Origin of the sequence: Salmonella sp. SAL-020, assembly GCF_017372215.1 — a bacterium.
GTDB classification, from domain to species: Bacteria; Pseudomonadota; Gammaproteobacteria; order Enterobacterales; family Enterobacteriaceae; genus Salmonella; species Salmonella enterica.
This window is the reverse complement of sequence record NZ_CP071690.1, coordinates 346029-403699: the sequence shown is the minus strand read 5'-3', so window position 1 is coordinate 403699 and position 57671 is coordinate 346029. Positions and strand designations below refer to the sequence as shown.

The window sequence follows — 57671 nt, the reverse complement described above, 5'->3', positions numbered from 1 at the left end:
TGTCAATAAAATTGCCGATTCCGACATGCGTCAGCAGTACCTTGAGTTTCGCAGTGAAGGGGCGAAAACTTTCACCATGATGAGTGATACGCTGAAAGTCACGCCGTATGCCGGAGTGAAATTCCGTCACACCATGGAAGATGGCTACAAAGAGCGCAGCGCCGGAGATTTTAACCTGTCCATGAACTCTGGCAACGAAACGGCGGTAGACTCTATTGTCGGCCTGAAGCTGGATTACGCCGGGAAAGACGGCTGGAGCGCCACAGCTACCCTGGAAGGCGGCCCGAACCTGAGCTACAGCAAGAGCCAGCGTACAGCGTCATTACAGGGTGCGGCGGGTCAATCGTTCGGCGTGGATGACGGTCAAAAAGGCGGCGGCATTAATGGCCTGGCAACCATCGGCGTGAAATACAGCAGCAATGATACCGCGCTACATCTGGATGCCTACCAGTGGAAGGAAGACGGTATCAGCGATAAAGGCTTTATGCTTAACGTTAAGAAAACATTTCGTTAAATAAACGACATTATATAACACTAATAAAGGCCGCTTATTATTAATCGGCCTTTTTAAATCATATCATCTGGTAAAGATAAAGTCCTTATTTGGACTACCTGTATAGTTTAATAATTGCTATCGTACTATACGCTAAATAGATCTTATATTTATTCCATCAGTAGTGCTCGTTTTATCAACAAGGATTTTGAAATGTTTAAATTTGTAAAAATTGCCGTTGTGGCAGGGGTTCTGGCGACGCTCACTGCTTGTACTGGTCATATCGAAAACAAAAAAAATAACTGCAGCTACGATTATTTGCTGCACCCTGCAATTTCTATTTCTAAAATTATTGGCGGTTGCGGCCCGGCTGCCGATCAATAATAGAAACGACTGCGCAGATACAAAAAAACCGGGATTTTCCCGGTTTTTTTACAGGTCTGATAAACGGTACTGCGCAGATGCCTTGTCCAACTTACGCTCGTTGGTAGGCCCGATAAGCCAGCGCCATCGGGCAAGAAATTACCGTTACGGTTTCGCCACAAAGCCAATGGCTTCGTAAACGGCTTTCAGCGTTTCGGCCGCACGTGCGCTGGCTTTTTCCGCCCCGTCTTTCATCACCTTCTGTAAGAACGCTTCGTCGTTGCGGAAACGGTGATAGCGCTCCTGCAACTCAGACAGCATTCCGGAAACCGCCTCCGCCACTTCGCCTTTCAAATGGCCATACATTTTACCTTCAAACTGTTTTTCCAGTTCAGGAATGCTCTGACCGGTCACGGCGGAAAGGATATCCAGCAGGTTAGAGACACCCGCTTTCTCTTTCACATCATAACGCACTACCGGCGGCTCGTCGGAGTCAGTGACCGCACGTTTGATTTTCTTCACTACCGATTTCGGATCTTCCAGCAGGCCGATCACGTTATTACGGTTATCGTCCGATTTGGACATTTTCTTTGTCGGCTCCAGCAGCGACATCACTCGCGCGCCGGATTTTGGAATAAACGGTTCCGGTACTTTGAAAATATCGCCATACAGCCCGTTAAAACGCTGGGCGATATCGCGGCTCAGTTCCAGATGCTGCTTCTGATCTTCGCCTACCGGCACCAGATTGGTTTGGTACAACAGGATGTCTGCCGCCATCAACACCGGGTAATCAAACAGGCCGGCGTTAATGTTTTCCGCATAGCGCGCAGATTTATCTTTAAACTGCGTCATACGGCTCAGCTCGCCGAAATAGGTATAGCAGTTCAGCGCCCAGCCAAGCTGCGCATGTTCCGGCACATGGGACTGAACGAAAATAGTGCTCTTTTCAGGATCAATACCACATGCCAGGTACAGCGCCAGCGTATCCAGCGTCGCTTTACGTAGCTGCTGCGCGTCCTGACGCACGGTAATAGCATGTTGGTCTACGATGCAGTAGATGCAATGATAGTCATCCTGCATGTTTACCCACTGACGCAATGCCCCCATATAGTTGCCAATGGTCAATTCACCTGAGGGCTGTGCGCCACTAAAAACGATGGGCTTAGTCATTTTTTATTTCCTGGTTATCGCTATGCGGAAGCCCAAGTGCGGGCAAAAGATCGTTAAAACTGTCATAAATGACGTCCGGCTCGCTAAGAGCGATCGCTTCGCCATAATTGTAGCCGTATGTCAGGCCAACCGAAGGGCAGCCCGCCGCTTTTGCAGCCTGAATATCATTACGCGAATCGCCGACAAAAAGCATCTGCTCCGGCATCATGCCCAGCCGGCTTGCCACCAGCAACAGCGGCTCCGGATGCGGCTTCTTATTTTGCACATCATCGCCGCCGATAACCACACTAAAGTATTTGGCGATATCAAGCGATTCCAGCAACGGCGCGACGAACGGCGTCGGCTTATTCGTCACCAGACCTAATGACAATCCGCTGGCGTGCAGCGCGCCCAGCGTGTCGGCGACATGCGGAAATAAAAAAGTGCCCTCTTCCGCCACTTCGCCATAATACCTGTCGAACAGTTTACGCAGAATGCGTACCTGTTCCTCGGCAGGAATATCTTCATCAACGGGCGGTTTCCCCATCGTCTTACGCAGCGTGGCGCGCTCCTCGCGAGCCCAGGCCAGCGCGCGTTCCATCAATACGTCTGCGCCGTTACCAATCCAGGTAATCACGCGCTCCTCGCCCGCGACCGGCAGTTCCAGCGCATACAGCGCCATATCCACCGCCGCGGCAAGACCCGGCGCGCTATCCACCAGCGTACCGTCAAGATCAAAGGCGACGCCCCGAATATTCTGTAACTTATCCATGAGTTACCTTTGCCAGCTCACTGCGCATTTCATCAATTACTTTTTTGTAGTCGGGTTTATCGAAAATTGCCGACCCCGCAACAAACATGTCCGCACCTGCTGCGGCGATCTCGCCGATATTGTTCACCTTCACGCCGCCGTCCACTTCCAGGCGAATGTCGTAACCGGACGCATCAATGCGGCGACGCACTTCGCGCAGTTTATCCAGCGTCTGCGGAATAAAAGACTGGCCGCCGAAGCCTGGGTTCACGGACATCAGCAGGATCACATCCAGTTTGTCCATGACGTAATCGAGATAACTGAGCGGCGTTGCCGGGTTGAATACCAGCCCCGCTTTACAGCCGTGTTCTTTAATCAGCTGTAGCGTGCGGTCAACATGTTCGGAGGCTTCCGGGTGAAAGGTAATGATGCTCGCGCCAGCGGCGGCAAAGTCGGGCACGATACGGTCGACTGGCTTGACCATCAGGTGGACATCAATAGGCGCGGTAATACCGTACTGACGCAGGGATTTCAGCACCATCGGGCCGATAGTCAGGTTCGGCACATAGTGATTATCCATGACGTCAAAGTGTACAACATCAGCACCGGCAGCCAGCGCTTTGGCGGTGTCTTCACCCAGGCGAGCAAAATCAGCCGACAGAATTGAGGGGGCAATCAAATACTGTTTCATCCGCTTCTCCTTGAGAATTATTTTCTTGCAGGCGTTGCGACTCCTGGTTGGTACAGAGCCAGCAGTTCGTCCACCTTTTTACGTGTGCCGCCGTTGCTGCTTATACTGCGTCTAACTTTGACGACATGCAATTTTGCGAGTTGATACCACTCGCGTGTGAGCGCCGTATCATGGTTGGAAATGAGCACCGGTATCCGGTTACTGACCAGATTCTCAGCGATTTCCGCCAGATGCGCTTGTTGCGTCAGGCTAAAACTATTGGTGTGATACGCTGTGAAGTTAGCCGTGGCGGACAACGGCGCATAAGGCGGATCGCAATAGACCACCGACGACTTGTCCGCACGCGCCATACTGTCTGCGTATGACTCACAGTAAAAGAACGCATTCTGCGCTTTTTCTGCAAAGTGGTACAACTCCGCTTCCGGGAAGTAAGGTCTTTTATAACGACCAAACGGTACATTAAATTCCCCGCGTAAGTTATAGCGACAGAGTCCGTTATAACCGTAGCGGTTCAGATATAAAAACAGTACCGCCCGACGAAAGGGGTCCTGGCAGGTGTTGAACTCCTCGCGGAGTTGGTAATAGACCTCAGCCTGGTTAGTTTCAGGCATAAACAGCTCGCGCGAAGCCTGTACATACTCGTCAGTACGTAACTTCACGATGTTATAGAGGCTAATAAGGTCGCTGTTGATATCGGCGAGGATATAACGAGAAAAGTCGGTGTTAAGAAACACCGATCCGGCACCCACAAAAGGTTCGACAAGGCACTCGCCTTTTGGCAAATGTCGTTTGATATCATCAAGCAGAGGGTATTTTCCCCCTGCCCACTTCAAAAAAGCGCGATTTTTTTTCATGCTGACTAACTAATTACACCTTCTCCGGCTGTGGAGAAAGCTCCGACAGCATCCTGCGCTTTAGGCTGTGCCGCGTTGCTTTACGGCGCATTTGACGGTAGCAAATGCGCCCCTCGCGCCTGTCCTGAACAAAAATAGCTGTCAGCGACACTCACAGGCAATTGCAGGACACAGCCTGGATTATTTCAGATCGGCCTGAACCTGATGCAACGGTTTTGCCCACGGGTTTTTCGCCTGCACATCGGCAGGTAAGGTGGACACCGCACGTTTAGCATCTTCTTTCGAAGCATACATCCCCGTTACCAGCACATACCACGGTTGTCCATTACGCGTCGTCTCGTATACCACATAATTTTTCAGGTTCTCTTTCTTCGCCCAACCGTTCAGGTTGTCGTAATTTGAAGAACTACTGAGCTGCAATGTGTAGTGGCTGGATGGCGCGCTCTTTAACGCGCCAACGTTGCCGGCGCTTTTCCCGCCGCCTGCGACAGGCGTCGTCGAGGCTTGCGCTGGCTTCGCGGTTTGTACCGGCGCAGCGCTTGCCGTCGCTGTCGGCGCAGCCGTCGTGGTGGTCGCTTTCGGCGTCGCGGCTGGCGCTGCCGGTTCCGTACGTTTCACTGGCGCGACCGGTTTCTTCGGTTCCGCAGTCGTGGTTTTCGCCGTGGTCTGCGGTTTCTTAGGTTCAATGACGGCCTGTTTACGTTCCGGACGCGTGGTATGACGCTCGGTAGGTTCGCTAACCGCCGCCTGACGCGTCGTGCTGCCATTGCGAACTGGCGCGACGGTTGCAGGCTCTGTCGGCAACGTAGAGTTCACCGCAACATTGTTCATCTGCTCTGGATTCTGCGTCAGCGCATTATTCAGATCGCCCTGTACTTCCACGCGCTGCTGACCGTCAGCGACCACAGGTGACTGTCCCTGCGTCGGCGTTGAAGAAATCGGCGGCAACGAAATATCCTGCGACGTATTGCCCGCGGTTTGTTCTGCGGAGGTGGCGCCCGGCGCAGGCTGGGTCGCATTCGCCTGATCGGCGGCGTTACCGGAAAGATCGATACTCTTTTCGCCAGAGGCCGACGGCTCGCTGGAAGACGTTGAGGGGGCTTTCAGCGCGGAGCCGATACCGATAATCAACAGCAGCAGCACCAGTACGCCAACGCCCATCATCATGTATTGACGAGAGGCTGGCTTATGGGCCGCTTTTTTACGCTTACGTGGACGGCGTTCAACACGCTCTTCGTCCACCGTATCGTCTTCATCGGATTCGTACTCTTCTTCAACTTCAGGTTCTTCACTACGCGCTTTACGCGTACGCGTCGGACGGCGATCGTCGGCATCCAGATCAACGTCATCAAAGTTGATCTGCGGCTCATTATCGCGTTCTGAAGATTGACGAGAACGACCAGTACGACGATCGCTGGGATCGGGTTTCAGCTCGTCTTCTGGTTTGAATTCATCCATTTAACACCCCACTCAAAGGTTAATGCTTACGACATTGCACATAACCTGAAGCTAAAAGACTGACATCTACGCAATATCAGTCTGACCTTTCTTGTTGTTACGCCTGCTGACAGTCAGCAATCGCGCTAAGAACGACTTCGTGCGACACTCCGCCGCGCACTTCACTTTTCCCTATGGCCAGCGGAAGCACTAAACGCAGCTCCCCCGCTAACACTTTTTTATCTCGCAGCATGTGCGGCAAATAGTCCTGCGCGGACATCTCGCAAGGGCCATTGACTGGCAGCCCGGCCCGTTCGAGTAGAGCGATGATGCGCTGCGTATCAGTAGAACTGAACTGCCCCAAACGCTCGGATGCGCGCGCAGCCATCACTATACCTGCGGCAACGGCTTCACCATGTAACCAATTGCCATATCCCATTTCCGCTTCAATGGCGTGGCCAAAGGTATGTCCAAGATTCAGTAAAGCACGTAAGCCCGCTTCACGCTCGTCGGCGGCAACAACTTCGGCTTTCAGCTCGCAACAACGGCGAATACAGTACGCCATCGCCGGGCCGTCCAGACGCAATAGCGCATCCAGATTACCCTCAAGCCAGGTGAAGAAGTCTGCGTCGAGTATAATGCCGTATTTGATCACCTCTGCCAGCCCCGATGCCAGTTCGCGTGCGGGAAGCGTTTTCAGGCAATCAAGATCGACAACCACAGAAGCGGGTTGGTAAAACGCGCCAATCATGTTTTTGCCAAGGGGATGGTTGACGGCGGTTTTCCCGCCCACGGAAGAATCAACCTGCGACAGTAAGGTAGTTGGTACCTGGATGAAACGTACGCCTCGCTGGTAGCTGGCCGCCGCAAAACCGGTGAGATCGCCAATCACGCCGCCGCCAAGCGCGACCAGAGTGGTATCACGACCATGCGGTTTTTTCAGTAACGCCGTAAACACCGTATCCAGCACCGTCAGGCTCTTATACTGCTCGCCGTCAGGAAGAATCACGCTGTCTACGTTAACGCCCGCCCGTTCGAGTACGCCGCGAACCTTGTCCAGATAAAGCGGCGCCAGGGTTTCGTTGGTCACTAACATGACCTGATCGCCTGATTTCAGCGGCAAGAATGAAGCTGGTTCGTTAAACAAACCAGCCGCGATGGTGATCGGGTAACTACGTTCCCCGAGAGTGACTGTAATCCTCTCCATGACGCGACATCCACCTTAGTTACTTGTGCCCGCTTACCCAGCGTATTCTGCTTGAATTAGTTGCTTTCCAGCATATGAATAATCTGGTTTGCCACAACCTTAGCGCTTTGATCGTCGGTGCGAATGGTGACGTCGGCAATCTCTTCGTACAGCGGATTGCGTTCGTTAGCCAGCGCTTCCAGAACTTCGCGAGGCGGTGCTTCAACCTGCAACAGCGGGCGTTTTTTATCACGCTGCGTGCGCGCCAGTTGTTTTTCGATGGTCGTTTCAAGGTAGACCACGACGCCACGCGCGGAGAGACGGTTACGCGTTTCACGCGATTTTACAGAGCCACCGCCGGTTGCCAGCACAATACCCTGTTTTTCCGTCAATTCGTTGATAACTTTTTCTTCACGATTACGGAAGCCGTCTTCACCTTCAACATCGAAGACCCAGCCCACATCAGCTCCGGTTCGTTTCTCAATCTCTTGATCAGAATCGTAAAATTCCATATTGAGTTGTTGAGCTAACTGGCGCCCAATAGTGCTTTTTCCGGCACCCATAGGCCCAACCAGAAAGATATTGCGTTTCTCTGCCATTTTTTCGGTACTACTAAGACTATTCGTTAATGGTAAACCCGCTTCACAGACACCCAGCGCAGCAGGACATGAACTGAAACCTCATAAGATATTGCGAGAGTCAGACTGAAAATTATCTCAATACTCAAGCGGGTTTGGCAACTGAATAAATCACCAAGCCTGATTGTTGCAAAACCCGAGTTAGCGTTGCCGAATGGCGACCAGAACAACATATCCGGCCTACAAATTGCTCTACTTTCAAACAATTGTGCGCAATCCGCAGAACCAATACGTCTGCATCAGCGGACATTCAGCCGTTTATCATCGGTCTTATGCACACCTTCGGCAAGGCAAAGCGCATTAATCAATGCGTAAGCAACGAAAAGCACGACTCTCAAATCGGTACTCCTTGTATGCTAAATACATCCGCACGTCAAATCCCGCAGATGCGTTCAGTGCAAAAACAGCGCTTTTTTATGCATAAATTATTCTGTCGCCACCAGTCTGGGGGTGATAAACACCACTAATTCGCGTCGCTCGTCCTCTTTGCCGTCATGGCGGAAGAGCTGACCAAGCCAGGGAATATCCCCCAACAGCGGCACGCTATCGCTACCCGATTTATTTTTTCGCGAAAAAATACCGCCCAGCGCCAGCGTCTCGCCGCTTTTTACCTCTACCTGCGTTTCAATTTCCTGTTTATCTATCGCCAGCACTTCGCCGTCAGCCTGTTGTAGTACCTGACCGGGAACATTCTGGCTGATATGTAACTTCAGGCGGATGCGCCCTTTTTGCAAAACGGTGGGCGTCACCTCCATCCCCAGCACCGCTTCTTTAAATTCCACGGAGGTCGCGCCGCTTTCGCCGCTGGAAACCTGATAAGGAATTTCGCTGCCTTGCTTGATACTGGCTGGCTGCAGATGGGAAGCCAGCAGCCGGGGGCTGGCGATAATATCCAACTGCTGCTTTTGCTCCAGCGCTGACAGCTCCAGATCCAGCAAGCGTCCGTTAATGCGCCCGATGTTAAACCCGACGCGTGAGGTGGCGGCGGCGACAGATAAATCACTGGAAAGCGTCGTCACGTCACCCACCGAGCCCGCTTGCGTCGCGTCAGCCAGCGTCCACTTTACGCCCAGTTCCCGTAGACTCTTTTCGTTAATGGTAACGATATGCGCCGCCAGCTCCACCTGCGCCACCGGCAGATCCATTTGCGATACCCATTTTTCCAGCTCCGCAAGGGCCGCGCGGTTATCGCGCAACAGCATGCGGTTGGTGCGCTTATCTACCATGATGGTTCCCTTCGCGCTCAGGAGTTTCTCGCCCGCTTTCGCCAGTTCGGCGGCATCGGCGTATTGCAGGCTAATGCTGCGGTTTTCCAGCGGTAAATTAGCCTGAAGCCTTAACCGCTCGGCATCCTGCCGCGCACTGTGTTCTTTCTGCCAGGCCTGTGAATGAACATGGAGAATATTCCCCTCCTGACGCAGCACCAGCCCAGCGCTATTGACCACCGTCTGTAGCGCCTGTTTCCACGGCACATCCGTCAGATGTAGCGATAATGTCCCGCTGACGTCCGGCGACACCACCAGATTCTGCCGCTCCTGTTCGGCTAAAGTCTGCAAAACCTGCACCACAGGGACGTCGTCAACCACCAGCGTCACTTTCGCCGCTTTTCCCGCCTGCGCGGCGGGCATCAAGGCTATCAGTATTATGGCTATCCATCGCTTCATTGTCCGCTCCCTGACGTAGCCACCGCCACTGCGGCGGCGCACAATTTTTACCGGTCGTTAACGTTAAGGCTTCCGCCGTCAGGCGGACAATCGTCCAACCGTTTTCCAGCGTCTGCCCTTCTTCCACTCGTCGCCATTTTTGCTGACTATCTTTAAGAATGCCTGTCCATCGCTCGCCTTTACGCACCGCGCCCTGATACCGCCACTGCGAGAGTTCCGCTATCCGGCAGCGATCTTCCGGCGGGCGGAAGGGATCGCGCATTCCTGTCAACATCAGCAAACAAAAACAGAGCAATACACTGCGGCTAGCCTTCATTCGCCAGGCGCTCCAGTTGCAGCGTCATCAATAATTCCGCCCCCTCTTTACGCAATGAAAACCGACTTACGCTCATCTCGCTTTCGGCCAACCGGACAAACAGCGACGGCACCGCATCCCAGGACGTTTTCAGCGCCATTTCTCCCCCCTGCGCCGATGGCTGCCAGTGCAGCAAACGCAGGGGAGGCGCCTGGAAATCTAACGGCGAAAAAGGACGCGGATTTTCCACGGTGCGCCCGAACAGCGGTTCAGCCGCGACGCTCAGACGGCGCAGATGACGCCACTGTTGCCGGGCGGCCTCGCGCTGCTGGCTTAACCGCGTTTGTTGCGTATGCAGCGTCTTCCAGCCGGGATAGCCCACAGATAACGTGACCGTCAGCGTCAGGCACAGCACGCCTGCACACCAACCAAAAACCCGACCACGGCGCGACATCCCGTACCAGATATCAAAGAGCGCGTTCACGGGCGGCGCTCCTCGTTAACTGATAATGGAACTGCCAGCGCCCTTGCGCATCCTGCTGCGTGGCGCCCGTGCGGTTTAGCGGAAAACTGACATAGTGACGAAGCGATGTCTCAAGCGTGAGCAGGGCGTCAAACGTTCTCGCCAGCCCTTCCAGCTCTAGCGTCTCTTGCTGATAATTGAGGCTTGTCAGCCATGCCTGCTCTGGCAACAGGTTGGCAAGGTCAGTCAAGATAGATTGCCAGGCTTGCGTCAGTTCACGCTGCGCCTGACGTTGTAATCGCGCCTGTTGCTGCCGCTGACGCTGCTGCAACTGCGGTATGTTCGCCGCAAGCGCCGTCGTGTGTCCGTTTTCCGCCGTCAGTAGCAGTTCATTAATCCTCCCCTCCTGCCAAAAAACCAACCGGGCGATCGTCGCGAGGCTTGCTATCAGCAGCAGGGACGCGCCCCATACCACGCACCACAGCCGCAGACGCGCTACGTAATGTTGGCGCCGCCAGGGGAGCAAATTGACAGAATGCGCCATCAGCGTATCTCCCCTATGGCTAAACCCAGCGCAATCGCAAAGCGATAACCGTCCGGCGGAACCGGCGGTTGGCGGACGGTTACGGCGCGCCAGGGGTCGAATTCGCCCTCGGCGCATAACGAAATATGTTCCGGCACGACGGATAATGTTGCGGCAAGGTCATGCAGCGTCGTCGCCTCGCGCGCCGATTTACGCCCCCACGCATAGCGCGTCGCCCACAGCCACTGGCTCTCATCGCGCCAGACCAGACATTGCCGCCCCGAAGGTATAAACGGCAGCAAGCGCTGTAACGCGCAGGCATCGGGCGTTACAGCAGCGATGCGCACATTGAGCGTTTGCGCCAGCGTTAACAGCGCTGAAATTTCTTTGCTTTGCACGGCGGTAACGTTGAACGCGGGGCTCAGCGCATCGTCCTGAAAGTCGAAACGCAATAAGTCCGGATCCATATCCAGCTCACGCGCCATCGTTTGTGAAAGCCATGCGACTTGCTCACGTTCCCGCAGACGCATCGGCGGATGTGGAAAAGCGCGTTGCAATGTCCGATTTGCGGGAAAAGAGAGATAAATACGGTGACGTAGCGGCAGCTCACGGCTCCAGGGTCGCAGTACGTGAGCCAGCGATTGCGGGTCAGGAATCGTACCCTCTGCCGTGGAGGCGTTCATCAGCGGCAGTCGCCACCAACGTTGCAGAGACCAGCCCGATGCGCCGCGAATAACGGCGATGGCCAGCGCTTCATGCTGCTGAATATGCAATCCTATTTGCCAGGTTTTAAAAGCCATAACGGTCGATCTCCTTATCACCCGTCGCGTTAACGGGTATATCAATGCGTCTGGCTTGCCTTTATACTACCGCGCGTTTGTTTATAAACTGCCCAAATGACACTAAATGGGAAATCTCCAGTGAAGTTCGTAAAGTATTTATTGGTCCTTGCAGTATGTTGCATCCTGCTGGGAGCAGGCTCGATTTATGGCCTTTATCGCTATATTGAGCCGCAGCTACCTGACGTCGCGACATTGAAAGATGTGCGTTTGCAAATTCCGATGCAGGTTTACAGCGCGGATGGCGAACTTATCGCGCAATATGGCGAAAAACGTCGTATTCCCGTTACGCTCGATCAAATTCCGCCGGAAATGATCAACGCCTTTATCGCCACCGAAGATAGCCGCTTTTATGAGCATCACGGCATTGACCCGGTAGGTATTTTCCGTGCGGCCAGCGTCGCGCTCTTCTCCGGTCACGCATCGCAGGGAGCAAGTACCATTACCCAGCAACTGGCGCGAAACTTCTTCCTTAGCCCCGAACGCACGCTGATGCGCAAGATCAAGGAAGCGTTTCTGGCGATTCGTATTGAGCAGTTGCTGAATAAAAATGAGATCCTCGAACTCTATCTGAACAAGATCTATCTCGGCTACCGCGCCTATGGCGTTGGCGCGGCGGCACAGGTCTACTTTGGTAAGACGGTCGACCAGCTTAGTCTAAGCGAAATGGCGGTTATCGCCGGGCTACCGAAAGCGCCTTCTACCTTTAACCCGCTCTACTCGATGGATCGGGCGATAGCGCGCCGTAACGTAGTGCTTTCGCGAATGTTAAGCGAGGGATATATCACTCAGGCGCAGTACGATCAGGCCCGTAGCGAACCTATCGACGCAAATTATCACGCGCCGGAAATCGCCTTCTCCGCGCCTTATCTGTCGGAAATGGTGCGCCAGGAAATGTATAACCGTTATGGCGAAAGCGCTTACGAAGATGGTTATCGTATTTACACGACCATCACCCGCAAAGTGCAGCAGGCCGCGCAACAGGCGGTGCGTAATAACGTGCTGGACTATGACATGCGCCACGGTTATCGCGGCCCGGCGAATGTGCTATGGAAAGTGGGCGAAACAGCGTGGGACAGTAAAAAAATTACCGATACGTTGAAAGCGTTGCCGACCTACGGACCGCTGCTTCCCACCGTGGTCACCAGCGCTAATCCGCAAGAGGCGACCGCTGCGCTTGCCGACGGTACGTCCGTTTCGCTACATATGGAAGGAATGCGTTGGGCGCGGCCTTACCGCTCGGATACGCAGCAGGGGCCGACGCCGCGTAAAGTTACCGATGTCGTCCAGACAGGTCAGCAAATCTGGGTTCGTCAGGTGGATAACGACTGGTGGCTGGCGCAGGTACCGGAAGTGAACTCCGCGCTGGTTTCGCTTAACCCGCAAACAGGCGCGGTACTGGCGCTGGTCGGCGGTTTCGATTTTAATCAGAGTAAATTTAACCGCGCGACGCAAGCTTTGCGTCAGGTGGGGTCGAACATCAAACCGTTCCTCTACACCGCCGCAATGGATAAAGGGCTAACGCTCGCCAGTATGCTCAACGATGTGCCGATTTCCCGCTGGGACGCCGGGGCAGGTTCAGACTGGCGTCCGAAAAACTCCCCGCCGCAGTACGCCGGACCGATTCGTTTACGCCAGGGGCTGGGGCAGTCGAAAAACGTGGTGATGGTACGCGCCATGCGCGCCATGGGCGTCGACTATGCGGCGGAGTATCTGCAACGCTTCGGCTTCCCGGCGCAGAATATCGTGCATACCGAATCGCTGGCGCTGGGCTCCGCCTCCTTCACGCCGATGCAGGTTGCGCGCGGTTATGCGGTGATGGCGAACGGCGGTTTCCTGATCGACCCGTATTTCATCAGCAAGATTGAGAACGATCAGGGCGGCGTGATCTTCGAAGCGAAACCGAAAATCGCCTGCCCGGAGTGCGATATCCCGGTCATTTACGGCAATACGCAGAAATCCGACGTGCTGGAAAACACCAATGTGGAAGAGGTCGCGGTTTCGCAAGAGCAGCAAAACAGCGCCGTACCGATGCCTGAGCTGGAACAGGCAAACCAGGCGCTGGTCGCGCAAAACGGCACGCAGGAGTACGCGCCGCATGTGATCAATACGCCGCTGGCGTTTCTGATTAAAAGCGCGCTGAACACCAATATCTTCGGCGAACCCGGCTGGATGGGTACCGGCTGGCGTGCGGCGCGTGACCTTAAACGTCGCGATATCGGCGGCAAAACCGGTACGACCAACAGCTCGAAAGACGCATGGTTCTCCGGCTATGGTCCTGGCGTCGTCACTTCCGTATGGATCGGCTTTGACGATCACCGCCGTGATTTAGGCCGCACTACCGCTTCCGGCGCGATCAAAGATCAAATCTCCGGCTATGAGGGCGGCGCGAAGAGCGCGCAACCTGCATGGGACGCCTATATGAAAGCCGTGCTGGAAGGCGTGCCGGAACAGCCGCTAACGCCGCCGCCGGGCATCGTCACGGTGAATATCGACCGCAGTACCGGACAACTGGCGAGCGGCGGTAACAGCCGTGAAGAGTATTTCATCGAAGGCACGCAGCCGACACAACAGGCGGTACACGAGGTGGGAACTACCATTATTGATAATGGTGAAACACACGAACTGTTCTGATCAAAAAAGGCGCTCCGGCGCCTTTTTTATTGTGTTTAGCGGATGACGGCGAACGGGGAGACGAACTTTCCGTTGGCTTGATCAACGCCGCGCCATCAGGCAATTCGGCCCTGCGCTTTCAACCACTCGCGTACCAGAAACAGCGCGCTGACGTTGCGGGCCTCGTTAAAATCGGGGTCTTCTAGCAGATCCATTAAATGCGCCAGCGGCCAGCGTACCTGCGGCAATGGCTCAGGCTCGTCGCCTTCCAGCGACTCCGGATAGAGATCTTCCGCCACCACGATATTCATTTTGCTGGAAAAATAAGAGGGCGCCATGCTGAGTTTTTTTAAGAAGGTCAGGTTATGCGCGCCAAACCCGACCTCTTCTTTGAGCTCCCGGTTCGCCGCTTCAAAAACGGTCTCGCCCGGGTCGATCAATCCTTTCGAGAAGCCCAGCTCATAGGATTCGGTTCCCACCGCATACTCACGAATAAGAATCAGATGCTCATCAACGATCGGCACAATCATTACCGCCTCACGGGTTGATGGTCGCATACGTTCATACACGCGACGCACGCCGTTGCTGAACTCCAGATCCACGCTTTCTACGTTAAACAGTCGGGATTGTGCGACGGTTTCCACTTTCAGAATGGTGGGTTTTTGTAATGATTTGCTCATTGTGAGAATCTTTGCAGTGTAATCTGTGGTCATTGTGCGACATACCGCACGGTTTCGGCAATGCGAATTGCCGTTTATTTACATTTATGTAACGTAATAAAAATTAATTCTTATTTCAAATTAAAAGTCAATAGGTTGAAATAACTCCAGGAATTTGCTGATATTCCGTTTTTGGTGGTATTGCTATGATTTGCCTTCACTGGGATGCGCTTTACAATGCTCAAGTTCAACTCCACGCTTGCCGATAGCCAACCACAGAAAAATGTTTATTGGACAGGGTGCGACTGACCACGCCTGACAGACTTAGTAAGATGGGGAAAGCATGAGCACCATTCTGATTTTTATAGCTGCTTTGCTGGCCTGCTCTCTACTGGCAATATGGCGGTTCCGGGTAAAGTCCAGACGAGGGAGTTTACCGTGGATCAGCGCCTTTCAGGACGCGCAAACGCGTAAACTGTTGCCCGAAGAGCGCAGCGCGGTAGAAAACTATCTCGATAACCTTAGCCAGATCCAGCAAGTTCCGGGGCCGACAGGCGCCAGTGCTGCGCCCATCTCGCTGACGCTGAACGCGGAAAGCAACAGTGTCGTGATACTGACCCACTCCATCACCCGCTACGGCATTACCACTGACGATCCTAATAAATGGCGCTACTACCTCGACTCCGTCGAAGTCCATCTGCCGCCTTTCTGGGAACAGTACATCAATGATGAAAACAACGTTGAGCTGATCCTCACGGATACGCTGCCGCTGGTGATCTCTTTAAACGGCCACACGCTGCAAGAGTATATGCAGGAGTCGCGCGGCTACGCGCTACAGAATACGGCCTCTACGCAGGCGTCGATTCGCGGCGAAGAGAGCGAGCAGATTGAGCTGTTGAATATCCGTCAGGAGACCCACGAAGAATATGCGCTCAGCCGCCCGGCTGGCTTGCGCGAAGCGTTGTTAATCGTCGCCTCCTTTTTGTTATTCTTTTTCTGTCTGATAACGCCAGACGTTTTTGTACCGTGGATGATAGGCGGCGCTATCCTGCTGCTGGCAGCCGGACTTTGGGGACTTTTTGCGCCGCCGTCGAAAAGCGCGCTGCGGGAAATTCACTGTTTGCGGGGAACGCCCCGCCGCTGGGGACTGTTTGGGGAGAATAATCAGGAGCAGATTAACAATATTTCGCTGGGCATCATCGACCTTATTTACCCTGCCCACTGGCAACCCTACATTACGCAAGATCTTGGGCAACAAACGGATATTGATATTTACCTTGATCGCCATGTCGCGCGCCAGGGCCGGTTTTTATCCCTGCATGATGAAGTGAAAAACTTCCCGTTGCAGCACTGGTTACGCAGCACTGTTATTGCTATCGGTTCGCTGCTGGTGTTGTTTATGCTGCTGTTCTGGATCCCGCTGGATATGCCAATCAAGTTCACGCTATCGTGGATGAAAGGCGCGCAAACCATTGAAGCGACAACGGTAAAACAGCTTGAAAAGGCTGGCGTACGGGTGGGCGATACGCTGCACCTGAGCGGTAAAGGAATGTGTAATATTCATTCCGGCGCGACCTGGAGCGGCCAGTCTAACTCACCGTTTATGCCGTTCGATTGCTCGCAAATCATCTGGAATGACGCGCCTGCGCTACCGCTGCCGGAATCAGACCTGGTGAATAAAGCGATGGCGCTAAGCCAGGCGGTAAATCGTCAGCTCCATCCAAAACCCGAAGACGACTCGCGCGTAAGCGCATCTTTACGCTCCGCGATACAAAAATCGGGCATGGTATTATTAGATGACTTTGGCGATATTGTTCTGAAAACCGCTGATTTGTGCGCGGCGGAAGACGAGTGCGTGCGCCTGAAAAATGCGCTGGTTAATCTCGGTAACAGTAAGGACTGGAACGCGCTGGTGAAACGCGCGAACGCCGGCAAACTGGACGGCGTCAACGTGCTGCTACGCCCCGTAAGCGCAGAGTCGCTGGAAAATCTGGTCACGACCTCAACGGCGCCGTTTATTTCTCGCGAGACCGCGCGTGCCGCCCAGTCGCTGAATAGCCCCGCTCCCGGCGGATTCCTGATCGCCAGCGATGAAGGCAGCGAACTGGTTGATCAGGCCTGGCCGTCAACGCCGCTGTATGACTATCCCGCGCAGGAACAGTGGAGCGCCTTCCAGCGTCTGGCGCAAACGCTTATGCAGACGCCATTTAGCGCCGAGGGCATTGTCACCAGCGTGTATACCGATGCCAACGGCACGCAGCATATCAGCCTGCATCGTATCCCCGATAAATCCGGCTGGTGGCGTTACCTCGGCACCACGCTGCTGATGCTGGCAATGATAGTGAGCGCGGTCTACAACGGCATTCAGGCGTTCAGACGTTATCAACGCCACCGTACCCGTATGGCGGACATCCAGGAATACTATGAAAGCTGTCTCAATCCCAGGTTAACCGTCTCTCCGGAAAATCTCATCTGATAGCGCCGCCGTGCGACAGGGTATGCTACCCTGTCGCGCAAATTGCGTTACCCTGGAGTTCCCCATGCATATTGATATTGACTGGCAAAACGTGGATACCGTTTTGCTGGATATGGACGGCACGCTGCTCGATCTCGCGTTCGATAACTATTTCTGGCAAAAGCTGGTACCGGAAACCTACGGCGCGCAGCAGGGTATTTCGCCGCAGGACGCGCAGGAATATATTCGCCAGCAGTATCATGCCGTACAGCATACGCTAAACTGGTACTGTCTGGATTACTGGAGCGAGCGTCTGGGTCTGGATATTTGCGCCATGACGACGGCGCAAGGGCCGCGCGCCGTTTTGCGCGACGATACCGTACCGTTTCTGAATGCGTTAAAAGCCAGCGGAAAACGTCGGATTCTGCTCACCAATGCGCATCCACATAACCTGGCGGTGAAGCTGGAGCATACCGGTCTGGCCTCACACCTTGATTTATTACTTTCCACCCACACATTTGGTTATCCCAAAGAGGATCAGCGGTTATGGCGCGCTGTCACTGAGGAAACGGGAATAAGCGCAGAGAAAACGCTGTTTATCGATGACAGCGAACCGATTCTCGACGCCGCCGCCCGGTTTGGTATTCGCTACTGTCTTGGCGTGACGAATCCTGATTCCGGCCTGGCGGAAAAGCACTATACGCGCCATCCGTCCCTGAACGACTACCGCCGTCTGATCCCCTCGCTGATGTGAAGGAGACGCCATGAAAGAAAAGTCCTCCGTTGAGGTCAGACTGGATAAATGGCTGTGGGCCGCGCGTTTTTATAAAACCCGCGCGCTGGCCCGCGAGATGATTGAAGGCGGTAAGGTGCATTACAACGGCCAGCGCAGTAAGCCGAGCAAAATCGTCGAGCTGAACGCAACCCTTACCCTGCGTCAGGGAAATGACGAACGGACGGTGATCGTTAAAGCCATCACCGAACAGCGCCGTCCGGCCAGCGAAGCCGTCGCTCTGTATGAAGAGACGGCGGAAAGCGTGGAAAAACGCGAAAAAATGGCGCAGGCGCGCAAGCTTAACGCCCTGACCATGCCGCATCCGGACAGGCGACCGGACAAGAAAGAGCGCCGCGACCTGTTACGATTTAAACACGGCGACAGCGAATAACTGTCACCCGCAAGAGAGATGATTATGCCGCAACATGACCAATTACATCGTTATCTGTTTGAAAACTTTGCCGTTCGCGGCGAGCTGGTGACCGTTTCGGAAACCTTGCAACAGATCCTCGACAATCATACCTACCCGCAGCCGGTGAAAACCGTACTGGCCGAACTGCTGGTCGCCACTAGCCTGCTGACCGCGACGCTGAAGTTTGCCGGCGACATTACGGTACAGCTCCAGGGCGACGGGCCGTTAAGCCTGGCGGTGATCAATGGCAATAATCAGCAGCAGATGCGCGGCGTGGCTCGCGTTCAGGGCGACATCCCTGACAATGCGGATCTCAAAACGCTGGTTGGCAACGGCTATCTGGTGATCACCATTACGCCGGAAGAGGGTGAACGCTATCAGGGCGTGGTGGGTCTGGAAGGCGATACTCTGGCGGCGTGCCTGGAAGATTACTTCCTGCGCTCCGAGCAGTTGCCGACGCGCCTGTTTATCCGTACCGGCGATGTCGACGGTAAACCGGCGGCAGGTGGAATGTTGCTTCAGGTGATGCCGGCACAGAACGCGCAGGCGGAGGATTTCGACCATCTGGCTATGTTGACGGAAACCATTAAAAGCGAAGAGCTGCTGACGTTACCGGCAAATGACGTGCTGTGGCGTTTGTATCACGAAGAAGAAGTCACACTCTACGATCCGCAAGATGTTGAGTTCAAATGCACCTGTTCACGCGAACGTTGCGCGGGCGCGCTGAAAACATTGCCGGATGAAGAAGTGGACAGCATTCTGGCGGAAGAAGGCGAAATCGATATGCACTGCGATTACTGCGGCAATCATTACCTGTTCAATGCGATGGATATCGCGGAGATCCGTAACAACGCCTCTCCTGCCGATCCACAGGTTCACTAATCGCCTCGTAGTCAGCAACGTCATTGCCTGATGGCGGCGCTTATCTGGCCTACAGCATCCCGCTCCGTAGGCCGGATAAGGCATTTATGCCGCCATCCGGCAAAAAGCTTACTCGTTGTAGTAATCCACATCCAACCGCTGACCATCAACAATGATATCGCGCCAGGCTTTGGGGGCTGAGTCTAACCGATGCCCGGCAATCGCGTGCAACAGTTGCGTCTTAGAAAACCCGTCCGGCAATCGGGCGAACGCTTTCTGCGTCCATTTCCCCTCTTTTAAGCCGTAGACCTGGCTCTCGGCAACAATAAAGTTATACAGCACCTGCTCAGGCTGACCGTCGCCGTTAAGATCCTGACTCACCAGAACGCAGGCATCCGGTTCAAGGCAGGAATCGTCCGAATAACTCTGCTCTTTGACAAACGCCCAAAATGCAGCATCCGGCTTCTGGCTACCGGGCGCAATCATCACCACCCGCGCTAAATCGTCCGCCGTCGGAGAGACCTTATTTCTCTGCAAAAACGTCATCAGTTCACGATTGCGCTTTCTGTTCTGCGTAAACGCCTCGTCATCCCGCAACGATTTCAACGCTTCCTGGCCAGGTTTGCCGCTGTGATCCAGCATATACAGGCTGATCTGATCCGCAGTAATTTTACCGCTATGGTAACGCGCCATATGGCTGTTGACGCTAATACGCCAGACATCAAGTACAGGCGAGGCCAGCAACAGCAATATCACCAGCGTCAACAAAGAGACGCTCAGTATCACCTTGCCTTGCCACTCACCAGGGTCGCGTCCGCGGCGTAACAGACCGATCAGATAACCGAAGGACCATACCAGCAAGACAGACGCCGTCAGCGCGCCATACAGACGATCCGGCGTCCAGCCGTATTGCTGAATACGTACCCATAACGCCCAGCCCGCCAGCAGCATATATATCGGGGCAACGCACAGCGAGGCGCTAATCATGCCGCGTAGTACGCGCGGATAGGGTAATATGCGCTTTTGCGGTTCATTGACAATCGCCACGAGGAGCAGCAGCATCAGCGTCAGCGTGGATAGCAGCCCCGCAGCGGAAACACGCGCAGAAATCGCCTCCAGTCCGGTAAAGGGTAACGTCACAATAAACAGCAATGCCAGCAGCGACACCACCGGCAGTAAACCCGTCGCGATCAGCGTCAGCAGCTTTTGCACCGCCGCCACAAGGCGCGACTGCGTGCGGGCGAGAATGACCGCCAGCGCCGTAATCAAGCCGATGGTCACATAAATAAAGGCTTCAGTTTCAAAGAAAAGGGTGCTGAAAAAGCGGATGCCCACCAGCCTGAATAGCGCGCTCCAGAGCAGGAGAACCAGCCAGAACAGTCCGTTGGCGACCAGGACGATAAACAATGTCAGTACGTTATGCCATAACCGCATATAAAACTGGGGATAACGCGCCGAACCGGTTTGCGAATGTAACTGATATTGCATCCAGGGTAAGACCAGCATCGCCATCAACACAAGCCGGAGACCATACAGCCAGAGGAGCTCGGCCAGGCGCCATTTCTCCACCGTCTCAACCTGCCATTTCAGCCAGCCGCTCATTGCCAGCACGACCACAAAGGTCAGCCCCAGCCAGCCCCACAGCGCGCGCTGTTTAAAAGAAACCACGGTAAGCAATAGCATTGACGACAACGCTATCGTCGCAGGCATACCATAGAACAGCCAGTCGCTATTTTGTGGTACCAGCCAGGCCATCAGCAGGTAGCACAAGACGCCCTGCAGCAAACCGGTGAGCAACATACCCCAGCGAGTAGTACGTGAAAGCGCTACACTTTCCATGTCGTTATCCAGAATGATGAGAAAGTCGCATTATTGCATCATCTGTTCACCGCCAGGCGTCGTCATGCATAATTCAGAAAAAAACGCAGAGAGGTGAATCGATATTGTTAATGTTGGTGTTACGTAACTTTCTTACATGAATGCGATTACAGTCACATTATGTCGGTCAAAAACACTTCCTTTTAACGTTTTCAGAACATTTTCCACAACAAAAGTAGGTTTCCTGCCATAATAACCGCCGCTGCGTGACAGGAGTCACAGTGTTTTTCGTCAATCGTGATTTTGTCCAGATACGTAAATCTATGAGCCTTGTCGCGGTTAACCAACCTCAAAAAACCTTACTATTTTCGGTAATATATATTGGCTAAGGAGCAGTGATATGCGCGTTAACAATTTAACCCCGCAAGATCTCAAGGCTTATGGTATCAACGACGTCCAGGATATCGTTTACAATCCCAGCTACGACACCCTTTATCAGGAAGAACTTAATCCTGGTCTGGAAGGCTATGAGCGTGGCGTGTTAACTAACCTGGGCGCTGTTGCCGTTGATACCGGTATTTTTACCGGTCGTTCGCCTAAGGATAAGTATATTGTTCGCGACGACACCACGCGTGATACGCTGTGGTGGTCCGATAAGGGTAAAGGTAAAAACGATAATAAGCCGCTTTCCCAGGAAACCTGGCAACACCTGAAAGGTCTGGTGACGCATCAGCTTTCTGGTAAACGCTTATTCATTGTTGATGCGTTCTGCGGCGCAAATGCCGATACGCGTCTTTCCGTGCGCTTTATTACGGAAGTCGCCTGGCAGGCCCACTTCGTTAAAAATATGTTCATTCGCCCAACGGACGAAGAGCTGGTAGGCTTCAAACCTGACTTTATTGTCATGAACGGCGCGAAGTGCACCAACCCGCAGTGGAAAGAGCAAGGACTGAACTCGGAAAACTTCGTGGCGTTCAACCTGACTGAACGTATTCAGCTTATTGGCGGCACCTGGTACGGCGGCGAAATGAAAAAAGGGATGTTCTCGGTAATGAACTACCTGCTGCCGCTCAAAGGTATCGCCTCAATGCACTGTTCCGCCAACGTGGGTGAAAAAGGCGATGTCGCGGTCTTCTTCGGCCTTTCCGGTACCGGAAAAACCACTCTGTCCACCGACCCGAAACGTCGTCTGATTGGCGATGATGAGCACGGTTGGGATGACGACGGCGTGTTCAACTTTGAAGGCGGCTGCTACGCCAAAACCATCAAACTGTCGAAAGAAGCGGAGCCAGAAATTTATCATGCGATTCGCCGTGATGCGTTGCTGGAAAACGTCACCGTGCGCGAAGACGGCACCGTTGATTTCGACGATGGTTCCAAAACCGAAAACACCCGCGTCTCTTACCCGATCTATCATATCGATAACATCGTTAAGCCCGTATCCAAAGCAGGTCACGCCACGAAGGTTATCTTCCTGACGGCGGACGCCTTCGGCGTGTTGCCGCCGGTTTCCCGTTTAACCGCTAACCAGACGCAGTACCACTTCCTGTCAGGTTTCACCGCTAAACTGGCCGGCACCGAACGCGGCGTCACCGAACCGACCCCCACCTTCTCCGCCTGCTTCGGCGCCGCGTTCCTGACGCTGCACCCGACGCAGTATGCTGAAGTGCTGGTGAAACGTATGCAAGCAGCGGGCGCGCAGGCTTATCTGGTTAACACCGGCTGGAATGGCACCGGCAAACGTATCTCCATCAAAGATACGCGCGCAATTATCGACGCCATTCTGAACGGTTCTCTTGATAACGCGGAAACCTTCCGTCTGCCGCTGTTCGATCTGGCGATCCCGACTGAACTGCCAGGCGTGGATACCCACATTCTCGACCCGCGTAACACCTACGCGTCGCCGGAACAATGGCAGGAAAAAGCCACCGCGCTGGCGAAACTGTTCATTGAGAACTTCGAGAAGTATACGGATACCCCGGCAGGCGAAGCGCTGGTTAGCGCCGGACCGAAGCTGTAAGGAACAGGCCGGATGGCGGCTTTGAACGGCGTCATCCGGCGTTGAGAAGAAAGGGAGGGTAATACCTCCCTTTCTTATGCCTCTTTTGTCGTCCCCTGGACGCGAGCCACAGGAACCGGTAGCCAGGCGCGAATTGACAATCCGCCACGCTCGCTGGTGCCAATCTCCAGCATCCCGTTATGGTTATCGATAATGCGCTGCACAATCGCCAGCCCCAGCCCTGTGCCGCTGGTGCTACGGGCGCTGTCGCCACGCACAAAAGGCTGGAACAGATGTTTACGCTGCTCCGGCTTAATGCCCGGCCCGTCATCTTCTACCTGAAACCAGGCGCGATGCGACTCGGTGCCGCTGCTGACCTTAATCCAGCCGTTGCCATAGCGGGCAGCATTGACCACCATATTCGCCACCGCGCGCTTAATCGAGAGCGGGTGCATTTTCACCTGGATGCTGCCTGCCTGAAGCGCAGTGTTAATCTCACGCTCATAGCCGCTTTCCGCCGCAATCACCTCGCCCAGCACGGAATTGAGATCCGCCATCTCCATTGGCATTTCCTGACCGGTACGCAGATAGTCAATAAACTGTTCGATAATGGCGTTACACTCTTCGATGTCTTTATTGATCGACTCCGCGAGATAACCGTCTTCCTCGCCCATCATCTCCGTCGCCAGACGAATACGGGTCAACGGCGTGCGCAAGTCGTGGCTGACGCCCGCCATCAATAGCGTACGGTCATCGGCCAATTGCTTCACGCCGGCTGCCATATGGTTAAACGCCCGGGTCACAGAGCGCACTTCAGAGGCGCCATATTCACGCAGCGGCGGCGGAATAATTCCCTTCCCTACCTGCAAGGCGGCATGTTCAAGATCCACTAACGGTCGATTCTGTATACGAATAAACAGCCACGCGCCGCCTATCGCCAGGAGCATGATCGCCAGCGTGTAACGGAAAAGCGGAGAAAAATCGCCCTGATGAATCTCGGTCAGCGGCACGCGCACCCAGATATTGGGCGACAGCCAGGTTTTGAGCCACACGACGGGCGAGCTTTTGTTGACCTCAACGCGCACTTCCGTCGGGCCGCCTAATTGCTGCGCCATCTGGTGGCTTAAGAATTCGTAGTGTTGCGCCCAACGCAGCCCGGCCTCTTCAGCGGCTTCGTTGGTGTAGAGAGAGATCCCCAGCTCGCGATAGATTTCCCGACGAAACGCAGGCGGCACGACTAACTGCGTGCCGTCCTCCAGTTGCAGCTTATCGGTCATCAGCATACGGACTTCGTAAGCCAGAACCTTATTAAACTGCTGGAGGCTCGGCAAAATCGCGAAGTTCAGCACCACCAGGTAGGTCGTCACCAGGCTGACGAACAGCAAGGTGACGATGAGCAACAGCGTGCGGGCAAATGAACTTCGCGGCGAGAAGCGCATTCGCCTCATGCTTTAGAACCGTCCGGTACGAAGACGTAGCCCAGGCCCCAGACGGTCTGAATATAACGCGGATGTGCCGGATCTTCTTCCACCATACGGCGCAGGCGGGAGATCTGGACGTCGATGGAGCGTTCCATCGCGGAATACTCGCGGCCACGGGCCAGATTCATCAGCTTATCGCGAGAGAGCGGCTCGCGCGGATGGCTGACTAACGCTTTCAGTACCGCAAACTCCCCGCTGGTCAGCGGCATCGGTTCATCTTCACGGAACATCTCGCGCGTACCGAGGTTCAGTTTAAACTTACCGAACGCGATAACGGCCTCTTCCTGCGACGGCGCGCCGGGCAGTTCGTTTGCCTGACGACGTAACACGGCGCGAATACGCGCCAACAGCTCGCGCGGGTTAAACGGTTTAGGAATGTAGTCATCGGCGCCGATTTCCAGCCCGACGATACGGTCAACCTCTTCACCCTTCGCCGTGACCATAATGATCGGCATTGGATTACTTTGACTACGCAGGCGACGACAAATCGACAGACCATCTTCACCTGGCAGCATTAAATCCAGTACCATGAGATGGAAAGATTCACGGGTCAGCAGACGATCCATCTGCTCAGCGTTAGCGACGCTTCGAACCTGGAAGCCCTGCTCGGTCAGATAACGTTCCAGTAGCGCCCGCAGACGCATATCGTCATCAACCACCAGAATCTTATAATTCTCTTGCATTGTCTGTACTCCCAAAGGTTCGCAACAAATGTAAGTGTGTATTCTTAAAAAAGCTCACGTGAGTCACCAGCAAATTCTGGTATGAATTTCAGGCTAAATTGTTACAAAGCATATTTAACAGCAGCTTAAATATACAATTAATCGGCAACCCCATTATTTATTCTGTCGGGACGATCACGTTATACCCCGTGTGCGCAATATCGACAGCAAAGGTAAATCAACGAGATGAAAACGCCCCTGATCACCCGCGAAGGGTACGAAACACTCAAACAAGAGCTCAATTATCTCTGGCGTGAAGAGCGCCCGGAGGTCACCAAAAAAGTGACCTGGGCTGCGAGTCTGGGCGACCGCAGCGAGAATGCCGACTATCAGTATAATAAAAAGCGCCTGCGTGAGATCGACAGACGCGTCAGATATCTGACCAAATGCATGGAAAATCTCAAAATCGTGGATTATTCCCCGCAGCAGGAGGGCAAAGTCTTCTTCGGCGCCTGGGTGGAAATTGAAAATGATGACGGCGATACGCTGAAGTTCCGCATTGTCGGCTACGATGAAATTTTCGGACGTAAGGATTACATCTCTATCGACTCGCCGATGGCGCGGGCGCTACTGAAAAAAGAAGTGGGCGATCTGGCGGTGGTCAACACCCCTGTCGGCGAAGCAAACTGGTACGTCAATGCGATCGAATACGTCAAATAAGACAAGAAGAATCCTAAGCCCCCGCTGATGGCTGGCATTTTTGCCAGCCAATCCGTATAACTATCCCCTGATTTTTATCCTGAAGACGAAGCTAACCCATGATGAATGATTCTTTCTGCCGCATTATTGCGGGTGAAATCCAGGCAAATGCCGGGCAGGTTGAAGCTGCCGTTCGCCTGCTTGACGAAGGGAACACCGTGCCGTTTATCGCACGTTATCGTAAAGAAATCACCGGCGGTCTGGATGACACGCAGTTGCGTAACCTGGAAACGCGTCTGGGCTATCTGCGTGAGCTGGAAGACAGGCGTCAGGCTATCCTCAAGTCCATTTCCGAACAAGGCAAACTGACCGATGAGCTGGCTGGCGCCATCAACGCTACGTTAAGTAAGACCGAGCTCGAAGACCTCTACCTGCCCTATAAACCTAAACGCCGCACCCGTGGACAAATCGCCATTGAAGCCGGCCTTGAGCCGCTGGCCGATCTGCTCTGGAACGAGCCGTCCCACGATCCTGACGTGGAAGCGGCAAAGTACATTGATGGCGACAAAGGCGTGGCGGACACGAAAGCCGCGCTCGACGGCGCACGCTACATTCTGATGGAGCGCTTTGCCGAAGACGCCGCATTGCTGGCGAAAGTGCGTGATTACCTGTGGAAGAACGCCCATCTGGTCGCCACAGTCGTGAGCGGCAAAGAGGAAGAAGGGGCAAAATTCCGCGACTATTTCGACCATCATGAGCCCATTGCTAACGTCCCGTCTCACCGTGCGCTGGCCATGTTCCGTGGTCGTAACGAAGGCATTCTGCAACTTTCGCTCAATGCCGACCCACAGTTTGATGAGCCGCCGAAAGAGAGCTACTGCGAGCAGATCATCATGGACCATCTCGGCCTGCGGCTGAATAACGCCCCGGCGGATAGCTGGCGCAAAGGCGTAGTGAGCTGGACGTGGCGTATCAAAGTCTTAATGCACCTCGAAACCGAACTGATGGGCACCGTGCGCGAACGTGCGGAAGACGAAGCGATTAACGTGTTTGCGCGTAACCTGCACGACCTGCTGATGGCAGCCCCCGCAGGCCTGCGCGCCACGATGGGCCTTGATCCTGGCCTGCGTACCGGCGTAAAAGTCGCTGTCGTTGACGGCACCGGCAAGCTGGTGGCGACGGATACCATTTATCCGCATACCGGTCAGGCGGCCAAAGCGGCTACCGTGATCGCCGCGCTGTGCGAAAAATACCACGTCGAACTGGTCGCGATTGGCAACGGTACGGCCTCGCGTGAAACCGAACGCTTCTATCTCGACGTACAGAAACAGTTCCCGAACGTGACGGCGCAGAAAGTGATCGTCAGCGAAGCGGGGGCGTCCGTGTATTCCGCTTCTGAGCTGGCGGCGCAGGAGTTTCCGGATCTCGACGTCTCCCTGCGTGGCGCGGTCTCTATCGCGCGTCGTCTGCAGGATCCGCTGGCGGAACTGGTGAAAATCGATCCGAAATCGATCGGCGTCGGCCAATATCAACACGATGTCAGCCAGACGCAGCTGGCGCGTAAGCTGGATGCGGTGGTCGAAGACTGCGTAAACGCCGTCGGCGTCGATTTGAATACCGCCTCCGTGCCGCTGCTGACCCGCGTCGCGGGCTTAACGCGCATGATGGCGCAAAACATCGTCGCCTGGCGCGATGAGAACGGTCAGTTCCAGAACCGCCAGCAACTGTTGAAGGTGAGCCGTCTGGGGCCGAAAGCGTTTGAGCAGTGCGCGGGCTTCCTGCGTATTAACCACGGCGATAACCCGCTGGATGCCTCCACCGTCCACCCGGAAGCCTATCCGGTTGTCGAACGCATTCTGGCGGCGACGCAGCAAGCGCTAAAAGATCTGATGGGCAACAGCAACGAATTGCGTCACCTCAAGGCCGCTGATTTTACCGACGATAAATTCGGCGTGCCGACCGTGAGCGATATCATCAAAGAGCTGGAAAAACCGGGCCGCGACCCGCGTCCTGAATTTAAAACCGCGCAATTCGCCGATGGCGTCGAAACCATGAACGACCTGCTGCCGGGGATGATTCTGGAAGGGGCGGTCACTAACGTCACTAACTTCGGCGCGTTTGTCGATATCGGCGTTCATCAGGATGGCCTGGTGCATATCTCCTCGCTCTCGAATAAGTTCGTCGACGATCCGCACACCGTGGTGAAAGCGGGCGACATCGTGAAGGTGAAAGTGCTGGAAGTGGATCTGCAACGTAAGCGTATTGCGCTGACGATGCGTCTGGACGAACAGCCCGGCGAAACCGCCGCTCGCCGCGGCGGCGGCGCCGATCGCGCTCAGGGCAACCGCCCTGCATCTAAAGCGGCGAAACCGCGCGGTCGTGACGCCCAGCCAGCCGGTAACAGCGCCATGATGGACGCGCTGGCAGCGGCAATGGGAAAAAAACGCTAATCGGGTAATACGCAGGCCGGGTTACTTCTTATCCGGCCTGCGATTTTGCAATACGTCCAACCCTTTCTTTTTTAATTAACAATTAAATCTTACCCATTAGAATCTGTTAATTAATTTCCTTCTGCTATCCGCACTATTAATTATCACTTTATTAACAGATGAAACCTTAATTAAACATTAAAAACGGTGAATATTTGCACATTAGGGGTATTTGCAAAAAGACAAATAAATGTTGAGCCATATCAACATCGGCGCAAATTATCGCTTATTTGTACATTCCGTCACATTTTAATCGTTGAAGATAGAAACCATTCTCATTATCATTGTGTTGTTGATTATTTACTCTTTCCTTCGTTGGCTAAACATCGGGTCTCCTGCCGCCCCCCTGAGCGCCGCATGAGGTATACATCCAGTTAGTAAGAAACAAGTAGGTCGTATGCAATTCACTCCTGACACTGCGTGGAAAATCACCGGCTTTGCGCGTGAAATCAGCCCGGCGTATCGTCAAAAACTGCTTTCGCTCGGCATGTTGCCCGGCTCTTCATTTAATGTTGTCCGCGTCGCGCCCTTAGGCGATCCGATCCATATCGAAACACGACGCGTGAGTCTGGTTTTGCGTAAAAAGGATTTGGCGTTAATAGAAGTGGAAGCGGTTTCCTGTTAATACAGTGAGTCTATAAAAATGAAAAAATTAACCATTGGTTTAATTGGTAATCCTAATTCCGGCAAGACCACCTTATTTAACCAACTCACCGGCGCGCGTCAGCGCGTGGGGAACTGGGCGGGCGTCACCGTCGAGCGTAAAGAGGGCCAGTTCGCGACAACTGACCACCAGGTCACGCTGGTAGATTTACCCGGCACCTATTCTCTGACGACCATCTCGTCACAAACCTCTCTCGACGAACAGATCGCCTGCCACTACATCCTGAGCGGCGACGCCGACCTGTTGATAAACGTTGTGGACGCCTCCAATCTGGAGCGCAACCTCTATTTGACGCTGCAGCTGCTGGAGCTGGGTATCCCCTGTATTGTCGCGCTCAACATGCTGGATATCGCCGAAAAACAGCAGGTTCGTATTGATGTCGACGCTCTGTCCACGCGTCTGGGTTGCCCTGTCGTACCGCTGGTATCGACTCGCGGCCGCGGTATCGAGGCGCTGAAACTGGCCATTGACCGTCACAACGCTAACGACAACGTCGAACTGGTGCATTATGCCCAGCCGCTGCTGCGCGAAGCAGGTTTCCTGGCCGACGCGATGGCCCAGGAGATGCCTTTACAACAGCGCCGCTGGCTGGGTCTGCAAATGCTGGAGGGCGATATCTACAGCCGGGCTTACGCAGATGAGGCGGCGCAAAACCTGGACACCTCCCTTGCCCGTCTGAAGGACGAAATGGACGACCCGGCGCTGCATATCGCCGACGCCCGTTATCAGTGTATCGCCGCTATTTGCGACGTGGTCAGCAATACCCTGACAGCCGAACCCAGCCGCTTCACCAGGGCGGTCGATAAAATTATCCTGAACCGCTTCCTCGGCTTACCGATTTTTTTGTTCGTGATGTACCTGATGTTCCTGCTCGCCATTAACATCGGCGGCGCGTTGCAACCCCTGTTTGATGCCGGTTCCGTCGCCATCTTTATTCATGGCATTCAATGGATTGGCTACACGCTGCACTTCCCGGATTGGTTAACCATCTTCCTGGCGCAAGGTCTTGGCGGCGGGATCAATACCGTCCTGCCGCTGGTGCCGCAAATCGGGATGATGTACCTATTCCTCTCCTTCCTTGAAGACTCCGGTTATATGGCGCGCGCGGCCTTCGTCATGGATCGCCTGATGCAGGCGCTGGGACTACCGGGTAAATCCTTCGTGCCGCTGATTGTCGGCTTCGGCTGTAACGTACCTTCCGTGATGGGCGCCCGCACGCTTGACGCTCCGCGCGAACGCCTGATGACCATCATGATGGCGCCGTTTATGTCCTGTGGCGCGCGCCTGGCGATTTTCGCCGTCTTTGCCGCCGCCTTCTTCGGGCAAAACGGCGCGCTGGCGGTCTTCTCGCTGTACGTGCTGGGTATTGTCATGGCGGTATTAACCGGCCTGATGCTGAAGCATACCATTATGCGCGGCGAAGCCTCTCCGTTTGTGATGGAGCTACCGGTTTACCACGTACCGCATATCAAGAGCCTGATCATCCAGACCTGGCAACGCCTGAAAGGTTTTGTACTACGCGCCGGTAAAGTCATTATCATCGTGAGTATTTTCCTGAGCGCGTTTAACAGTTTCTCGCTGAGCGGCAAAATCGTCGATAACATTAATGACTCCGCCCTCGCCTCCGTAAGCCGGGTCATCACGCCAGTCTTTAAACCGATCGGCGTCCATGAAGATAACTGGCAAGCGACCGTGGGTCTGTTTACAGGCGCCATGGCGAAAGAAGTTGTCGTCGGTACGCTGAACACACTCTATACCGCCGAAAATATTCAGGACGAAGCGTTTAATCCTGCCGATTTTCACCTCGGCGATGAACTGCTGGGCGCGGTTGACGATACCTGGCAAAGCCTGAAAGACACCTTTAGCCTGAGCGTACTGGCTAACCCGATCGAAGCGAGTAAAGGCGACGGCGAAATGGCAACCGGCGCGATGGGCGTGATGGATCAAAAATTCGGCAGCGCCGCGGCGGCGTACAGTTACCTGATTTTCGTCCTGCTTTACGTACCGTGTATCTCGGTAATGGGCGCTATCGCCCGCGAGTCCAGCCGCGGCTGGATGGGCTTCTCCATCCTGTGGGGGCTGAATATCGCCTATTCGCTCGCCACGCTGTTCTACCAGGTTACCAGCTTCAGTCAACACCCGACATACAGCCTGATCTGTATTCTGGCAGTGATCGTCTTTAACGTTGTGGTGTTAAGCCTGTTGCGCCGCGCCCGCAGCCGTGTAGACATTGAACTGCTGGCAACCCGCAAAAACGTCAGTTCCTGTTGTTCGGGCACTGCGGGCAATTGTCACTAAGGGATGTAAAAAATGGCTTCATTGATACAGGTTCGCGATCTACTGGCGCTACGGGGGCGTATGGAGGCAACGCAGATCAGCCATACGCTGCACGCTCCGCAGCCCATGATCGACGCCATGCTGAATCAACTGGAGATCATGGGTAAAGCGGTACGTATCCCGGAAGAAGCGGACGGCTGCCTTTCAGGCAGCTGTAAAAGTTGTCCAGAAGGTAAAGCCTGCCTGCGCGAATGGTGGGCCTTGCGTTAGCCTTCGCCGGGTAGCGACGTAACGCGTCTTATCCGGCCTTTATCCCGCGTTATGTTGCCCGGTACGCGTCACGCTGCCGGGCAATTTTGCGTCATGCCTTCCACAAAGATGAAAGCGTTACCGCCGTGCGCATTTATCTCCCCACGCGCCTCGCAAGCGCGCTAATCCTCTACTGCAATCAGCCCGGTCTGCGCGTAGTGTCACGCCATTGAACTTCACCGATGACGGATCGATATGGCGACCTCAACAACATCCACGCCGCATGACGCGGTATTCAAACAGTTTCTATGCCACCCCGATACTGCACGGGATTTTTTGGAAATTCATCTCCCGACGACATTACGTCAAATCTGTAATCTGAATACGTTACGGCTGGAGTCCGGTAGCTTTATTGAAGAGGATTTACGCCCCCATTATTCCGATATTCTTTGGTCGCTGGAAACAAGTGAAGGTGAAGGTTACATTTACGTGGTTATTGAACATCAGAGTACGCCGGACGCGCATATGGCATTTCGGCTGATGCGTTACGCAATGGCTGCAATGCAACGGCACCTGGAGGCCGGGCATAAGACGTTGCCGTTAGTGGTGCCAATGCTGTTTTATCACGGAAACCGCAGCCCGTATCCGTTTTCATTATGCTGGCTGGATGAATTTGCCGACCCGGTGATGGCGCGTAAGCTATACGCCACCGCCTTTCCTCTGGTCGATATTACGGTCGTGCCGGACGACGAGATTATGCGGCACCGACGGGTCGCGCTGCTGGAACTCATACAAAAACACATCCGCCAGCGTGATCTGATGGGGCTTGTCGAACAGCTGGTCGCCCTGCTGGTTAAGGGATACGCTAATGACACCCAGCTTCAAAGTTTGTTTAATTACATGATGCACACTGGCGACGCCGCGCGCTTCAATACGTTTATCCGCCAGGTGGCTATGCGTATCCCACAGCATAAGGAGAAGATCATGACTATCGCAGAAAGATTACGTCAGGAAGGACATCGTAACGGGTTACAGAAAGGGCTACAGCAAGGCAAGCAGGAAGGCCAACGGCTCGCCGCATTGCGCATTGCCCGCTCGATGCTAAACGATGGTTTCGATCGCGATACCGTGCTTAGGGTTACCGGGCTGGCGCCTGCCGATCTGGCGTCTGAAAACCATTAATCTGGCAGAATGGTCCGGGCCCGGCAACGCCCTGGTTACAGCGATGATTTTAGCGTCATCAGCGCCTGACAAAACGCCGCCGGATGCGAGATAAACGGCGCATGGGCCGCCTTCGCCATTATCTGTGATGTACTGTGCGGCCATAACGTATCGAGCAAAGGCGCGATTTTACGCGGCACCAGACCGTCCAGATAACCATACAAACGCAAAAACGGCATGTTCACATTTTTAAGCGCTTCTCGTAGATCGACCGTTTTTAAGATTTCCAGTCCGCCATTGAGCACCTCTACATCCGGCATAGGCTGCGCCAGCACTACGCTTTTTAAGGTGCGGGCATCCTGACGCGCCGTCTCCGTCCCTAACGTTTGCAGCGCCAGAAAACGCTCCACCGTGCGCTGAAAATCGTCGCTAAGCTGCTGCTGGAATCCGCCGAGGATTTCTGGTTTTATTCCCGGCCACCCCTCACGCGCGCTAAAGCATGGCGAAGAGGCGACTGTCACCAGCGCCTGAACGCGTTCAGGGTGGGTGAGCGCCATCTGACTCGCCACCAGGCCGCCCAGGCTCCAGCCAAGCCAGATAGCCTGGTCCGGCGCGTTTTTCGCTACCTGCGCCGTCATCTCTTCAAGCGTCATGGCGCCAAACCCCGAGCTGCGACCATAGCCCGGCAAGTCGACCAGATGCAGCGTAAAATGCGAGCCGAGTTCCTCGCGAATGCAATGCCATACCTCCGCGTTCAATCCCCATCCGTGCAGCAGCACAAGATGACAATTTCCCTCGCCGTAGGTCTGCCACCAGATGTCATTCATCAGTTACTGTTCTCTTTTGTCTAACAAGGATGCACCTATGCTAACAGTACCGGGATTATGCTGGCTATGCCGAATGCCGCTGGCGTTAAGCCACTGGGGGATTTGTTCCGTATGCGCGCGCGCCGTCCGCCAGCGCGTCAGCGTGTGTCCGCAATGTGGATTACCCGCCAGGCATCCTTCGCTCCCCTGCGGTCGCTGCCTGCAAAAACCGCCGCCCTGGCAGCGTCTGGTGAGCGTCAGTAACTATACGCCGCCCTTGAGTTTACTGGTGCATCAGCTTAAATTTACCCGCCGTAACGAAATTGCCGCCGCTCTGGCGCGTCTACTGTTGCAGGAAGTCCTCATGGCGCGCCGCAGCACTGGCTTGCAGCTTCCCGACAGAATCGTCAGCGTTCCGCTCTGGTCGCGCCGACACTGGCGGCGGGGATTTAACCAAAGCGATCTGTTATGCCAACCGTTAGCGCACTGGCTGGGCTGCGCGTGGGACAGCCAGACCATCACGCGGGTACGGGCGACCGCAACACAACATCATCTCAGCGCCAGGTTACGGAAACGCAATTTGAAAAACGCGTTTCGCCTTGAATTGCCGGTACAGGGTCTCCATATGGTTATTGTGGATGATGTCGTCACTACCGGAAGTACCGTCGCGGAAATCGCGCAACTGCTTTTGCGCAACGGCGCAGCGACTGTCCAGGTATGGTGCCTGTGTCGAACCTTGTAGAGCCTCGATGATGGGCGTATTATAACCAACTAAAATAGTCAACTATTAGGCCATTACTATGATCCGTATTTCCGATGCTGCACAAGCGCACTTTGCCAAACTGCTGGCAAATCAGGAAGAAGGGACGCAAATCCGCGTATTTGTCATTAATCCCGGCACTCCTAACGCAGAGTGCGGCGTTTCTTATTGTCCGCCCGACGCCGTAGAAGCCACCGATACTGCACTGAAATTTGACCTGTTGACCGCTTATGTCGACGAGCTGAGCGCGCCCTATCTGGAAGACGCGGAAATTGATTTCGTGACCGACCAGCTAGGTTCTCAACTTACATTGAAAGCGCCAAACGCGAAGATGCGCAAAGTGGCCGATGACGCGCCGCTGATGGAGCGCGTGGAATATGCTCTGCAATCGCAGATTAACCCGCAGTTGGCGGGCCACGGCGGTCGCGTCTCGCTGATGGAAATTACCGATGAAGGCTATGCAATTCTGCAGTTTGGCGGCGGTTGTAACGGTTGCTCGATGGTTGACGTCACGCTGAAAGAAGGGATCGAGAAACAGTTGCTGAATGAATTCCCGGAACTGAAAGGGGTTCGCGATCTGACCGAACACCAGCGCGGCGAGCACTCCTACTACTAAGATTTTCCCCGCATCCATGCCCGATGGCGCTTGCGCCTGTCGGGCCTTGTCTGCCCCACCGTAGGCCGAATAAGGCGTTTACGCCGCCATCCTGCGCTATCAGCCACAACTCAGAACGATGGTCCTTCTCCTTTCACCGATAACATGACCTGTGTCTCATAATTTAAATTTTGCCTGCCAGGGTCATTTTCAACACCCACATGTTACCCGTATCATTCTTATGGGCACCTAACATCCATATAACATCTGACTACGCTCATTCGTTTCAACGGTAATCAGTATTGGTGCTATTGCGACTCTGTTCCCGTCGGGAACAACAGGAATTTGTCGTCGAAACAATGACGTTACCCATAACAAAGTAAAGGCCAGGTAAATCATGCCATTAGTCATCGTTGCTATCGGTGTTATCTTGTTACTTCTTCTGATGATCCGCTTCAAAATGAACGGATTTATCGCCCTTGTCCTGGTAGCGCTCGCTGTCGGGTTGATGCAGGGAATGCCGCTGGATAAAGTCATCGGCTCCATCAAAGCCGGTGTCGGCGGTACGCTTGGCAGTCTGGCCCTGATTATGGGGTTCGGCGCCATGCTGGGCAAAATGCTTGCCGACTGCGGCGGCGCTCAACGTATCGCCACTACCCTGATCGCGAAATTTGGTAAAAAGCATATTCAGTGGGCCGTAGTGTTAACCGGCTTTACCGTCGGCTTCGCTCTGTTCTATGAAGTGGGCTTCGTTCTGATGCTGCCGCTGGTATTCACCATTGCCGCAGCAGCGAATATCCCGTTACTGTACGTCGGCGTGCCGATGGCCGCGGCGCTTTCCGTCACACACGGCTTCCTGCCGCCGCACCCGGGCCCAACCGCAATCGCCACGATTTTCCATGCCGATATGGGTAAGACGCTGCTGTTTGGTACGATTCTGGCAATCCCGACCGTGATCCTTGCCGGACCGGTTTACGCCCGTTTCCTGAAAGGTATCGATAAGCCGATCCCGGAAGGCCTGTACAGCGCGAAAACTTTTACGGAAGAAGAGATGCCGGGCTTTGGCGTCAGCGTCTGGACGTCGCTGGTTCCGGTGATTCTGATGGCGATGCGTGCGATTGCCGAGATGATTCTGCCAAAAGGCCACGCTTTCCTGCCCGTTGCCGAGTTCCTGGGCGACCCGGTAATGGCTACGTTAATTGCCGTACTGATTGCGATGTTCACCTTTGGCCTGAACCGCGGGCGTTCCATGGATCAGATTAACGATACGCTGGTCTCTTCCATCAAAATTATCGCCATGATGCTGCTGATCATCGGCGGCGGCGGCGCATTCAAGCAGGTGCTGGTAGATAGCGGCGTGGATAAATACATCGCTTCAATGATGCATGAAACCAATGTCTCTCCGCTGTTAATGGCGTGGTCTATCGCGGCGGTGCTGCGTATCGCGCTGGGCTCCGCGACTGTCGCGGCGATTACCGCAGGCGGCATTGCGGCGCCGCTGATCGCCACTACCGGCGTTAGCCCTGAACTGATGGTTATCGCAGTCGGTTCCGGGAGCGTGATTTTCTCTCACGTCAACGACCCGGGCTTCTGGCTGTTCAAAGAGTATTTCAATTTGACTATCGGCGAGACCATTAAATCCTGGTCGATGCTGGAAACGATCATCTCCGTCTGCGGCCTGATCGGCTGTCTGCTGTTGGGTATGGTGGTTTAAGCGAGACAGCTTGTAGGCCGGATAAGGCAGCAATGTGCGCCAGGATTGCCTGATGGCGCTGCGCTTATCAGACCTACGTGCTCTCACCATAATAAAGCCGGGGAAATCCCCGGCTTTATTACTTCTTCTTCGCGGCCGCTTTTCGGCGCTTATCCAAATCCTTAATCAGCTTGTTTACGCCCTCATCGGCAAACATCTGCTCCAGCGTGGCGGTGAGCTTCCGCCGCCAGTTTTTATACTGATCGCTGGTGCCCGGTACGTTAACCGGATCGGCCATATCCAGCCAGTCCTCCGGCTGAAGCCCCAATAGACCGCTGTTACTGTCGGCGATATAGCGCTGAAGTCCGCGATTTAGCGTTGGCGTCATCGACATTAACGATGCCTTATGCCCGGCGCGTTTTGGCAGACAGCCATATTTATGCAGCGCGTCCAATAGCCCCTGTTTCGCCCGCTCGCGATCCTCATACAGCCCGCGCAGAATCACTTCATCCGGATAAAGCCCCAGAGCTTTACCCAACGTCAGGTCACCGCATTCCCAATAGCCGCGCAGCGTGGGGAGATCGTGCGTCGAGGCGACAGCCATCGATTGTTGCGGATACGCACCTGGCGCGCGGAAGTTTTTCTCAAGGTCATTTTCAAACCACAGCACTTTATAAGAATAGACCCCGCTATCGCGCAGCTTGCCGACAATCTCAACTGGCACCGTCCCCAGATCTTCGCCTATCACCATACAGCGGTGACGTTGGCTCTCCAGCGCCAGAATAGAAAGCAAATCATCTACCGGATAATGGACGTAAGCCCCCTGATCCGCTGTTTCGCCATACGGTATCCACCACAGACGCAGCAACGACATGACATGGTCAATGCGCAACGCGCCGCAGTTTTGCATATTGGCGCGCAGCAGGTCGATAAAGGGCTCATACGCCCGGGCGACAATGATATGCGGGTCCATTGGCGGCAGCCCCCAGTTCTGACCGAGCGGGCCGAGGATATCCGGCGGCGCGCCGACAGATGCTTTCAGGCAGTACAGCTCCCGGTCGCACCAGGTTTCCGCGCCGCCTTCCGCTACGCCAACCGCCAGATCGCGGTACAGACCAATCGGTAGTTTAAAACTCTGGCAGGTATCCCAGCAGGCGGCGAATTGGCGCCAGGCCAGCCACTGAAGCCAGAGATAAAACTCCACCTCTTCGCGGTGCGCTTCACAGAATTGTTTTACAGCGGGAGACTCTACCGACTGGTACGCCTCCGGCCAGGCTGGCCAGCCCCAGCGCTGCTCATCCTCTTTCACCTGATACGCATGCAGCGCGTCGAATGCCGCCTGCCAGTAAAGGCTTTCGCCTTCGCGGGCGATAAAGTGACGAAACTCCGCCATTTGCGCATCGTCGCGAGCGGCAAAGCGCGTCCACGCCATCCGCAGCGCCGTGATTTTCAGCGCGGTAACGGTAGCGTAATCGACCCATTGCGCATCGCGCGCCTGTCGCAGCTGTTGCTGTGTGGCGGGCATTTGCCACCATGCCTGCGCCTCTTCGCTCAGGCGGAAATCTTCGACGGCGTTGACGTCGATATATATCACGTTCAGCCAGCGACGAGACGAGGGGCTGTAGGGACTGGCGCTCTCCGGATTCGCCGGATAAAGCGCGTGGATCGGGTTCAGGCCGATAAACGCGCCGCCGCGTGTCGCCACGTCGACCAGCATCGACTTCAAATCGCCGAAATCGCCAATACCCCAGTTTTTTTCTGAACGCAGAGTATAAAGCTGGACGCAGGCCCCCCACAGTTTTTTCCCCTCCAGCAGCGCCTGCGGCTCATAGCATCGCGGCGGGGCGACGATAATCCGGCAGTGCGTACGCTGTTCATCCTGGGTCAACGTCAGGGTGTGGTAGCCCTCCGGCAATGTAGCCGGAAGGTTAAGTTTTTTACCGCCCGTCACGCGCCCTTTGTAATGCACGCCCTCTTCCGTAGTCAGCAGCCAGGCAAACTCACCGCGCCCCTCTACCGGCAACGCCATTTTTTTACCCGCGGTATAAACCTTCACATTCGGCACGACCGCCTGTGGTCCTGTTGTCGTGCCGTGCATCGCCGCCAGCAAACGTCTCTTGGTTTCAGCGCCAATAGACTGCGGTTTGCCATGAGCATTGATGTAACTGGGGCTGATCCCCGCCGCCAGCGCGGCACTATCGAGACGTTTATTTTCCATCGCGCTCCCTTAGCGTTTTGCCTGCCAGATACGGGCTTGATAATCGCGAATAGAGCGATCGGAACTGAACATACCGCAGCGCGCGGTATTGAGGATCGCGGCGCGCGTCCACGCTTCCTGGTCACGATACAGCGCATCCACCTGCTTTTGCGCCTCGACATAAGCGGCGAAGTCCGCCATGACCAGGTACGGATCGCCCCCCTGTTTGCCGAGGCTATGCAGCATCTGGTCAAAGGCATGTTTATCGCCATCGCTGTATTGACCGCTTTCCAGCTCTTTTAGCACCGCATCCAGCACTTTGTCTTTTTTACGCCATTTCACCGGATCGTAGCCTTTGGCTTTGAGCGCCTTGACCTCTTCCACAGTATGGCCAAAGATAAAGATATTCTCTTCACCCACCTTCTCAGCGATTTCAACGTTAGCGCCGTCCAGCGTTCCCACAGTCAACGCCCCGTTCAGCGCCAGTTTCATGTTGCCGGTGCCGGACGCCTCTTTCCCGGCGGTAGAAATTTGCTCGGAAATATCCGCCGCCGGAATGAGCATTTCCGCCGCCGAGACGCAGTAATCCGGCAGGAAAACCACCTTCAGCTTATCACCCACCGCCGGGTCGTTATTAATGGCTTCCGCAACCTTATTGATAGCAAAAATGATGTTCTTCGCCAGGTAATAGCCCGGCGCCGCCTTCGCGCCAAACAGGAATACGCGCGGTACGCGGTCGGCCTGCGGGTTTTCGCGGATCTCTTTGTACAGTGCCAGAATGTGCAGTAGGTTCAGGTGCTGACGTTTGTACTCGTGCAGACGTTTGATTTGAATATCAAAAATCGCGTTGCTTGAAATCTCAATCCCGGTACGGGCCTTGATGAATTTCACCAGCCGCTCTTTGTTCGCCCGCTTGATGTCGCGATATTGCTGACGGAACTTCGCATCGTCAGCGTATTTTTCGAGGTTGATCAACTGGTCGAGATCGTTAGCCCACTCTTTTTTCAGCGTTTTATCCAGCAACGCCGCAAGCTGCGGATTGCACTGTTTGATCCAGCGACGCGGCGTAATGCCGTTGGTGACATTGTGGAATTTGTTCGGCCAAAGCTGGTGATATTCCGGGAACAGATCTTTCACCACCAGATCGGAGTGCAGCGCCGCCACACCGTTGACCGCAAAGCCGCTGACCACGCACATATTGGCCATGCGTACCTGACGGTCGTGCACCACCGCCAGTTTTGCCCATACCTGCTTATCGCCAGGCCAGGTCTTATCGACCAGCGTCTTAAAGCGATCGTTAATCTGCTTGATAATCTGCATATGACGCGGCAACAGCGCTTTGATTAACCTCTCGTCCCAGCACTCCAGCGCTTCCGGCATCAGGGTGTGGTTGGTGTAGGCGAAGGTTTTGCTGGTGATAGCCCAGGCGTCATCCCAGCTCATCTGGTGTTCATCCAGCAATACGCGCAGCAGTTCAGGGATGGCAATAGTCGGGTGGGTATCATTTAGCTGAATGACCTCATAATCCGCCAGCTCATGCAGCTTGCGTCCGGCCAGATGATGGCGACGCAGAATATCCGCTACCGAGCAGGCGCACTGGAAGTATTGCTGCATCAGGCGCAGTTTTTTGCCCGCCGTGTGGTTATCGTTGGGATAAAGCACCTTCGTCAGTTTTTCCGCATCGATACCCTGCTGTTCCGCCCGCAGGAAAGCGCCGTCGTTGAATTTGGTCAGATCAAACGGATGGGCGTGGGTCGCCTGCCACAAACGCAGCGGTTGCGCGACACCGTTACGATAGCCTAACACCGGCAGATCCCAGGCCTGGCCTGTAATCACAAAACCTGGCTCCCAGCGCCCTTCTTTGGTGACTTTACCGCCGATCCCAACCTGGACGTCCAGCGCCTCGTTGTGGCGGAACCACGGATAGCTGCCGCGATGCCAGTCATCCGGCGCTTCCACCTGCTTGCCCTCAACAAATGACTGACGGAACAGCCCATACTGGTAGTTCAGACCATAGCCGGTAGCGGACTGCCCGACAGTGGCCATCGAATCGAGGAAGCAGGCGGCCAGACGTCCCAGACCACCGTTGCCGAGCGCCGGATCGACTTCCTCTTCCAGCAGATTGGTCAGATTAATATCGTGCGCTTTCAGCACATCGCTAACGTCCTGGTACCACCCCAGATTTAACAGGTTATTTCCCGTCAGGCGGCCAATCAAAAATTCCATCGAAATGTAGTTCACATGACGCTGGCCTTTCGTCGGCTGCGCTACCGGTTGCGCGCTCAGTAATTCCGCCAGCGCGCCGCTAACGGCCTGCCACCACTGACGAGGCGTCATGTCGGACGCCGACAGTAAACCGAAACGCTGCCACTGACGCGTCAGGGCGGCCTGGAATTGATCTTTATTGAAGGTTGGCTGTGACATAGGAAATCCGTCCTCGGGTAATAAAACAACGTTATCGCTAGTTTGCCAGGCTCGATGTTGACCTTCCTCCTCCCGGCAATGATTAGGGAGGGAGGAGGAGCGGGGATGAGCATAAAAGTGTGATCGCCGCCACTTACCCCTGTATAAACGCGCCGATTCCTGTCAACGACACCCAGTGTTACGCATAATCAAATGAATAAACAGAAATAACAGTAAATCGCGAAGGGGTATTTTCGAAGATTATATGAACGCCGAAATAGTTTCTTACCTGAAATATTCAGCAGCGGGAGGTTCACTAACTTAACATAATTAATTAAACGCCTGGTATCGCCATTGTGTTAAATCCGCATCCTGTCCAGGACATTATTTACAATAACGGAAATATGACCTCAGCCCAGCTCTGACGCTCGTTTCAACCGCGCCGAATACTTTTTTAATACCGTTATTTAGAATTGTGACAGAGTGCAAATTCAGACACATAAAAAGTCTGCTTAGCTTGCATTAAAATGCTTTCTGGCCGACCTTATATCTATTAATTACGAAGCGCAAAAAAAATCGCAGTTCCCCCCATTTCCCACAGTGAAGTGATTGCTATGTTGATTCCGTCTAAATTAAGTCGTCCGGTTCGTCTCGACCATACCGTGGTTCGTGAGCGGCTGTTGGCTAAACTTTCCGGCGCGAACAATTTCAGGCTCGCCCTGGTAACCAGTCCTGCTGGCTATGGGAAAACCACGCTTGTCTCACAGTGGGCGGCGGGCAAAAATGAATTAGGCTGGTACTCTCTCGACGAAGGCGATAACCAGCAAGAGCGATTCGCCAGTTACTTAATTGCCGCTATCCAACAGGCCACCGGCGGACACTGCTCTACCAGCGAAGCGATGGCGCAAAAACGTCAGTACGCCAGCCTGACGTCCCTCTTCGCGCAGCTCTTTATTGAACTGGCGCAGTGGCATCGCCCGCTTTATCTGGTGATTGACGACTACCATTTGATTACCAATCCGGTGATTCACGACGCGATGCGCTTTTTCTTACGGCATCAGCCGGAAAATTTCACCCTGGTGGTGTTATCGCGTAATTTGCCGCAACTGGGCATCGCTAATCTGCGCGTGCGCGATCAGCTGTTGGAAATCGGCAGCCAGCAGTTAGCTTTTAACCATCAGGAAGCAAAGCAATTTTTTGACCGTCGCCTTTCGTCGCCCATTGAAGCCGCTGAGAGCAGTCGTATGTGCGACGATGTGGCCGGTTGGGCCACTGCGCTACAGTTGATCGCCCTCTCCGCGCGCCAGAACCATACCTCTGCGCATCACTCCGCCCGCCGTCTTGCCGGGATTAATGCCAGCCACCTTTCTGATTATCTGGTGGACGAAGTACTGGATAACGTGGATGTCAGCACCCGACATTTTTTACTTAAAAGCGCGATCTTACGCTCAATGAATGACGCGTTGATTGTGCGCGTGACCGGCGAAGAAAACGGCCAGATGCGGCTGGAGGAGATTGAGCGCCAGGGGTTATTCCTGCAACGCATGGACGACACGGGCGAGTGGTTTAGCTATCACCCGTTGTTTGGTAGCTTTCTGCGCCAGCGTTGCCAGTGGGAACTGGCGGCGGAACTGCCGGAGATCCACCGTGCGGCCGCGGAAAGCTGGATGGAACAGGGTTTTCCCAGCGAAGCTATTCATCATGCGCTGGCGGCGGGTGACGCGCAAATGCTGCGCGATATCCTGCTTAACCATGCGTGGGGGCTGTTTAATCACAGTGAACTGGCGCTGCTGGAAGAGTCATTAAAAGCGCTGCCGTGGGAAAGCCTGCTGGAAAATCCGCGGCTGGTGTTGTTACAGGCCTGGCTGATGCAAAGCCAACACCGCTACAGCGAAGTGAATACGCTGCTGGCGCGCGCCGAGCAAGAGATCAAAGGGGTCATGGACGGCACGCTACATGCTGAATTTAACGCGCTGCGCGCCCAGGTCGCCATCAACGACGGCAATCCGGAAGAGGCTGAGCGGCTGGCGAAACTGGCGCTGGATGAGCTTCCTCTCGCCTGGTTTTATAGCCGTATTGTCGCGACCTCCGTTCACGGCGAAGTGCTGCACTGTAAAGGCGATCTCAGCCAGTCTTTATCGCTGATGCAGCAAACCGAACAAATGGCGCGCCATCATGACGTCTGGCATTACGCGCTGTGGAGCTTAATTCAACAAAGTGAAATTCAGTTCGCCCAGGGATTCCTGCAGGCCGCATGGGAAACGCAGGAGAGAGCCTTCCAGTTGATCAAAGAGCAACATCTGGAACAACTGCCGATGCATGAGTTTCTGGTACGTATCCGCGCGCAATTGCTGTGGGCGTGGGCGCGCCTTGACGAAGCGGAGGCCTCGGCGCGCAGCGGTATCGCTGTGCTGTCCACCTTCCAGCCGCAACAACAGTTGCAGTGCCTGACGTTACTGGTGCAGTGCTCGCTGGCGCGCGGCGATCTGGATAATGCCCGTAGTCAGCTTAACCGACTGGAAAATTTATTAGGCAATGGTCGTTATCACTGCGACTGGATCTCTAACGCCGATAAAGTGCGTGTCATTTACTGGCAGTTAACCGGCGACAAGAAATCCGCCGCCAACTGGTTACGTCATACGCCCAAACCGGCGTTTGCCAATAACCATTTTCTGCAAGGGCAATGGCGGAATATCGCCCGCGCGCAGATCCTGCTGGGCGAATTCGAGCCTGCGGAAATCGTGCTGGAAGAGTTAAATGAGAATGCCCGTAGCCTGCGCTTAATGAGCGATTTAAACCGCAATCTGCTGTTACTCAATCAGCTTTACTGGCAATCCGGGCGGAAAAACGACGCCCAGCGCGTATTGCTTGATGCCTTACAGCTCGCCAACCGCACCGGATTTATCAGCCATTTTGTGATTGAAGGCGAAGCCATGGCGCAACAATTGCGTCAGCTTATCCAGCTCAATACGCTGCCGGAGATGGAGCAGCATCGCGCGCAGCGCATCCTGCGAGAGATTAACCAACATCACCGGCATAAATTCGCCCATTTTGACGAAGGCTTCGTCGAGCGCCTGCTTAACCATCCGGATGTCCCGGAGCTTATTCGCACCAGCCCGCTCACCCAGCGTGAATGGCAGGTGTTAGGGCTTATCTATTCCGGTTACAGCAACGAACAGATTGCCGGCGAACTGGCGGTGGCCGCAACCACCATTAAGACGCATATCCGCAACCTCTACCAGAAACTCGGCGTCGCGCACCGTCAGGACGCGGTACAGCACGCACAACAGTTGCTGAAGATGATGGGGTACGGGGTTTGAGGCAAAACAGGCAACGTCCTGGTGTGTAAATTTGTTTAATCATAAAACCTGAAAGCACCGGTTAACATATGGGCAAAAACGGCGCTTTTAAAATAAATCGGCATGCGTTCCTGTTCGTTCAAATCGCAGGCATTCATCCGTTATCTTATAAATAAGAATCCAGTCAGGCTCAATATGGGCATCCCGGTATCCGCTATATGAACCTTGTAACGGGTGATCTTTATAAATGGCAGGAAGGGGAAAAGGGTGGTGAATCAGAAGCGTCATAAGTGTTTTAAGTTTGCCGACATCCTTATGACGCTTTTGTGCCCGTTTTACATCTTTCTGGAACTGTCCCGAATATTCAATTTCCCTTTGCCCCATAGTCAGATCCCTAACTGGTCAAACAAATCATCAGCATCTTTGGCTTTATGAATATCAACGCCAGCTTCGCTATTTTCTATCGTTCGTGACGTTAACTCATTGGGTATGCGCAAATCAAAAGGCAATGCCTTTTCACGCGCAACTTTAGTCAGTGTAATCCGTATCAAATCAGAAATGGTTAACCCCATTTCAGCCAGGACATCTGCCGCCTGGTCCTTCAGCGTTTCGTCGATACGGGCACGAACAAGCGCATTTGCAGCCATCGATTAGTCTCCTGTACTGTGTCTCTATACAGTTCAAATTGTAGCTCAACTGAGACACACATACAAACCGGGCCCGGATGTTTGCCTTGCAATGCTCGTAAAGATGACTTAGTCGCTTACCCGGACAAGATAGCCACTTTCGGTTGCTTCACAGGAAAATCTGACCGGCAAAAACCGTTCCACCACCGCAATATTGGTAAGCAAGTGAGCGGAAGCCCGTGCCACGGTAAACGCGCCTTCGCCCGCCAGCGCCAGCGGTAAAATCAGCTGGTCGGCCAGATGCTCTCCCACCGCCGCCGGGCTTGCGAGATAGCGCCGCGCTTCATGCGCAACCTGATTAGCTACCGCTTCCGCGCTGGTGCCTTTTACGCCGAACGCGGCGAACAGTTCGGTCAACTGTTCGCTTTGGATCATCAGCAACAGCGCATTGCCCGGCCCGCAGCCGCCTTCCAGCGCAACGACATTTTTCTCCGCCAGCGGGAAATGGGCTTCCAGCGTTGCGACTTCACGTTCGCCAACGTGGTAAGGAACCGCCGCCAGCAAAGCTTCAGCGGTGGTGCGCAGCGTCTCGCCGCGCGATATCAGCGTTAGCCCGCGTAAAGACGTTGCCGGTTCGACGACCGTCGCCGCCGCGCCGCCGCCTGCCGGATAAAAGCCGTGTTTTATCAGCGTGGTGCGCTGGCTGATGCCCATCCTCGCCAACAGCGGCTCCCAGACGCGGCAGATAAAATCGGCGCTGGGCGCGGCCTGATTATGCGTCCCGCCGTGAACCTCCACGCGGGATGAACCATCGGCAAACCACAGCGCGGGCAGGACGGTTTGCAGCACCAGCATACAACTGCCCGCGCTGCCAATCGCGAAACGGTACTCGCCGCCGCGAATCGGCCCCGGCGTAAAACGCAACTGCTGCGAGCCCAGCTCGTCGCCGTTCACCTGCGCGCCGCAGATTTCCGTTGCCGCCCGCACCGCCGTTAAATGCTGGCGTAGCAGCCCCGGTTTGGCGCGCCCGGCGCGGATGTCGCTCATTTCAAACGGCTGGCCGGTTATCATTGATAAACTCAGCGCCGAGCGCAAAATCTGCCCGCCGCCCTCTCCCTGTGCGCCATCCAGCGCGATGATCCTTGCCATTTTCTATCCTTTAACGCACACCACCTGCCGCAGGGTGTACATGATTTCCACCAGGTCAGACTGCGCCGCCATCACCGCATCAATGTCTTTATACGCCATTGGGATCTCGTCGATCACGTCCGCATCTTTACGGCATTCGACATGCGCGGTGGCGCGAATCTGATCGTCAACGCTAAACAGTTTCTTCGCTTTCGTTCGGCTCATCACACGCCCGGCGCCGTGGCTGCACGAACAGAACGACTCTTCGTTACCCAGCCCGCGCACGATAAAGCTTTTCGCCCCCATCGAACCGGGAATGATACCGAACTCACCGCGCCGCGCCGAAACCGCTCCTTTACGCGTCACATAAATCTCTTCGCCAAAGTGCTGTTCTTTTTGCACATAGTTATGGTGGCAGTTGATCTCGTCCATATCGAGGACGATCGATTTTTCCACGCAGCGCTGGAGCGCCGCCAGCGCGTTTTCCATCATCGCCTCGCGGTTCAGGCTGGCGAATTGCTGCGCCCAGTGTACCGCTTTCAGGTAATCATCAAAATATTCGCTTCCTTCATTAAAATACGCCAGATCGCGGGACGGCAGCGTTTCTAACTGCTCCTGCATTTCTTGCTGCGCCAGGCCGATAAAATAGGTGCCGATGGCGTTACCGATCCCGCGCGAACCGGAGTGCAGCATGATCCATACCCGATCGGTTTCATCCAGACAGATCTCAATAAAGTGGTTACCGGTTCCCAATGTTCCCAGGTGCTTATAGCTATTGGTATTCAAAAAGCGCGGATATTTTTGCGTTAACCACTGATATCCCGCTTCCAGCTGCGCCCATTTTTCATCAACGTTGGCGGGCGGGTTTCCCCATGCGCCCACATCGCGACGCCCGCGTCCGGTGGTACGCCCGTGAGGCACAGCGGCCTCTATGGCGCTACGCAGCTCCGCCAGATTTTCCGGCAGATCGGCCGCCGTTAAGCTGGTACGCAGCGCGTTCATTCCACAACCGATATCCACGCCCACCGCCGCCGGAATAATCGCCCCTTTCGTCGGGATCACGCTACCGATGGTCGATCCTTTCCCCAAATGCACATCCGGCATAACGGCAATATGTTTGAAAATAAACGGCATTTTCGCCGTATTAATCAGTTGCTGACGGGCATCGTCTTCTACCGGTACGCCTTTGGTCCACATTTTTACCGGTGCGTTCTGGGTGGTCATCAATTCGTAATTCATCATTTTTTTCTCGTTTTAATCATTAGGGTGGCGACAAGTTTATGTGAATACACCGCTCTACCATTGAGCTACAGAGCCGGGCTCTGACGGGTCTCGAACCCGCAACAAATGTAGATCCACAGGCATTCGCCAAAATAGGGTGGCACGACAAGTTAAGGTGAATCACCCGCTCTACCGTTGAGCTACAGGGCTAAGCCCCGGCAGGGTTCGAACCTGCGTCTGGCCATACAAGGTGTAGATCCACCAGCATTCGTGCCTTCAGCGTTGCGCGACAAATTCATAGCCGGGATGATACGCATCGGGAAAGATGTAATCCCGGCCAGCATTCGCGCCGCGCTGAATACTCTTTACAGCGTCACGGCTTCAATCTCTTCCAGCCAGTGCGCGCTGCCATAGCGACCGTTAACAAAGTTATCTATCACCGTAAACACCTCGTCGCTGAAGCCGCCGACGTTCAAAATATCGCTTCGTTCCGCCGCCTGGGTGGTACCGTAAGGCAGCAGATCGATACACACCAGGCGCGCCTGCGGGTTGCGCTTTTTCAGTTCGATCCAGCATTCCATGGTGGCCGTTGAGCCATGGCGCGACTTATCAACCCACGATTCGTTATCCGACACCATAATCACCAGATCCACCCGCGCCCGCTCGTTCAACAACCTACGCAGCGGCGCGGAGCAGTTGGTGCTGCCGCCGCCAACCGCCGCCAGCTTTTGCGCGTTGTGCATAACCGACTGGCGCGCATCAAGCTGCACGTCGACCACATCGCATTCAAACGGCAGCACGCGGGCCTGCGGATGATTACGCAGCACGGCGGCGGCGATCAGCCCGGCAACGTCCACGCAGCGGATCTTACTGGTCGCCCCCTTGCGATAGCCGGTTATCGACGACTTCATCGACCCCGACACATCCGGGCAGACCACCACGTTGCCGCGAAACGGCGGAATGTTCTCCAGCGCGTACTCCATCGCCTGCGCTAAAGCCTCGCGAATAACCTGCGGCACGCTGCATTGCAGATTGCTCCACGCCGACAGCAGCTGATAAGGATAAACCCAGGACTGGCGCACCTGCGCCCTGTCCGCCAGCCGCTGCGCCACGCTGGCGGCAAGCGTTGCATTCTCAAACACGTCATGACGCGCCAGCGTATTCAAATTCATGCGCAACGTTTGCCAGCTCATCCGCTGCGCCAGTTGCGCCCATTGTTCGCGACTCAGCGGCGCGTTGGTCAGCAGTAAAAACGGCACATCGGGTAAGGCCGCGCCCATATTGCCTTCACGAAACGCCAGCAGCGCGCGCGTTTTTTCCGGCAGTTGCGCCTTATCGCACGGCTTACCAATCAGCCAGGCAAAGAAGGCTTCCTGCCACGCCGCCTGCGGCCGTGGGTGCACCATTTTGACGATATCCGCCAGCGACGGCATATTGCCCACCGATGCCTGCAATAAGCGCTCTTCGCTGGCGTTCTGCAACCAACGCTGCACCAGCTTCTTTGGCCGCGTCCCCAGCGAGCGCCGCCCGGTCACGCCGCTGCGCAACATTTGCACAAAGTTACGCAGCATCCGGCCATTATTGATCACCCGCGCAAATACTACCGGCAGCAGCGCCGAGCCACGCGCCGCCAGAATGGCGGTCAACAGCGCGGGCATATCCTTCATCATCCCGCGTTCGCGGCCATAAATCGCCAGTTGCGCTAAAAACAGATCGTCGAGATCTTTCGCTGTCGCCAGAACATCATTTAGCTGCGCCTGGCCGCTGACATAAAAAGTCTCGTTCATGCAACCGGTCATCACCATTTGCGCCAGTGTATGGCGTGGGGTGAAGGCGAAGGCCGCTGCGCCTTGCTGATTGCTGGCGTTGGCCAGCGGCGCGTCCCTTAACAGCGAACGGAACAAAAGTGGATTAGCCATTTGTTTTTCCCATTTCCGTTATTCTCCATGCCAGAGTTATTGCAACCAGCGTGCCAGAAAATAAATTATTTTATAGTCTATTGATTTTTAAGTTATTTATTTCCTTAGCGTTCAGGTGAAAGAAAAATGCCTGCACGGCAGCCATTAAAAAGCGATAAAATTATCTCGTCTTTTAGAAGGAAATCTAAGATGCGAAAAACGGTGGCCTTTGGTTTTGTCGGCACGGTGCTCGACTATGCAGGACGCGGCAGTCAGCGTTGGGAAAAATGGCGCCCTACTTTGTGTCTGTGTCAGCAGGAGACGCTGGTCGTTCACCGCCTGGAACTGCTGTACGATGCCCGCTCTCGCTCGCTGTTTGAAGGATTAAAGAAGGATATCGCCAGCGTCTCGCCGGAAACGGAAGTCGTCGGCGTAGAAATCGCGATCCGCAACCCGTGGGACTTCGAAGAGGTTTACGCCTGCCTGCACGATTTCGCCCGCAGCCATACCTTTCATCCCGAAGATGAAGACTATCTGATTCATATCACCACCGGCACCCACGTCGCGCAGATCTGCTGGTTCCTGCTGGCGGAGGCGCGCTATCTACCGGCGCGATTAGCGCAGACCTCGCCGCCGCGCAAAAAAGATAAACCGCATAGCACGGGCGACGTGACGATTATTGACCTCGACCTCAGCCGCTACAATGACATCGCCACCCGCTTCGCCCAGGAGCGGGAGGAGACGCTCAACTTCCTGAAGTCCGGCATTGCAACCCGCAACCCGTGTTTCAACCGGATGATTGAGCAAATTGAGCGCGTCGCGATACGCTCCCGTTCGCCAATCCTGCTCAACGGCCCGACCGGCGCGGGCAAGTCGTTTCTCGCCCGTCGCATCTATGAACTAAAACTGGCCCGCCACCAGTTCAGCGGCCCGTTTGTCGAAGTGAACTGCGCCACCCTGCGCGGCGACACGGCGATGTCGGCGCTGTTCGGCCACGTTAAGGGGGCGTTTACCGGTGCGAGAGAGGAGCGTGCAGGACTGCTGCGCAGCGCCGACGGCGGCATGCTGTTTCTTGACGAAGTGGGAGAACTGGGCGCGGATGAACAGGCCATGTTGCTGAAAGCCATTGAAGAGAAACGCTTTTACCCTTTCGGCAGCGACCAGCAGGTCAGCAGCGATTTCCAGTTGATTGCCGGCACGGTGCGCGACCTGCGCCAGCGAGTGGCGGAGGGGACATTCCGCGAAGACCTGTACGCGCGCATTAATCTCTGGACCTTCGAACTACCGGGCCTGCGTCAGCGCCAGGAAGATATTGAACCAAACCTTGACTACGAACTGGAACGCCACGCGGCGCTAACCGGCGACAGCGTGCGTTTTAATACCGAAGCGCGCCGCGCCTGGCTGAGCTTCGCCACCTCGCCGCAGGCCGCCTGGCGCGGTAACTTCCGCGAACTCTCCGCCAGCGTCACCCGCATGGCGACGCTAGCGGACAACGGGCGAATCACGGTCGAAACGGTAGACGATGAAATCGCGCGTTTGCGCTATAGCTGGAATGACCATCGCCCCTCCGCGCTCGACGGATTGCCGGGCATTGACGCAACGGCGCTGGATCTGTTTGACCGTATGCAACTGGAAAACGTCGTTGCCATCTGCCGCCAGGCGAAAACCCTTTCCGACGCCGGGCGGCAGCTATTCAACGTTTCCCGTCAGGGGAAAGCCACGGTGAATGACGCTGACCGGCTGCGTAAGTACCTGGCGCGTTTTGGGCTGACGTGGGACGTTTTACAGAATTAACACAGCTCCAGTTGAATATGGTTCTCCGTCAACACCTGCATCACGCCCGGCGGCGGCAGGGTATCGGTGTAGACCGCATCGACCATACTAATGCTGCCCATGTTTACCATCGCGTTACGGCCAAATTTAGAGTGATCCACCACCAGCATCACGTGGCGCGAATTTTCGATAATCGCGCGCTTGGTGCGTACCTCATGGTAGTCAAATTCCAGCAACGAGCCGTCGCTATCAATACCGCTAATACCGAGAATGCCGAAATCGAGACGGAACTGGGCGATAAAGTCCTGCGTCGCTTCGCCAATAATGCCGCCGTCGCGGCTACGGAGTTCACCGCCGGCGAGGATAATACGAAAATCCTCTTTCGCCATTAGCGTGTTCGCTACGTTCAAATTGTTGGTCACGATCCGCAAATTACTGTGCCCTAACAGGGCGTGCGCTACGGCTTCCGGCGTCGTGCCGATATCAATAAACAGCGTTGAACCATTGGGGATCTGGGCCGCGACTTTGCGAGCGATGCGCTCTTTTTCTTCCGTTTGCGTCGCCTTACGATCGTGCCACGGCGTGTTCACCGAGCTGGAGGGCAACGCCGCGCCGCCGTGGTGGCGCAAAATCATATTCTGTTCCGCCAGATCGTTAAGATCCCGACGAATGGTTTGCGGGCTGACAGAAAAATGCTCCACCAGCTCTTCCGTACTGACGTACCCCTGTTTTTTTACCAGTTCAATGATCGCGTCATGCCGTTGTGTTTGTTTCATGAATAATCTCTGAAAGTAACCAACCTTGCGCCGGATAGCGGCATTCGCCCTACCCGGCCTGGAAAAATATCTCGACCACAGGCCGGATACGCCTCACGTTCGTTTTCGCGCATTCAGCGTATCAACAAAGGCCATCGCTAAACCGACGATAAGCCCGGCGATGTGCGCGCCGTTCGCCATAGACATGCCAAACCAGTCAAACCAACCAGCGACTATCCACAATAATGCAAAAATAATTAAGCCGCGCTGGAGGTAAATTCCGCTTTGCGGATCGCGCTCTCCACGCAGCCACACGTAACCCATCAGCGCATAGACGACGCCAGACAGTCCGCCAAACCACGGGCCGCTAAATTTCTGCTGTACATAGCCGCTTAGCAGCGCGCTTATCACCGTAATGACGATTAATTTACCGCTGCCCAGGCGCTTCTCTACCGCCCCGCCGAGATACCACCACCACAGCAGGTTAAAAAGAATATGCATCAGTGAGAAGTGCATAAAGATATGGGTGAAGTAGCGCCAGACTTCAAATTTTAAAACCGGATCGAACGGCCACGCCAGCCACACCATCACCGTCTGATCGCCGATGAGACTCATCGCGATATAGACCAGCACGCAGGCGAGCATCACGATCCAGGTAACAGGGCCGGCTCGTTCACGCAGCGTGGCGAGAAAGGGAAAACGGCGATAGCGTAGCCCGCTGTTAGTCTGCCCGGACTGCCAGCTAGCCGCCAGATAACGCGGATCGCCGGGATTTTCTATAAACCGCGCCAGCTCGCCCCGCACACGTTCGGCCTGCGATTCATCTGCCAACCAGATATCGCTTTGATTATGTTGCTGAATAGTAAGAATGACGCCCTGGGTGGCCATGTAATCAACAAATGCCTGCGCCACGCGAGGATTCGCAAAGGAAGTAATCATCAACATTATTGCTGTCGCTTAGTCCATACAAAAGAAGACAGTATATATACCCTTCTCGTCGGAGGCTGCATCTTTATGGGATTACGCGCCATTCGCGACATCGGCAGGGAAACGGCGATGCCAGGCCTCAAACCCGCCGTCAATGCTGTAAACCGCATCATAGCCTTGCTGGAGCAGATACTGCGCGGCGCCTTTACTACTGTTGCCGTGATAGCACATTACCATCACGGCGGTATCGAAACCATGCTCACGCATAAACGCGCCCAGCGTATCGTTAGTCAAGTGAAACGCCTGCGGCGCATGACCCATGGCATAACTTTGCGGATCGCGAATATCGACCAGCACCGCCGCGCCCTGGTGCAGTTTCTGATACGCCTCTTCTACAGTGATACATTCAAATTGTTCCATGAATCGCTCTTTCATTATTGCCGGTGAAGCCAATTAAGGCATTTTATCGCCCAGTGTACGTTGACGGAGTAGCTTAGCGCCATAATGTTATACATATCACTCTAAAATGTTTTTTCGATGTTACCAATAGCGCGTTTCTTTGCTATCATGTTCGATAACGAACATTTTTGAACTTTAACGAAAGTGCAAGAGGGCAGCATGGAAACCAAAGATCTGATCGTGATAGGCGGGGGCATTAACGGTGCAGGCATCGCGGCTGATGCCGCCGGGCGCGGTTTGTCCGTACTCATGCTGGAAGCGCAGGATTTGGCCTGCGCAACCTCTTCCGCCAGTTCGAAACTTATCCACGGCGGCTTACGCTACCTTGAGCACTACGAGTTCCGTCTGGTCAGCGAAGCGCTGGCAGAACGTGAAGTGCTGTTGAAAATGGCGCCGCACATCGCCTTCCCGATGCGTTTTCGTCTGCCGCACCGCCCGCATTTACGTCCGGCCTGGATGATCCGTATCGGTCTGTTTATGTACGATCACCTCGGCAAACGTACCAGTTTACCCGGTTCCACCGGTGTGCGGTTTGGCGCAGATTCGGTGCTCAAACCGGAAATCGTGCGCGGATTCGAATATTCCGACTGCTGGGTAGACGATGCGCGTCTGGTGCTGGCTAACGCACAGATGGTGGTGCGTAAAGGCGGCGAAGTCCTTACCCGTACTCGCGCAACCGCCGCTCGTCGGGAAAATGGCCTGTGGATTGTCGAAGCGGAAGATATCGACACCGGTAAAAAATATGTCTGGCAGGCGCGCGGACTGGTTAACGCCACCGGACCGTGGGTCAAACAGTTCTTCGACGAAGGGATGCACCTGCCGTCGCCATATGGCATCCGCCTGATCAAAGGCAGCCATATCGTCGTGCCGCGCGTCCATAATCAGAAGCAGGCGTATATTCTGCAAAACGAAGATAAGCGTATCGTCTTTGTCATTCCGTGGATGGAAGAGTTTTCGATCATTGGCACGACCGATGTCGAATATAAAGGCGATCCGAAAGCGGTAAAAATTGAAGAGAGCGAAATTAATTACCTGTTGAAGGTTTATAACGCGCACTTCCAGAAACAACTGGGGCGCGATGACATCGTCTGGACGTACTCCGGCGTCCGTCCGCTGTGCGATGATGAGTCCGACTCACCGCAGGCGATCACTCGCGATTATACCCTTGATATTCATGATGAAAACGGCAAAGCGCCGCTGCTTTCCGTGTTTGGCGGTAAGCTCACGACCTACCGTAAGCTGGCTGAACACGCGATGGAAAAACTGGCGTCTTATTATCCAGGCATCGGCCCGGCATGGACCAAAACGTGCGTACTGCCCGGCGGCGACATCGACGGCAGCCGCGAAGATTACGCGGCGAAGCTGCGTCGTCGTTATCCGTTCCTGACGGAATCGCTGGCGCGCCACTATTCGCGCACTTACGGCAGCAACACGGAGTGGATTCTCGGCGAAGCCACGTCGCTGCTTGATTTAGGCGAAGATTTCGGTCATGAGTTTTACGAGGCGGAACTCAAGTACCTGGTGGATCACGAATGGGTGCGCCGTACTGAAGACGCTATCTGGCGTCGCACCAAAGAAGGCATGTGGCTGACCGCCGAACAGCAGTCCCGCATCACCCAGTGGCTGGCGGCGTATGTTGAGAAACACCAACTTTCAATGGCGTCGTAATAAAATCCGGGGCGGTTTATACCGCCCTTTTCGCCACATACCGCATTCACTCGCCGGGTTTTGTACAGCCGGGCATATGATTAGTGATACGGTAGCGATCGACACTTATTTGGGTAATAAAGAAGGGTTTTGCCCGCGCTTCGCTATTCCAGAGAGTTTTCCCCGTTTTACACCAGCTTTTATGAGAAAAGTTGGCATAATGAACCACACTCTCCTCCCCCAGCACGCTTTCAAAATGCGCGCGTTTATCACCGTCGGCCACGCTAAAGTCAGCATAAAAAAGATTGCTGTCCAGGTTAAACGTCATCTCTATTTCACTGGCGGACGATGGAAAGAACACAGGCAGCCAGGTCCAGATACCGGATTGCTCGGGTATGGCGGCATAATCAGGAAAATAGCTTACCTGGCGATCATCGCAGGCGGTCAGCACAGCGATGATGATTAATGCTGCACCACACCGGAGGACCTGATTAATCAGCTCAGCAACAATATCTTTATGCCACGAAGTGGATTCACGCCGTGCAATACGAATATCAGCGCCGCTGGCCGGGTCTATGCCAACCCGTTCCACATATAATTTAACCTCTTCCATTTAGTCCCTTTATTTCGCGGCCGGATACAGCGGCACATATCCCACATCCTGCACCAACTGTTGTCCCTGCGGGCTTAGAAACCAGTCCACCAGCTTTTGTGTTTCCGCTGTGGGGTGTTCACGGGTGACCATATAAACATCAACCGTGTACGGGTAACTGCCGTTACGAATATTTTCAACCGTCGGCGCAACATCGTTTATCGCCAGTAATTTAATCTCTTTATTGCTGTGCATCTGCGTAGCGTAATAACGAAAGGTATAGCCAATGGCGTTGTGCGTATTGCGATACTCAGCCACGATATCCACCATATCCCCCATCGCGGTTGCCACTGATGTTGTTTGCGCTGGCATCAGCTTCGTTTCTTTCATTACCTTCGCCAGCATCGCCGTTTGGCTGCCAGAGTTTTCCGGTCGCTGCCAGGGCTTAATGTCGATTGCCTCTCCGCCCACCTCATTCCAGTGGGTGATTCTTCCGCTAAAAATGCCGCGAATTTGTACATCACTCAACGATGACACGGGATTGTTTTGGTTGACGATAAACACAAACGCTTCACGTGCAAAGGGGGTGTAAACCAGTTTTACGCCACTGGCCTCGGCCAATTGCTTTTGAGCAGTGGAAGGCTGGGCGACAAAAATAAGATCGGCATTACCGTTAAGGATATTTTGATAGGCTTCAATGGTTCCCTGGTTTTCAAGGTAGTCTTCAGGGCAGATATCATCCGGAAAGCGCGTAAGCGCATAAAAAGCCGAGGCGTATAACGGCAAGCCAGCCGTTGCGCCATCGAGCCGCGGCCAATTTTGGGTGAGCAAAAGTGTCGGTTCATCGCGCAGCCCGGTTAGCTTGTTGCCCCATGTGTGCGCCTGATAATCGCGGAAATAAAGATATTCACTGCTCTCGGGAGCGGGATACTTCACGGCATAAAGATGTGACTGGTATACGGCACAGCTCCCGAAAAACAGCAGGCAAATCACCAGCAGATTACGACAAGAGTAGCCCGCACCGCCGCGTAGCACTCCCCAACGCGCACCGCCATACCCCAATGCAAAACAGAGCTGCGAGCCAACCGGGATGAGCAACACTGCCCATACCCAGCCGTTGAAAAAGGATATTACGCTGGGTACTAACCAAAGCGTTTGCACCACCTGGGCGATGGGTTTACGCCCTATCGCGCGAATATTAAGATCGGTGAGAAACATCAGGATGACCCACCCCATCAGCACCACCAGAGCGGGCATAAGCAGGCAGCAATCACGCCATTCTGGATTTACCTCTGATGCATTTCCCTTTCCCCATATTCGGCCACAGAGAAAAATTAACCCCGCGCCCAGAAGCGCTACCGGGATAATGGTCGCCTTCTCAATAGATTGCGCGATGGGGATACTATTTTCAAGAACGCTAATGTACGCCCACATTCCCCCCACGATAATCGTAATAATGTTCACCAGCAGCGGCACGCCGATAAACGCCATCATGATTGACAAAAAAAGCCACTTAGCATTTTTCATTTTTCTATCCGCTAATCCCTGCGATAGCGGAAGTATAAACCCGGTAGTCCTGAGCACCCCCCATGCATTTTTCTGAAATAGCGACGTTAAAACATTCACGATAGCGGCAGACAGAAGTTGAAAGTTCCGGCTGCCGTTTTTTATTTACAGGCTCACATTAACCTGCAAGATCGATCTTTTTCCGCGCCTGCCCAACAGCATCGGCGGCCCGCAATGCCGCCTGCACAGCCTCCGGCGTAATGGTAAACGGCTCGTTGTGCATCGTTTCCCCGGTTTGACAAGACGCCCTGGCAACGGCCAGCAGTTCATCATCGCTAACGCCAGCCAGACCAATATCCGCCAGCGTGGTGGGCAAGCCTATATCTTCACAAAATTGATAAACCTCCTCGATAAGCTCAGGCGCTCTATCGGTGAGCATAAGCATTGCCAGCGTGCCAAACGCAACCTTTTCCCCATGCCAGTATTTGTGCGTGGCGGGCAGTACCGTCAGACCGTTATGAATGGCGTGCGCCGCCGCCAGCCCACCGCTTTCAAAACCGAGCCCGGATAATAGCGTATTCGCTTCGATAACATGTTCGAGCGCCGGAGTAACCTGATGTTGTTCACAAGCAAGCTTCGCCAGGCGCCCATAGCGCATTAAGGTGGTGTAGCAAAAGCGCGCCAGCTCAAATGCGGTCATCGGTCCTGGCCTAGTGGTCATATTGCCTGCCCCTTTGATGCGGCAATCTTCCGCTTCAAACCAGGT

At 54.6% G+C, this 57671-nt stretch carries 50 protein-coding genes (2 of these 50 cut by a window edge); 20 read left to right on the top strand and 30 right to left on the bottom strand.

The annotated features are described in order from the left end of the window. Both bigA and J1G48_RS01800 read left to right on the top strand, forming a co-directional pair. Nucleotides 1-514: the 3' end of an autotransporter adhesin BigA gene (gene bigA, locus J1G48_RS01805; RefSeq protein ID WP_012543403.1), read on the top strand. Its footprint begins 5267 nt before the window's first position; only the last 514 of its 5781 coding nucleotides appear in the window; its start codon lies off the left edge, out of view; the stop codon is at nt 512-514. Between the two features lie 192 nt (nt 515-706). Further along, complete coding sequence (locus tag J1G48_RS01800; protein WP_000472323.1) at nt 707-877, top strand: YhfL family protein; 171 nt, start codon at nt 707-709, stop codon at nt 875-877. 144 nt (nt 878-1021) lie between these two features. Here the strand turns inward: J1G48_RS01800 and trpS are convergent, their stop codons facing one another. From trpS to J1G48_RS01740, 12 genes are all read right to left on the bottom strand, one after another. Then, nucleotides 1022-2026, bottom strand: a complete 1005-nt coding sequence (gene trpS / locus J1G48_RS01795) for a tryptophan--tRNA ligase (RefSeq protein WP_000165562.1) — start codon at nt 2024-2026, stop codon at nt 1022-1024. Continuing rightward, nucleotides 2019-2777: a phosphoglycolate phosphatase gene (gene gph, locus J1G48_RS01790; protein ID WP_000359649.1), complete on the bottom strand. Its 759-nt coding sequence runs from the start codon at nt 2775-2777 to the stop codon at nt 2019-2021. The genes trpS and gph overlap by 8 nt, the downstream gene beginning before the upstream one ends. Beyond that, nucleotides 2770-3447 (bottom strand): ribulose-phosphate 3-epimerase, encoded by a 678-nt coding sequence (gene rpe, locus J1G48_RS01785; protein ID WP_000816284.1) that lies wholly within the window; start codon nt 3445-3447, stop codon nt 2770-2772. The genes gph and rpe overlap by 8 nt, the downstream gene beginning before the upstream one ends. Nucleotides 3448-3464: 17 nt before the next feature. Continuing rightward, nucleotides 3465-4301 (bottom strand): adenine-specific DNA-methyltransferase, encoded by an 837-nt coding sequence (dam, locus tag J1G48_RS01780; protein WP_000742132.1) that lies wholly within the window; start codon nt 4299-4301, stop codon nt 3465-3467. A gap of 180 nt (nt 4302-4481) precedes the next feature. Then, nucleotides 4482-5759, bottom strand: a complete 1278-nt coding sequence (gene damX, locus J1G48_RS01775) for a cell division protein DamX (RefSeq protein ID WP_000343147.1) — start codon at nt 5757-5759, stop codon at nt 4482-4484. Nucleotides 5760-5856: 97 nt separating this feature from the next. Further along, nucleotides 5857-6945 (bottom strand): 3-dehydroquinate synthase, encoded by a 1089-nt coding sequence (gene aroB / locus J1G48_RS01770; protein ID WP_000439826.1) that lies wholly within the window; start codon nt 6943-6945, stop codon nt 5857-5859. Nucleotides 6946-7001: 56 nt separating this feature from the next. Continuing rightward, nucleotides 7002-7523 carry a shikimate kinase AroK gene (gene aroK, locus J1G48_RS01765; protein WP_000818621.1) on the bottom strand — a complete coding sequence of 174 codons (522 nt, stop codon included), beginning with the start codon at nt 7521-7523 and terminating at the stop codon, nt 7002-7004. A 464-nt stretch (nt 7524-7987) separates the two neighbouring features. Then, nucleotides 7988-9226: a DNA uptake porin HofQ gene (gene hofQ, locus J1G48_RS01760; RefSeq protein WP_000832808.1), complete on the bottom strand. Its 1239-nt coding sequence runs from the start codon at nt 9224-9226 to the stop codon at nt 7988-7990. Then, nucleotides 9141-9542 (bottom strand): DUF2531 family protein, encoded by a 402-nt coding sequence (locus J1G48_RS01755; protein WP_000648135.1) that lies wholly within the window; start codon nt 9540-9542, stop codon nt 9141-9143. Before J1G48_RS01755 ends, hofQ begins: the two co-directional genes overlap by 86 nt. Next, nucleotides 9532-10005 carry a hypothetical protein gene (locus J1G48_RS01750; RefSeq protein WP_000992493.1) on the bottom strand — a complete coding sequence of 158 codons (474 nt, stop codon included), beginning with the start codon at nt 10003-10005 and terminating at the stop codon, nt 9532-9534. Before J1G48_RS01750 ends, J1G48_RS01755 begins: the two co-directional genes overlap by 11 nt. Continuing rightward, nucleotides 9989-10528, bottom strand: coding sequence for a PilN domain-containing protein (locus tag J1G48_RS01745; protein WP_000951381.1), 540 nt, complete (start codon nt 10526-10528; stop codon nt 9989-9991). The genes J1G48_RS01750 and J1G48_RS01745 overlap by 17 nt, the downstream gene beginning before the upstream one ends. Continuing rightward, nucleotides 10528-11307 carry a hypothetical protein gene (locus J1G48_RS01740; RefSeq protein WP_000874739.1) on the bottom strand — a complete coding sequence of 260 codons (780 nt, stop codon included), beginning with the start codon at nt 11305-11307 and terminating at the stop codon, nt 10528-10530. Before J1G48_RS01740 ends, J1G48_RS01745 begins: the two co-directional genes overlap by 1 nt. Before the next feature lie 120 nt (nt 11308-11427). On the opposite strand from J1G48_RS01740, the gene mrcA reads away from it, so the two are divergent. Continuing rightward, nucleotides 11428-13980 carry a peptidoglycan glycosyltransferase/peptidoglycan DD-transpeptidase MrcA gene (mrcA, locus tag J1G48_RS01735; RefSeq protein ID WP_000673830.1) on the top strand — a complete coding sequence of 851 codons (2553 nt, stop codon included), beginning with the start codon at nt 11428-11430 and terminating at the stop codon, nt 13978-13980. Nucleotides 13981-14075: 95 nt separating this feature from the next. Here mrcA and nudE read toward each other — a convergent pair whose 3' ends face one another. After that, nucleotides 14076-14639 carry an ADP compounds hydrolase NudE gene (nudE, locus tag J1G48_RS01730; protein ID WP_000045725.1) on the bottom strand — a complete coding sequence of 188 codons (564 nt, stop codon included), beginning with the start codon at nt 14637-14639 and terminating at the stop codon, nt 14076-14078. A gap of 322 nt (nt 14640-14961) precedes the next feature. Here nudE and igaA point away from each other — a divergent pair, with 322 nt between their 5' ends. The 4 genes from igaA (at nt 14962) to hslO (ending at nt 19142) form a co-directional block, all read left to right on the top strand. Continuing rightward, a complete protein-coding gene (gene igaA, locus J1G48_RS01725) occupies nt 14962-17094 on the top strand; it encodes an intracellular growth attenuator protein IgaA (RefSeq protein WP_000104092.1) in 2133 nt (710 codons plus the stop codon). A gap of 64 nt (nt 17095-17158) precedes the next feature. Beyond that, the gene (gene yrfG / locus J1G48_RS01720) at nt 17159-17827 is read left to right on the top strand and encodes a GMP/IMP nucleotidase (protein ID WP_001520508.1); all 669 of its coding nucleotides are present in this window, start codon (nt 17159-17161) and stop codon (nt 17825-17827) included. A gap of 10 nt (nt 17828-17837) precedes the next feature. Further along, on the top strand, nt 17838-18239 hold the full coding sequence (gene hslR, locus J1G48_RS01715) for a ribosome-associated heat shock protein Hsp15 (protein WP_000660721.1): 402 nt from the start codon (nt 17838-17840) through the stop codon (nt 18237-18239). A gap of 24 nt (nt 18240-18263) precedes the next feature. Continuing rightward, the gene (gene hslO / locus J1G48_RS01710; protein WP_001135571.1) at nt 18264-19142 is read left to right on the top strand and encodes an Hsp33 family molecular chaperone HslO; all 879 of its coding nucleotides are present in this window, start codon (nt 18264-18266) and stop codon (nt 19140-19142) included. A gap of 108 nt (nt 19143-19250) precedes the next feature. Here the strand turns inward: hslO and J1G48_RS01705 are convergent, their stop codons facing one another. Continuing rightward, nucleotides 19251-20960 carry a DUF4153 domain-containing protein gene (locus tag J1G48_RS01705; protein ID WP_000446462.1) on the bottom strand — a complete coding sequence of 570 codons (1710 nt, stop codon included), beginning with the start codon at nt 20958-20960 and terminating at the stop codon, nt 19251-19253. A 379-nt stretch (nt 20961-21339) separates the two neighbouring features. On the opposite strand from J1G48_RS01705, the gene pckA reads away from it, so the two are divergent. Continuing rightward, entirely contained in the window at nt 21340-22959 is a 1620-nt protein-coding gene (gene pckA, locus J1G48_RS01700; RefSeq protein WP_001265689.1) for a phosphoenolpyruvate carboxykinase (ATP), read from the top strand. A 74-nt stretch (nt 22960-23033) separates the two neighbouring features. Here the strand turns inward: pckA and envZ are convergent, their stop codons facing one another. Next, nucleotides 23034-24386, bottom strand: coding sequence for a two-component system sensor histidine kinase EnvZ (gene envZ / locus J1G48_RS01695; protein WP_001253818.1), 1353 nt, complete (start codon nt 24384-24386; stop codon nt 23034-23036). Further along, on the bottom strand, nt 24383-25102 hold the full coding sequence (ompR, locus tag J1G48_RS01690; RefSeq protein ID WP_001157751.1) for a two-component system response regulator OmpR: 720 nt from the start codon (nt 25100-25102) through the stop codon (nt 24383-24385). Before ompR ends, envZ begins: the two co-directional genes overlap by 4 nt. Nucleotides 25103-25327: 225 nt before the next feature. Here ompR and greB point away from each other — a divergent pair, with 225 nt between their 5' ends. The 6 genes from greB to J1G48_RS01660 all read left to right on the top strand — a co-directional run bounded on the left by greB (nt 25328) and on the right by J1G48_RS01660 (nt 32641). Next, complete coding sequence (gene greB, locus J1G48_RS01685; protein ID WP_000856695.1) at nt 25328-25801, top strand: transcription elongation factor GreB; 474 nt, start codon at nt 25328-25330, stop codon at nt 25799-25801. A gap of 98 nt (nt 25802-25899) precedes the next feature. Beyond that, nucleotides 25900-28230: a Tex family protein gene (locus J1G48_RS01680; RefSeq protein ID WP_000980659.1), complete on the top strand. Its 2331-nt coding sequence runs from the start codon at nt 25900-25902 to the stop codon at nt 28228-28230. Nucleotides 28231-28666: 436 nt separating this feature from the next. Beyond that, complete coding sequence (gene feoA / locus J1G48_RS01675; protein WP_001160955.1) at nt 28667-28894, top strand: ferrous iron transporter A; 228 nt, start codon at nt 28667-28669, stop codon at nt 28892-28894. Between the two features lie 18 nt (nt 28895-28912). After that, nucleotides 28913-31231: a Fe(2+) transporter permease subunit FeoB gene (gene feoB / locus J1G48_RS01670; RefSeq protein WP_000736978.1), complete on the top strand. Its 2319-nt coding sequence runs from the start codon at nt 28913-28915 to the stop codon at nt 31229-31231. 12 nt (nt 31232-31243) lie between these two features. After that, on the top strand, nt 31244-31480 hold the full coding sequence (feoC, locus tag J1G48_RS01665; protein ID WP_000157587.1) for a [Fe-S]-dependent transcriptional repressor FeoC: 237 nt from the start codon (nt 31244-31246) through the stop codon (nt 31478-31480). A 234-nt stretch (nt 31481-31714) separates the two neighbouring features. After that, nucleotides 31715-32641, top strand: a complete 927-nt coding sequence (locus J1G48_RS01660) for an Rpn family recombination-promoting nuclease/putative transposase (protein ID WP_000235956.1) — start codon at nt 31715-31717, stop codon at nt 32639-32641. Nucleotides 32642-32676: 35 nt separating this feature from the next. Here J1G48_RS01660 and bioH read toward each other — a convergent pair whose 3' ends face one another. Continuing rightward, nucleotides 32677-33447: a pimeloyl-ACP methyl ester esterase BioH gene (gene bioH, locus J1G48_RS01655; protein ID WP_000998145.1), complete on the bottom strand. Its 771-nt coding sequence runs from the start codon at nt 33445-33447 to the stop codon at nt 32677-32679. A 37-nt stretch (nt 33448-33484) separates the two neighbouring features. Here bioH and gntX point away from each other — a divergent pair, with 37 nt between their 5' ends. From gntX to gntT, 3 genes are all read left to right on the top strand, one after another. Next, nucleotides 33485-34168, top strand: a complete 684-nt coding sequence (gene gntX / locus J1G48_RS01650; RefSeq protein ID WP_000958742.1) for a DNA utilization protein GntX — start codon at nt 33485-33487, stop codon at nt 34166-34168. A gap of 58 nt (nt 34169-34226) precedes the next feature. After that, on the top strand, nt 34227-34802 hold the full coding sequence (gene nfuA, locus J1G48_RS01645; RefSeq protein WP_000619387.1) for a Fe-S biogenesis protein NfuA: 576 nt from the start codon (nt 34227-34229) through the stop codon (nt 34800-34802). A 376-nt stretch (nt 34803-35178) separates the two neighbouring features. Continuing rightward, nucleotides 35179-36495: a gluconate transporter gene (gene gntT / locus J1G48_RS01640; protein ID WP_001131737.1), complete on the top strand. Its 1317-nt coding sequence runs from the start codon at nt 35179-35181 to the stop codon at nt 36493-36495. Between the two features lie 118 nt (nt 36496-36613). Here the strand turns inward: gntT and malQ are convergent, their stop codons facing one another. Then, nucleotides 36614-38692, bottom strand: a complete 2079-nt coding sequence (gene malQ / locus J1G48_RS01635; protein WP_000428724.1) for a 4-alpha-glucanotransferase — start codon at nt 38690-38692, stop codon at nt 36614-36616. Nucleotides 38693-38701: 9 nt separating this feature from the next. Further along, nucleotides 38702-41095: a maltodextrin phosphorylase gene (malP, locus tag J1G48_RS01630; RefSeq protein WP_000082262.1), complete on the bottom strand. Its 2394-nt coding sequence runs from the start codon at nt 41093-41095 to the stop codon at nt 38702-38704. 593 nt (nt 41096-41688) lie between these two features. On the opposite strand from malP, the gene malT reads away from it, so the two are divergent. Continuing rightward, entirely contained in the window at nt 41689-44394 is a 2706-nt protein-coding gene (gene malT, locus J1G48_RS01625; protein WP_000907030.1) for an HTH-type transcriptional regulator MalT, read from the top strand. A gap of 87 nt (nt 44395-44481) precedes the next feature. Here malT and J1G48_RS01620 read toward each other — a convergent pair whose 3' ends face one another. From J1G48_RS01620 to J1G48_RS01600, 5 genes are all read right to left on the bottom strand, one after another. Then, nucleotides 44482-44757, bottom strand: coding sequence for a type II toxin-antitoxin system YafQ family toxin (locus tag J1G48_RS01620; protein ID WP_001526148.1), 276 nt, complete (start codon nt 44755-44757; stop codon nt 44482-44484). Nucleotides 44758-44759: 2 nt separating this feature from the next. Further along, the gene (locus J1G48_RS01615; RefSeq protein WP_000729713.1) at nt 44760-45020 is read right to left on the bottom strand and encodes a type II toxin-antitoxin system RelB/DinJ family antitoxin; all 261 of its coding nucleotides are present in this window, start codon (nt 45018-45020) and stop codon (nt 44760-44762) included. A gap of 108 nt (nt 45021-45128) precedes the next feature. Continuing rightward, complete coding sequence (gene rtcA, locus J1G48_RS01610; RefSeq protein ID WP_000101024.1) at nt 45129-46148, bottom strand: RNA 3'-terminal phosphate cyclase; 1020 nt, start codon at nt 46146-46148, stop codon at nt 45129-45131. Between the two features lie 3 nt (nt 46149-46151). After that, the gene (gene rtcB / locus J1G48_RS01605; protein WP_001105533.1) at nt 46152-47366 is read right to left on the bottom strand and encodes an RNA-splicing ligase RtcB; all 1215 of its coding nucleotides are present in this window, start codon (nt 47364-47366) and stop codon (nt 46152-46154) included. A 347-nt stretch (nt 47367-47713) separates the two neighbouring features. Beyond that, entirely contained in the window at nt 47714-49267 is a 1554-nt protein-coding gene (locus J1G48_RS01600; RefSeq protein WP_000013013.1) for a TROVE domain-containing protein, read from the bottom strand. 189 nt (nt 49268-49456) lie between these two features. Here J1G48_RS01600 and rtcR point away from each other — a divergent pair, with 189 nt between their 5' ends. After that, on the top strand, nt 49457-51040 hold the full coding sequence (gene rtcR, locus J1G48_RS01595; protein ID WP_001232870.1) for an RNA repair transcriptional activator RtcR: 1584 nt from the start codon (nt 49457-49459) through the stop codon (nt 51038-51040). On the opposite strand, the gene J1G48_RS01590 is transcribed toward rtcR, so the two are convergent. From J1G48_RS01590 to glpE, 3 genes are all read right to left on the bottom strand, one after another. Further along, a complete protein-coding gene (locus J1G48_RS01590) occupies nt 51037-51795 on the bottom strand; it encodes a DeoR/GlpR family transcriptional regulator (protein ID WP_000815085.1) in 759 nt (252 codons plus the stop codon). The genes rtcR and J1G48_RS01590 overlap by 4 nt on opposite strands. 93 nt (nt 51796-51888) lie before the next feature. Next, nucleotides 51889-52719, bottom strand: a complete 831-nt coding sequence (glpG, locus tag J1G48_RS01585) for a rhomboid family intramembrane serine protease GlpG (RefSeq protein WP_000928699.1) — start codon at nt 52717-52719, stop codon at nt 51889-51891. Nucleotides 52720-52794: 75 nt separating this feature from the next. Then, nucleotides 52795-53121: a thiosulfate sulfurtransferase GlpE gene (gene glpE, locus J1G48_RS01580; RefSeq protein WP_000434523.1), complete on the bottom strand. Its 327-nt coding sequence runs from the start codon at nt 53119-53121 to the stop codon at nt 52795-52797. A gap of 198 nt (nt 53122-53319) precedes the next feature. Between glpE and glpD the strand changes: the two genes are divergently transcribed. Beyond that, nucleotides 53320-54828 (top strand): glycerol-3-phosphate dehydrogenase, encoded by a 1509-nt coding sequence (glpD, locus tag J1G48_RS01575; RefSeq protein WP_000448179.1) that lies wholly within the window; start codon nt 53320-53322, stop codon nt 54826-54828. Nucleotides 54829-54874: 46 nt separating this feature from the next. Here the strand turns inward: glpD and J1G48_RS01570 are convergent, their stop codons facing one another. The 3 genes from J1G48_RS01570 to J1G48_RS01560 form a co-directional block, all read right to left on the bottom strand. Beyond that, a complete protein-coding gene (locus J1G48_RS01570) occupies nt 54875-55420 on the bottom strand; it encodes a hypothetical protein (RefSeq protein ID WP_000393233.1) in 546 nt (181 codons plus the stop codon). A gap of 9 nt (nt 55421-55429) precedes the next feature. After that, nucleotides 55430-56926 (bottom strand): PstS family phosphate ABC transporter substrate-binding protein, encoded by a 1497-nt coding sequence (locus J1G48_RS01565; RefSeq protein ID WP_000786188.1) that lies wholly within the window; start codon nt 56924-56926, stop codon nt 55430-55432. Nucleotides 56927-57083: 157 nt separating this feature from the next. Further along, a protein-coding gene (locus tag J1G48_RS01560) for a glycerol dehydrogenase (protein WP_000258844.1) crosses the window boundary here: on the bottom strand, nt 57084-57671 show its 3' portion. Its footprint extends 522 nt past the window's final position; only the last 588 of its 1110 coding nucleotides appear in the window; the start codon falls outside the window, past its right edge; its stop codon occupies nt 57084-57086.

What these genes read in the sequence shown, in the direction of transcription:
- J1G48_RS01800 (WP_000472323.1), top strand. Translation starts at nt 707, where the DNA reads ATGTTTAAATTTGTAAAAATTGCCGTTGTGGCAGGGGTTCTGGCGACG.
- trpS (WP_000165562.1), bottom strand. Translation starts at nt 2,026, where the DNA reads ATGACTAAGCCCATCGTTTTTAGTGGCGCACAGCCCTCAGGTGAATTG.
- gph (WP_000359649.1), bottom strand. Translation starts at nt 2,777, where the DNA reads ATGGATAAGTTACAGAATATTCGGGGCGTCGCCTTTGATCTTGACGGT.
- rpe (WP_000816284.1), bottom strand. Translation starts at nt 3,447, where the DNA reads ATGAAACAGTATTTGATTGCCCCCTCAATTCTGTCGGCTGATTTTGCT.
- dam (WP_000742132.1), bottom strand. Translation starts at nt 4,301, where the DNA reads ATGAAAAAAAATCGCGCTTTTTTGAAGTGGGCAGGGGGAAAATACCCT.
- damX (WP_000343147.1), bottom strand. Translation starts at nt 5,759, where the DNA reads ATGGATGAATTCAAACCAGAAGACGAGCTGAAACCCGATCCCAGCGAT.
- aroB (WP_000439826.1), bottom strand. Translation starts at nt 6,945, where the DNA reads ATGGAGAGGATTACAGTCACTCTCGGGGAACGTAGTTACCCGATCACC.
- aroK (WP_000818621.1), bottom strand. Translation starts at nt 7,523, where the DNA reads ATGGCAGAGAAACGCAATATCTTTCTGGTTGGGCCTATGGGTGCCGGA.
- hofQ (WP_000832808.1), bottom strand. Translation starts at nt 9,226, where the DNA reads ATGAAGCGATGGATAGCCATAATACTGATAGCCTTGATGCCCGCCGCG.
- J1G48_RS01755 (WP_000648135.1), bottom strand. Translation starts at nt 9,542, where the DNA reads ATGAAGGCTAGCCGCAGTGTATTGCTCTGTTTTTGTTTGCTGATGTTG.
- J1G48_RS01745 (WP_000951381.1), bottom strand. Translation starts at nt 10,528, where the DNA reads ATGGCGCATTCTGTCAATTTGCTCCCCTGGCGGCGCCAACATTACGTA.
- J1G48_RS01740 (WP_000874739.1), bottom strand. Translation starts at nt 11,307, where the DNA reads ATGGCTTTTAAAACCTGGCAAATAGGATTGCATATTCAGCAGCATGAA.
- nudE (WP_000045725.1), bottom strand. Translation starts at nt 14,639, where the DNA reads ATGAGCAAATCATTACAAAAACCCACCATTCTGAAAGTGGAAACCGTC.
- igaA (WP_000104092.1), top strand. Translation starts at nt 14,962, where the DNA reads ATGAGCACCATTCTGATTTTTATAGCTGCTTTGCTGGCCTGCTCTCTA.
- yrfG (WP_001520508.1), top strand. Translation starts at nt 17,159, where the DNA reads ATGCATATTGATATTGACTGGCAAAACGTGGATACCGTTTTGCTGGAT.
- hslR (WP_000660721.1), top strand. Translation starts at nt 17,838, where the DNA reads ATGAAAGAAAAGTCCTCCGTTGAGGTCAGACTGGATAAATGGCTGTGG.
- hslO (WP_001135571.1), top strand. Translation starts at nt 18,264, where the DNA reads ATGCCGCAACATGACCAATTACATCGTTATCTGTTTGAAAACTTTGCC.
- J1G48_RS01705 (WP_000446462.1), bottom strand. Translation starts at nt 20,960, where the DNA reads ATGGAAAGTGTAGCGCTTTCACGTACTACTCGCTGGGGTATGTTGCTC.
- pckA (WP_001265689.1), top strand. Translation starts at nt 21,340, where the DNA reads ATGCGCGTTAACAATTTAACCCCGCAAGATCTCAAGGCTTATGGTATC.
- envZ (WP_001253818.1), bottom strand. Translation starts at nt 24,386, where the DNA reads ATGAGGCGAATGCGCTTCTCGCCGCGAAGTTCATTTGCCCGCACGCTG.
- ompR (WP_001157751.1), bottom strand. Translation starts at nt 25,102, where the DNA reads ATGCAAGAGAATTATAAGATTCTGGTGGTTGATGACGATATGCGTCTG.
- greB (WP_000856695.1), top strand. Translation starts at nt 25,328, where the DNA reads ATGAAAACGCCCCTGATCACCCGCGAAGGGTACGAAACACTCAAACAA.
- J1G48_RS01680 (WP_000980659.1), top strand. Translation starts at nt 25,900, where the DNA reads ATGATGAATGATTCTTTCTGCCGCATTATTGCGGGTGAAATCCAGGCA.
- feoA (WP_001160955.1), top strand. Translation starts at nt 28,667, where the DNA reads ATGCAATTCACTCCTGACACTGCGTGGAAAATCACCGGCTTTGCGCGT.
- feoB (WP_000736978.1), top strand. Translation starts at nt 28,913, where the DNA reads ATGAAAAAATTAACCATTGGTTTAATTGGTAATCCTAATTCCGGCAAG.
- feoC (WP_000157587.1), top strand. Translation starts at nt 31,244, where the DNA reads ATGGCTTCATTGATACAGGTTCGCGATCTACTGGCGCTACGGGGGCGT.
- J1G48_RS01660 (WP_000235956.1), top strand. Translation starts at nt 31,715, where the DNA reads ATGGCGACCTCAACAACATCCACGCCGCATGACGCGGTATTCAAACAG.
- bioH (WP_000998145.1), bottom strand. Translation starts at nt 33,447, where the DNA reads ATGAATGACATCTGGTGGCAGACCTACGGCGAGGGAAATTGTCATCTT.
- gntX (WP_000958742.1), top strand. Translation starts at nt 33,485, where the DNA reads ATGCTAACAGTACCGGGATTATGCTGGCTATGCCGAATGCCGCTGGCG.
- nfuA (WP_000619387.1), top strand. Translation starts at nt 34,227, where the DNA reads ATGATCCGTATTTCCGATGCTGCACAAGCGCACTTTGCCAAACTGCTG.
- gntT (WP_001131737.1), top strand. Translation starts at nt 35,179, where the DNA reads ATGCCATTAGTCATCGTTGCTATCGGTGTTATCTTGTTACTTCTTCTG.
- malQ (WP_000428724.1), bottom strand. Translation starts at nt 38,692, where the DNA reads ATGGAAAATAAACGTCTCGATAGTGCCGCGCTGGCGGCGGGGATCAGC.
- malP (WP_000082262.1), bottom strand. Translation starts at nt 41,095, where the DNA reads ATGTCACAGCCAACCTTCAATAAAGATCAATTCCAGGCCGCCCTGACG.
- malT (WP_000907030.1), top strand. Translation starts at nt 41,689, where the DNA reads ATGTTGATTCCGTCTAAATTAAGTCGTCCGGTTCGTCTCGACCATACC.
- J1G48_RS01620 (WP_001526148.1), bottom strand. Translation starts at nt 44,757, where the DNA reads ATGGGGCAAAGGGAAATTGAATATTCGGGACAGTTCCAGAAAGATGTA.
- J1G48_RS01615 (WP_000729713.1), bottom strand. Translation starts at nt 45,020, where the DNA reads ATGGCTGCAAATGCGCTTGTTCGTGCCCGTATCGACGAAACGCTGAAG.
- rtcA (WP_000101024.1), bottom strand. Translation starts at nt 46,148, where the DNA reads ATGGCAAGGATCATCGCGCTGGATGGCGCACAGGGAGAGGGCGGCGGG.
- rtcB (WP_001105533.1), bottom strand. Translation starts at nt 47,366, where the DNA reads ATGAATTACGAATTGATGACCACCCAGAACGCACCGGTAAAAATGTGG.
- J1G48_RS01600 (WP_000013013.1), bottom strand. Translation starts at nt 49,267, where the DNA reads ATGGCTAATCCACTTTTGTTCCGTTCGCTGTTAAGGGACGCGCCGCTG.
- rtcR (WP_001232870.1), top strand. Translation starts at nt 49,457, where the DNA reads ATGCGAAAAACGGTGGCCTTTGGTTTTGTCGGCACGGTGCTCGACTAT.
- J1G48_RS01590 (WP_000815085.1), bottom strand. Translation starts at nt 51,795, where the DNA reads ATGAAACAAACACAACGGCATGACGCGATCATTGAACTGGTAAAAAAA.
- glpG (WP_000928699.1), bottom strand. Translation starts at nt 52,719, where the DNA reads ATGTTGATGATTACTTCCTTTGCGAATCCTCGCGTGGCGCAGGCATTT.
- glpE (WP_000434523.1), bottom strand. Translation starts at nt 53,121, where the DNA reads ATGGAACAATTTGAATGTATCACTGTAGAAGAGGCGTATCAGAAACTG.
- glpD (WP_000448179.1), top strand. Translation starts at nt 53,320, where the DNA reads ATGGAAACCAAAGATCTGATCGTGATAGGCGGGGGCATTAACGGTGCA.
- J1G48_RS01570 (WP_000393233.1), bottom strand. Translation starts at nt 55,420, where the DNA reads ATGGAAGAGGTTAAATTATATGTGGAACGGGTTGGCATAGACCCGGCC.
- J1G48_RS01565 (WP_000786188.1), bottom strand. Translation starts at nt 56,926, where the DNA reads ATGAAAAATGCTAAGTGGCTTTTTTTGTCAATCATGATGGCGTTTATC.